At 72.9% G+C, this 41,956-nt stretch carries 38 protein-coding genes and 5 pseudogenes; 17 read left to right on the top strand and 26 right to left on the bottom strand.

The window, feature by feature from the left end:
* Positions 1-66: 66 nt before the first annotated feature.
* On the bottom strand, positions 67-1,560 hold the full coding sequence (locus tag QMF80_RS33120) for a fatty acyl-CoA synthetase (protein WP_283460169.1): 1,494 nt from the start codon (positions 1,558-1,560) through the stop codon (positions 67-69).
* A gap of 131 nt (positions 1,561-1,691) precedes the next feature.
* Here QMF80_RS33120 and QMF80_RS33115 point away from each other — a divergent pair, with 131 nt between their 5' ends.
* Positions 1,692-4,139: a penicillin acylase family protein gene (locus QMF80_RS33115; protein WP_283460167.1), complete on the top strand. Its 2,448-nt coding sequence runs from the start codon at positions 1,692-1,694 to the stop codon at positions 4,137-4,139.
* 70 nt (positions 4,140-4,209) lie between these two features.
* Here QMF80_RS33115 and QMF80_RS33110 read toward each other — a convergent pair whose 3' ends face one another.
* The 3 genes from QMF80_RS33110 to QMF80_RS33100 all read right to left on the bottom strand — a co-directional run bounded on the left by QMF80_RS33110 (position 4,210) and on the right by QMF80_RS33100 (position 8,249).
* Positions 4,210-5,328: a calcium:cation antiporter gene (locus QMF80_RS33110; protein WP_283460166.1), complete on the bottom strand. Its 1,119-nt coding sequence runs from the start codon at positions 5,326-5,328 to the stop codon at positions 4,210-4,212.
* A gap of 156 nt (positions 5,329-5,484) precedes the next feature.
* Positions 5,485-7,116, bottom strand: coding sequence for an acyl-CoA synthetase (locus tag QMF80_RS33105; RefSeq protein WP_283460164.1), 1,632 nt, complete (start codon positions 7,114-7,116; stop codon positions 5,485-5,487).
* A complete protein-coding gene (locus QMF80_RS33100; protein ID WP_283460162.1) occupies positions 7,113-8,249 on the bottom strand; it encodes an NAD(P)H-dependent flavin oxidoreductase in 1,137 nt (378 codons plus the stop codon). The genes QMF80_RS33105 and QMF80_RS33100 overlap by 4 nt, the downstream gene beginning before the upstream one ends.
* A 146-nt stretch (positions 8,250-8,395) precedes the next feature.
* Here QMF80_RS33100 and QMF80_RS33095 point away from each other — a divergent pair, with 146 nt between their 5' ends.
* Entirely contained in the window at positions 8,396-10,387 is a 1,992-nt protein-coding gene (locus QMF80_RS33095; RefSeq protein WP_283460160.1) for a serine hydrolase domain-containing protein, read from the top strand.
* A 45-nt stretch (positions 10,388-10,432) separates the two neighbouring features.
* Here the strand turns inward: QMF80_RS33095 and QMF80_RS33090 are convergent, their stop codons facing one another.
* Positions 10,433-10,702 (bottom strand): hypothetical protein, encoded by a 270-nt coding sequence (locus QMF80_RS33090; RefSeq protein WP_283460158.1) that lies wholly within the window; start codon positions 10,700-10,702, stop codon positions 10,433-10,435.
* Between the two features lie 10 nt (positions 10,703-10,712).
* Between QMF80_RS33090 and QMF80_RS33085 the strand changes: the two genes are divergently transcribed.
* Positions 10,713-10,964: a hypothetical protein gene (locus QMF80_RS33085; protein WP_283460156.1), complete on the top strand. Its 252-nt coding sequence runs from the start codon at positions 10,713-10,715 to the stop codon at positions 10,962-10,964.
* 262 nt (positions 10,965-11,226) lie between these two features.
* On the opposite strand, the gene QMF80_RS33080 is transcribed toward QMF80_RS33085, so the two are convergent.
* A complete protein-coding gene (locus QMF80_RS33080; RefSeq protein ID WP_283460154.1) occupies positions 11,227-11,355 on the bottom strand; it encodes a hypothetical protein in 129 nt (42 codons plus the stop codon).
* Positions 11,356-11,536: 181 nt separating this feature from the next.
* Between QMF80_RS33080 and QMF80_RS33075 the strand changes: the two genes are divergently transcribed.
* Complete coding sequence (locus QMF80_RS33075) at positions 11,537-11,971, top strand: VOC family protein (protein WP_283460152.1); 435 nt, start codon at positions 11,537-11,539, stop codon at positions 11,969-11,971.
* Positions 11,972-12,145: 174 nt separating this feature from the next.
* Here QMF80_RS33075 and QMF80_RS33070 read toward each other — a convergent pair whose 3' ends face one another.
* Positions 12,146-12,874 (bottom strand): LppU/SCO3897 family protein, encoded by a 729-nt coding sequence (locus QMF80_RS33070; protein ID WP_283460150.1) that lies wholly within the window; start codon positions 12,872-12,874, stop codon positions 12,146-12,148.
* A gap of 222 nt (positions 12,875-13,096) precedes the next feature.
* Between QMF80_RS33070 and QMF80_RS33065 the strand changes: the two genes are divergently transcribed.
* Positions 13,097-13,540 carry a nitroreductase family deazaflavin-dependent oxidoreductase gene (locus QMF80_RS33065; RefSeq protein ID WP_283460147.1) on the top strand — a complete coding sequence of 148 codons (444 nt, stop codon included), beginning with the start codon at positions 13,097-13,099 and terminating at the stop codon, positions 13,538-13,540.
* Positions 13,541-13,583: 43 nt separating this feature from the next.
* Here the strand turns inward: QMF80_RS33065 and QMF80_RS33060 are convergent, their stop codons facing one another.
* The 9 genes and pseudogenes from QMF80_RS33060 to QMF80_RS33025 all read right to left on the bottom strand — a co-directional run bounded on the left by QMF80_RS33060 (position 13,584) and on the right by QMF80_RS33025 (position 22,861).
* Entirely contained in the window at positions 13,584-15,161 is a 1,578-nt protein-coding gene (locus tag QMF80_RS33060; RefSeq protein ID WP_283460145.1) for a phytoene desaturase family protein, read from the bottom strand.
* A complete protein-coding gene (locus tag QMF80_RS33055; protein ID WP_283460143.1) occupies positions 15,158-17,374 on the bottom strand; it encodes a serine/threonine-protein kinase in 2,217 nt (738 codons plus the stop codon). Before QMF80_RS33055 ends, QMF80_RS33060 begins: the two co-directional genes overlap by 4 nt.
* Positions 17,356-18,318: an oxygenase MpaB family protein gene (locus QMF80_RS33050; protein ID WP_283460141.1), complete on the bottom strand. Its 963-nt coding sequence runs from the start codon at positions 18,316-18,318 to the stop codon at positions 17,356-17,358. Before QMF80_RS33050 ends, QMF80_RS33055 begins: the two co-directional genes overlap by 19 nt.
* 71 nt (positions 18,319-18,389) lie before the next feature.
* A complete protein-coding gene (locus QMF80_RS33045) occupies positions 18,390-19,157 on the bottom strand; it encodes an FAD:protein FMN transferase (RefSeq protein WP_283460181.1) in 768 nt (255 codons plus the stop codon).
* 175 nt (positions 19,158-19,332) lie between these two features.
* Complete coding sequence (locus QMF80_RS33040; protein ID WP_283460139.1) at positions 19,333-19,770, bottom strand: FMN-binding protein; 438 nt, start codon at positions 19,768-19,770, stop codon at positions 19,333-19,335.
* A gap of 69 nt (positions 19,771-19,839) precedes the next feature.
* Complete coding sequence (locus tag QMF80_RS33035) at positions 19,840-21,213, bottom strand: ferredoxin reductase family protein (protein ID WP_502962974.1); 1,374 nt, start codon at positions 21,211-21,213, stop codon at positions 19,840-19,842.
* A 224-nt stretch (positions 21,214-21,437) separates the two neighbouring features.
* Positions 21,438-21,752 (bottom strand): DUF8686 domain-containing protein, encoded by a 315-nt coding sequence (locus QMF80_RS38465; protein WP_502962973.1) that lies wholly within the window; start codon positions 21,750-21,752, stop codon positions 21,438-21,440.
* Positions 21,753-21,772: 20 nt separating this feature from the next.
* A pseudogene (locus QMF80_RS38460) lies at positions 21,773-22,200 on the bottom strand (DUF4436 family protein).
* Between the two features lie 352 nt (positions 22,201-22,552).
* Positions 22,553-22,861 (bottom strand): hypothetical protein, encoded by a 309-nt coding sequence (locus tag QMF80_RS33025; protein WP_283460138.1) that lies wholly within the window; start codon positions 22,859-22,861, stop codon positions 22,553-22,555.
* A gap of 91 nt (positions 22,862-22,952) precedes the next feature.
* On the opposite strand from QMF80_RS33025, the gene QMF80_RS33020 reads away from it, so the two are divergent.
* From QMF80_RS33020 to QMF80_RS33010, 3 genes and pseudogenes are all read left to right on the top strand, one after another.
* Positions 22,953-23,528 carry a TetR/AcrR family transcriptional regulator gene (locus QMF80_RS33020; RefSeq protein WP_283460136.1) on the top strand — a complete coding sequence of 192 codons (576 nt, stop codon included), beginning with the start codon at positions 22,953-22,955 and terminating at the stop codon, positions 23,526-23,528.
* A gap of 129 nt (positions 23,529-23,657) precedes the next feature.
* Positions 23,658-23,819: pseudogene (locus tag QMF80_RS33015) on the top strand (urease subunit beta); the annotation flags it as partial.
* A pseudogene (locus tag QMF80_RS33010) lies at positions 23,817-24,186 on the top strand (urease subunit alpha); the annotation flags it as partial. The pseudogenes QMF80_RS33015 and QMF80_RS33010, both read left to right, overlap by 3 nt.
* Before the next feature lie 37 nt (positions 24,187-24,223).
* Here the strand turns inward: QMF80_RS33010 and QMF80_RS33005 are convergent.
* Both QMF80_RS33005 and QMF80_RS33000 read right to left on the bottom strand, forming a co-directional pair.
* A complete protein-coding gene (locus QMF80_RS33005) occupies positions 24,224-24,751 on the bottom strand; it encodes a GNAT family N-acetyltransferase (protein WP_283460178.1) in 528 nt (175 codons plus the stop codon).
* Between the two features lie 104 nt (positions 24,752-24,855).
* Positions 24,856-25,005: pseudogene (locus QMF80_RS33000) on the bottom strand (TetR family transcriptional regulator C-terminal domain-containing protein); the annotation flags it as partial.
* On the opposite strand from QMF80_RS33000, the gene QMF80_RS32995 reads away from it, so the two are divergent.
* The 6 genes and pseudogenes from QMF80_RS32995 to QMF80_RS32975 all read left to right on the top strand — a co-directional run bounded on the left by QMF80_RS32995 (position 25,005) and on the right by QMF80_RS32975 (position 29,257).
* On the top strand, positions 25,005-25,628 hold the full coding sequence (locus tag QMF80_RS32995; protein ID WP_283460175.1) for an ABC transporter substrate-binding protein: 624 nt from the start codon (positions 25,005-25,007) through the stop codon (positions 25,626-25,628). The pseudogene QMF80_RS33000 and the gene QMF80_RS32995 sit on opposite strands and share 1 nt — an antisense overlap.
* Positions 25,523-25,801: pseudogene (locus QMF80_RS38165) on the top strand (hypothetical protein); the annotation flags it as partial. The gene QMF80_RS32995 and the pseudogene QMF80_RS38165, both read left to right, overlap by 106 nt.
* A 223-nt stretch (positions 25,802-26,024) precedes the next feature.
* Complete coding sequence (locus QMF80_RS38160; protein ID WP_349372265.1) at positions 26,025-26,585, top strand: ABC transporter permease; 561 nt, start codon at positions 26,025-26,027, stop codon at positions 26,583-26,585.
* Positions 26,582-27,436, top strand: a complete 855-nt coding sequence (locus QMF80_RS32985) for an ABC transporter permease (RefSeq protein ID WP_283460134.1) — start codon at positions 26,582-26,584, stop codon at positions 27,434-27,436. The genes QMF80_RS38160 and QMF80_RS32985 overlap by 4 nt, the downstream gene beginning before the upstream one ends.
* Positions 27,433-28,410 (top strand): ABC transporter ATP-binding protein, encoded by a 978-nt coding sequence (locus QMF80_RS32980; RefSeq protein ID WP_283460132.1) that lies wholly within the window; start codon positions 27,433-27,435, stop codon positions 28,408-28,410. The genes QMF80_RS32985 and QMF80_RS32980 overlap by 4 nt, the downstream gene beginning before the upstream one ends.
* 49 nt (positions 28,411-28,459) lie before the next feature.
* Complete coding sequence (locus tag QMF80_RS32975; protein ID WP_283460173.1) at positions 28,460-29,257, top strand: ABC transporter ATP-binding protein; 798 nt, start codon at positions 28,460-28,462, stop codon at positions 29,255-29,257.
* Between the two features lie 30 nt (positions 29,258-29,287).
* On the opposite strand, the gene QMF80_RS32970 is transcribed toward QMF80_RS32975, so the two are convergent.
* On the bottom strand, positions 29,288-29,968 hold the full coding sequence (locus tag QMF80_RS32970) for a TetR/AcrR family transcriptional regulator (RefSeq protein WP_283460130.1): 681 nt from the start codon (positions 29,966-29,968) through the stop codon (positions 29,288-29,290).
* 166 nt (positions 29,969-30,134) lie between these two features.
* On the opposite strand from QMF80_RS32970, the gene QMF80_RS32965 reads away from it, so the two are divergent.
* Together QMF80_RS32965 and QMF80_RS32960 are read left to right on the top strand one after the other, a co-directional pair.
* Positions 30,135-31,310 carry an agmatine deiminase family protein gene (locus tag QMF80_RS32965; RefSeq protein WP_283460128.1) on the top strand — a complete coding sequence of 392 codons (1,176 nt, stop codon included), beginning with the start codon at positions 30,135-30,137 and terminating at the stop codon, positions 31,308-31,310.
* 169 nt (positions 31,311-31,479) lie between these two features.
* Complete coding sequence (locus QMF80_RS32960) at positions 31,480-32,133, top strand: cutinase family protein (RefSeq protein WP_283460126.1); 654 nt, start codon at positions 31,480-31,482, stop codon at positions 32,131-32,133.
* A gap of 83 nt (positions 32,134-32,216) precedes the next feature.
* Here QMF80_RS32960 and QMF80_RS32955 read toward each other — a convergent pair whose 3' ends face one another.
* The 7 genes from QMF80_RS32955 to QMF80_RS32925 form a co-directional block, all read right to left on the bottom strand.
* Positions 32,217-33,287: an AfsR/SARP family transcriptional regulator gene (locus tag QMF80_RS32955; protein WP_283460124.1), complete on the bottom strand. Its 1,071-nt coding sequence runs from the start codon at positions 33,285-33,287 to the stop codon at positions 32,217-32,219.
* A 145-nt stretch (positions 33,288-33,432) separates the two neighbouring features.
* Positions 33,433-34,467, bottom strand: coding sequence for an alpha/beta hydrolase (locus QMF80_RS32950; protein ID WP_283460122.1), 1,035 nt, complete (start codon positions 34,465-34,467; stop codon positions 33,433-33,435).
* A gap of 168 nt (positions 34,468-34,635) precedes the next feature.
* Positions 34,636-37,125 (bottom strand): penicillin acylase family protein, encoded by a 2,490-nt coding sequence (locus QMF80_RS32945; RefSeq protein ID WP_283460120.1) that lies wholly within the window; start codon positions 37,123-37,125, stop codon positions 34,636-34,638.
* A gap of 147 nt (positions 37,126-37,272) precedes the next feature.
* Complete coding sequence (locus QMF80_RS32940) at positions 37,273-37,761, bottom strand: isochorismatase family protein (RefSeq protein ID WP_349372262.1); 489 nt, start codon at positions 37,759-37,761, stop codon at positions 37,273-37,275.
* A gap of 112 nt (positions 37,762-37,873) precedes the next feature.
* Positions 37,874-39,064 carry an acyl-CoA dehydrogenase family protein gene (locus QMF80_RS32935; protein WP_283460117.1) on the bottom strand — a complete coding sequence of 397 codons (1,191 nt, stop codon included), beginning with the start codon at positions 39,062-39,064 and terminating at the stop codon, positions 37,874-37,876.
* A gap of 95 nt (positions 39,065-39,159) precedes the next feature.
* Positions 39,160-40,032 (bottom strand): class II fructose-bisphosphate aldolase, encoded by an 873-nt coding sequence (locus tag QMF80_RS32930; RefSeq protein ID WP_283460114.1) that lies wholly within the window; start codon positions 40,030-40,032, stop codon positions 39,160-39,162.
* A complete protein-coding gene (locus tag QMF80_RS32925) occupies positions 40,029-40,931 on the bottom strand; it encodes an SIS domain-containing protein (protein ID WP_283460112.1) in 903 nt (300 codons plus the stop codon). The genes QMF80_RS32930 and QMF80_RS32925 overlap by 4 nt, the downstream gene beginning before the upstream one ends.
* Positions 40,932-41,100: 169 nt before the next feature.
* On the opposite strand from QMF80_RS32925, the gene QMF80_RS32920 reads away from it, so the two are divergent.
* Positions 41,101-41,889 (top strand): DeoR/GlpR family DNA-binding transcription regulator, encoded by a 789-nt coding sequence (locus QMF80_RS32920; protein WP_283460171.1) that lies wholly within the window; start codon positions 41,101-41,103, stop codon positions 41,887-41,889.
* The last annotated feature ends 67 nt before the right edge of the window (positions 41,890-41,956 follow it).

Genomic DNA, 41,956 nt, shown 5'->3' with positions numbered 1-41,956 from the left:
CGCCCCGCCCCGCCCCAGGAGCGTGTCCCGACGCGGACCGGCCCGCTCCCGGCGAGCGGAAGCGGCTCAGCCGAGGCGGTCCCGCAGTTCGCGCTTGAGGATCTTGCCGCTGGCGTTGCGCGGGAGGGCGTCCACGAACAGGACCCGCTTCGGGGCCTTGAAGTGGGCGAGCTTCTCCCGCGCGTAGGCCAGCAGTTCCGCCTCCGTGACGTGTCCGCGCGGCACCACCACCGCCGTCACCGCCTCGATCCACCGCTCGTCCGGCAGCCCGACCACGGCCGCCTCCGCCACCCCCGGGTGGGTGTACAGCACGTCCTCGACCTGCCGGGAGGCCACGAGCACCCCGCCCGAGTTGATGACGTCCTTGACCCGGTCGACCACCGTGAAGTACCCCTGCGCGTCACGCACCGCGAGGTCCCCCGAGCGGAACCAGCCGTCCCGGAAGGCCTTCGCCGTCGCCTCGGGGTCGTTCCAGTACCCCTGGCACAGCTGCGGGGAGCGGTAGACCACCTCGCCCGCCGTCCCGTCCGGCACGTCCGCGCCGTCCTCGTCGACCACCTTCGCCTCGACGTGGCGCACCGGCCGTCCGCAGGAGTCCATCCGCCCCTCGTGCTCGGCCGGTCCCAGTACGGTCGCCAGCGGTCCGATCTCGCTCTGCCCGAAGCAGTTGTAGAACCCGAGCCCGGGCAGCCGGGCGAGCAGCCGCTCCAGCACGGGCACCGGCATGACCGAGGCCCCGTAGTACGCCTTGCGCAGTGCCCCCAGCTCCCGAGTCGCGAACTCGGGGTGGTTGGCCAGGGCGATCCAGACCGTCGGAGGGGCGAACAGGCTGTCCGCACGGCCCGCCTCCACCAGCCCGAAGATCTCCTCGGCGACCGGCGCGTCCAGCACCGTGTTCTCGGCGCCGACGGCGAGGTAGGGCAGCAGGAAGACGTGCGTCTGCGCCGAGTGGTAGAGCGGCAGCGAGTGCAGCGGCAGGTCGTCCTCGGTCAGGTCCAGCGCCTCGATCGCGCTCTCGTACTCGTGGCAGAGCGCCTCGTGGGTCATCACCGCGCCCTTGGGCAGCGCCGTGGTGCCGGAGGTGTAGAGCAGTTGCGCCACGGCCCCGGGCGTCGCGGACGCCTCGTACGGGACCGGCTCGGCCAGTGCCTCCAGGAAGGAGCCGGGGGCGTCCCGCAGCGCCCGGACCGCGGGCCCCGGCGGTACCCGCTCCGCGAGGTCCGGATCGGCGAGGACCAGGGCGCTCCCGGAGTCGTCCAGGATGTGCGCGAGGTCCTCACCGGTGAGGTTCTGGTTGACCGGGACGTGCACGAGCCCGGCCCGGGCGCAGGCGAGGAACGCGATCAGGTAGGCGTCGGAGTTGTGGGCGAAGGTGGCCACCCGGTCGCCGGGCCGCAGTCCGTAGCCCCCGGTGAGCAGGGCGCCCCCGGTGGAGACCGCCGTGTCGAGGTCCTCGTAGGTCCAGCTCCGTTCCCGGTAGCGGACCGCGATCCGCTCCGGGACCCGCCGTGCGGTGGTCCGTACGAGTCCGTCGACCGTGCTGTGCCGCACGTGCGCCATGGAGAGATCCTCATTTCTTCCTGCACCAGGGGTCATTGACAGATCATCAGCTCGCCTGCATGAGTGTGGGGGCACAGCAGACACACAAGTTTCACGCGTAACCACATTTATTCGCAGGCTACTTGGGAGGCATGTTGCGTTTCCGCACCCGCCCGGCCTTACGTAGGGTCGCCCTCACCGGCGCCGCGCTGCTCGTCGCGGCCGGCGCGATCCCCCCGGCCGCGGCCTCGGCCGACTCCGCGCCCGACGCGCGCCATCCGTCCGGGGGCGGGCTGTCCGCCCTCGTCCGCTACACGGAGAACGGCATCCCGCACATCCTGGCCAAGGACTACGCCGACCTCGGCTTCGGCACCGGCTGGGCGCAGGCGGCCGACCAGGTGTGCGTCCTGGCCGACGGGTTCCTGACCGTGACCGGGGAACGCTCGCGCTGGTTCGGCCCCGACGCGGCTCCCGACGGCTCGCTCTCCTCGGCCACCGGGAACCTCTCCAGCGACCTGTACTTCAAGGGCGTCCGGGCGTCCGGCACGGTCGAGAAGCTGCTGGCCACGCCCGCTCCCGCCGGGCCCGGCAAGGACATCCGGGAGCTGATGCGCGGGTGGGCCGCCGGGTACAACGCCTGGCTGGCGCAGAACCGGATCACCGACCCGGCGTGCGAGGGCGCCGCCTGGGTCCACCCGGTGACCACCGTGGACGTGGCGGCCCGGGGCTACGCGGTCGCCGTGCTCGGCGGCCAGGGGCGCGGGATCGACGGGATCACCGCGGCGCGGCCCCCGGCCACGTCCGCCCGTACCGCGGCAGCGCCCAGCGGCGACATCGACCCGGCGGCCGCGGCCGAGGCGGCCCGGCGGCTCTTCGACACCTCCAGCTACGACATGGGCTCGAACGCGGTGGCCTTCGCGGGCTCCGCCACCGCGAGCGGCGGTGGCCTGCTGCTGGGCAATCCGCACTACCCCTGGCAGGGCGGGCGCCGGTTCTGGCAGTCGCAGCAGACCATCCCGGGCGAGCTGAACGTCTCCGGGGGCTCCCTGCTCGGCACCCCCGTGGTCAACATCGGCTTCAACGACAAGGTCGCCTGGAGCCACACCGTGGCCACCGGCACCCCGGTCAACCTGCACCAGCTCGCCCTCGACCCGGCGGACCCGACCGCGTACCTGGTCGACGGGGTCTCCGAGAAGATGACCCGGCGGACCGTCAACGTCCCGGTCAAGGACGGCGCTCCGGTCAGCCGCACCCAGTGGGGCACCCGCTACGGCCCGGTCGTCACCTCCCTCGGCGCGGGCCTGCCGCTGCCCTGGTCCGCGACCACGGCCTACGCGCTGAACGACCCCAACGCGGTGAACCTGCGGGCCTTCGACACCGCCCTCGCCATGGGCAAGGCCCGTTCGGTGGCCGGGATCCAGGACGCGCAGCGGCGCACCCAGGGCCTGCCCTGGGTCAACACGGTGGCCGCCGACTCGGCGGGCAAGACCCTCTTCACCCAGTCCCAGATCGTCCCCCGCATCACGGACGAGCTGGCGGCCCGCTGCTCCACCCCGCTCGGCCGGGCGACGTACCCGTCGGCCGGGCTCGCGGTGCTGGACGGTTCGCGCGGTGACTGCGCGCTCGGCTCGGACCCGGACGCGGTGCAGCCGGGGGTGTTCGGCCCGGCGAAGGCGCCGACGCTGCGGGACGCGGAATACGTCGAGAACTCCAACGACAGCGCCTGGCTGGCCAACGCGGAGCACCCGCTGACCGGCTACGAACGGGTGTGGGGCAACACGGGTACGCCTCGGTCGCTGCGCACCCGCGGCGCGCTGGAGGACGTATCGGCGATGGCGGCCAAGGGGCGGCTGACGGTGGCGGACCTGCAGAAGCAGCAGTTCGCGAACCGGGTTCCGGCCGGTGACCTGGCTGCCGCCGACGCGGCGAAGGCCTGTGCGGCCCTGCCGGGCGGTACGGCGACGGCGAGCGACGGCTCTCCGGTCGACGTCTCGGCGGCCTGCCCGGTGCTGGCGGGCTGGGACCGTACGGCCGAGACGGCCAGCCGGGGAGCGCTGCTCTTCGACCGGTTCTGGCGGCGGCTGACGGCGTCCACGGCGGCCAAGGACCTGTGGCTGGTGCCGTTCTCGGCGGCCGATCCGGTCCGGACCCCCCGGACCCTGAACCAGTCCGCTCCCGGCATCGGGCGGGCCCTGGCGGACACGGTCGTGGAGCTGAAGGCGGCGGGCATCGCCCTGGCCGCGCCGCTCGGCGAGCACCAGTTCGTGGTGCGGAACGGCGAGCGGATCCCGGTCGGCGGCGGCACCGAGGCGCTCGGGGTGTGGGACAAGGTGGAGACGGTGTGGAACCCGGCCCGTGGCGGTTACACGGAGGTCGTGCACGGCTCCAGCCACATCCAGGCGGTCGGCTGGGACGGCGGCCGCTGCCCGGTGGCCCGCACCCTGCTGTCGTACAGCCAGTCCTCGAACCCCAACTCGCCGTACTTCGCCGACCAGACCAGGATGTTCTCCGCCGAGCGCTGGGTGACGTCCCGTTACTGCGAGGCCGACATCCTCACCTCGCCCGCGCTGCGGGTGGTCTGGGCGCGCGAGCGCCGCTGAGGGTCCGCGGCGCCGTACGCCGACCCGCGCGCGGTTCGGCGTACGGCCGGCCGTGGGGCGGTGGCCGGCGTCAGGGGCTGACCGCGAGGAAGAGGTAGGAGGCCAGCAGCATCAGGTGCACGCCGCCCTGGAGCAGGGTCGCCCGGCCCGGCACGATCGTCAGGGCGCTGACGACGACGGTGAGGGCGAGCAGCACCATGTGGATCGCGCCGAGGCCCAGCAGCAGGGGGCCGGTGAGCCAGACGGAGGCGAGGGCGATGGCCGGGATGGTCAGGCCGATGCTCGCGATGGCGGAGCCGTAGGCGAGGTTGAGGCTGGTCTGGACCCGGTCGCGGCGGGCGGCGCGGACGGCGGCGAGGGTCTCGGGCGCCAGGACGAGCAGGGCGATGATCACACCGACGACGGCGTTGGGCAGGCCCGCGCTGGCGACGCCCGCCTCGATGGTGGGCGAGACGGCCTTCGCGTTGCCGACGACGGCGACGAGGGCGACCAGCAGCAGACCGAGGCTGATCATCGCGGCCCGGGCGGTCGGCGGCTCGGCGTGCTCCTCTTCCTCCCCGGCGGCCTCGCGGCGCTTCTTCGCGGCGGTGTCCACGGGCAGGAAGTAGTCGCGGTGACGGACCGTCTGGACCGCGATGAAGAGGCCGTAGAGGGCCAGCGAGGAGACGGCCGCGAAGGCGAGCTGGGCGGTGGAGAACTCGGGCCCGGGCTTGCTGGTGGTGAAGGTCGGGATGACCAGGCTGAGTACGGCGAGGGTGGCGACGGTGGCCAGCGCGGCCCCGGAGCCCTCGGCGTTGAAGGCGGCGACCCGGTTGCGCAGGGCGCCGACGAGCAGCGACAGGCCGACGATGCCGTTGCAGGTGATCATGACCGCGGCGAAGACGGTGTCACGGGCGAGGGAGGCGGTCTTGTCGCCGCCGTCGGCCATCAGCGTGACGATGAGGGCCACTTCGATGACGGTGACCGCGACGGCCAGGACGAGGGAGCCGAAGGGTTCGCCCACCCGGTGGGCGACCACCTCGGCGTGGTGGACGGCCGCCAGCACCGCGCCCGCGAGGCACAGGGCGACGAGCGCCACCGCGAACGAGGGCAGCTCGCGCCCCCAGCTGAAGGCGAGCGCGACGAGCGCCACCACGGGGACCAGGAGTGTCCAGTCGGTCAGGGGGGATCTGCGGGTTGCCGTACTCATACGGCCACGCTGCCAGAACCGGCCCCGCGGTGCGGCGCAAGGCGCGCCGCCGGGACCCCGGCGTGGAACATCTCACAAAATCTCCGGGCGTTTCGGGCAACCCCCGAGCGATCGGCCCGCAGGGGGCGCCCTTCCGGTACGCGCGCTGACGCCCGGTCACATCGCCCGGTCGTGGCCCTCCCAGTACGGCTCGCGCAGCCGCCGCTTGTAGAGCTTGCCGTTCGGGTCGCGCGGCATCGTCTCGATGAAGTCGACCGTCTTGGGCCGCTTGTACCCGGCGAGCTGCCGCTCGCAGTGGGCGAGGATCTCGGCGGCCAGCGCCTCGCCCGGCTCGTGGCCCTCGGCCGCCTCGATGACCGCCTTGACCTCCTCGCCCCAGTCCCCGTTCGGTATGCCGAAGGCGGCGGCGTCGGCGACGGCCGGGTGGGTGAGCAGCGCGGACTCGATCTCGGCGGGGTAGATGTTGACCCCGCCCGAGATGATCATGTCGATCTTGCGGTCGCGGAGGAAGAGGTAGCCCTCCTCGTCCATCAGGCCGAGGTCGCCGACGGTGAAGAAGTCACCGATCCGGTTCTTCTTCGTCTTGCCCTCGTCCTTGTGGTAGCTGAATCCGCCGGTGCTCATCTTCATGTAGACGGTGCCGAGTTCCCCGGCCGGCAGCCGGTTGCCGTCGTCGTCGAAGACGGCCAGCTCACTGATCGGCCAGGCCTTACCGACCGTTCCCGGCTTCTTGAGCCAGTCCTCGGCGGTGGCGAAGGCCCCGCCGCCCTCGCTGGCGGCGTAGTACTCCTCCACACAGCTGCCCCACCACTCGATCATCGCCCGCTTGACGTGGTCGGGGCAGGGCGCGGCGCCGTGGATGGCATGGCGCATCGAGCTGACGTCGTACTGGTCCTTGACCTCCTGCGGGAGCGCGAGGAGGCGGTGGAACTGCGTGGGCACCATGTGCGTGTGCGTGCAGTGGTGCACGGCCATCAGCCGCAGCATCTCGGCGGGCGTCCACTTGTCCATCAGGACGAGCGGGTGGCCGATGTGCAGGGACGCGCCCGCGAACTGGAGCACGGCCGTGTGGTAGAGCGGAGAGCAGACGAGGTGGACGTTCCCCTCGAAGGGGCGGATGCCGAAGATGCCGAGGAAGCCGCCGAGGTACGTCTCCTCCGGGAGCTTGCCGGGCAGCGGGCGGCGGATGCCGCGGGGGCGGCCGGTGGTGCCGGAGGTGTAGTTCATGACCCAGCCGAGCGTGCGGTCGGCGGGCGGCTCGGCGCTCTGCCCGTCGAGGAGTTCGGCGTACGGACGGAACCCGCCGATGGCTCCGACGGTTCCGACGGTTCCGACGGTTCCGACGGCGTAGCGGTGGCTCGCGGGGAGCCCCGCCTCGTCGGCCGCGCCGGTGGCGGCCTCGGCGAAGCGTTCGTGGGCGATGAGCACCTTCGCGCCGGAATCGGAGACGATCCAGGCGATCTCGGGGCCGACCAGGTGGTGGTTGACCGGGACCAGGTAGAAGCCGGCCTGGGCGGCGGCGAGGTAGGCGGTGACGAACTCGACGCCGTTGGGCAGGACGACGGCGAAGACGTCACCGCGCTCCAGGCCCGCCGCGCGCAGCCCGTGCACCAGGCGGTTGGCGTCGGCGTGCAGGCGCCCGGCGGTCCACTCCTCGCCCTCGGGGGCGACCAGTACGGTGCGGTCGGGGTCGGCGCTCGCCTGGGCCCAGAAGCCGTTGGGGCCGGTGGGGGCGGCGGGGGCGGCGGAGCCCTTCGGGCCGCCGGAGCCGCTGGGGGGCTGGGTCATGACTGGGGTTCCTCCTTCGGGACCGGCCCGGACCGGCCCGCGATGCGGGTGATGCGGTCGATGGCCCGTTCGAAGCCCCGGGTGAGGTCGTCGAAGACCGCCTGGACGCTGCGCTCGCTGTTCATCCGGCCCACGATCTGGCCCACGGGGGTACCGAGCAGTGGCTGGACCTCGTACTTCTGGATGCGGGAGACCGCCTCGGCGACCAGCAGGCCCTGGAGCGGCATGGGCAGCGCGCCCGGGCCGCTGGGGTCGTCCCAGGCGTCGGTCCACTCGGTGCGCAGCTGGCGGGCGGGTTTGCCGGTCAGTGCCCGGGAGCGGACGGTGTCGCCGGAGCCCGCGGCGAGGAGCTTCGCGGTGAGGGCGCGGGAGTGCAGGTCGGCCTCGGTGGTCGTGAGCCAGAGGGAGCCGAGCCAGGCTCCCTGGGCGCCGAGGGCGAGGCCGGCGGCGATCTGCTCGCCGCTTCCGATGCCGCCCGCGGCGAGTACCGGCAGCGGGGCGACGGCCTCGACGATCTCGGGGACCAGGACCATGGTGGCGATGTCGCCGGTGTGGCCGCCCGCCTCGTAGCCCTGGGCGACGACGATGTCGATGCCCGCCTCGGCGTGGCGGCGGGCGTGGGTGGCGGTGCCGGCCAGGGCGGCGACGAGGACCCCGTGGTCGTGGGCGCGCCGGATGACGTCCGCGGGTGGGGAACCGAGGGCGTTGGCGAGGAGTTTGATGGGGTAGTCGAAAGCTACGTCGAGCTGGTTGCGGGCCACCTGTTCCATCCAGCCGGTGATGCGCCAGCCGGAGGCCTCGCCCTCGGCGAGTTCGGGGACCTGGTGCTTCGCGAGGGTCTCGCGGACGAAATCGCGGTGCCCGGCGGGGATCATCGCCTCGATGTCGGCTTCGGAGATGCCGTCGACGGCCTTCTTGGCCGGCATGACGACGTCGAGGCCGTAGGGCTTGCCGTCGACGTTGTCCTGCATCCAGTCGAGGTCGCGCTTGAGGTCGTCGGGGGCGGTGTAGCGGACCGCGCCGAGGACGCCGAACCCGCCCGCGCGGGTGATGGCCGCGGCGACCGCCGGGAAGGGCGTGAAGCCGAAGATGGCGTGTTCGACTCCGAGTTTCTTGCTCAGCTCCGTCTCCATGGGCGGCAGGATGCCGCAGGGCGGCACGCGAGGGAAGAGATTTTCTGATGCTGTGTCAGATTCTTTGCGGGCCGGTCGTGACGGGGTCGATGGGGTGGGCGGGCAGATACTGGGTGGCGCGCGCGACAGCGGACAGGAGGCCGGACATGAGCCAGGACACGGGGGCCGTCAGGGGCGAGGACGGACGCGGGGGCGGGGGCGGCGCGGGACGTGGACACGGGAGCAGCGGCGGGGAGTGGAGCGGCAGCAGCGGGAACGGGGCCGCGCACGGGCACGGGAGCGGCGACGGCCACGGGGCCGGGAGCGGTGGGCTGAGCCGCAGGCGGCTCGGGGCCCGGCTGCTCGCGCTCGGCGGGGTCCTGCTCGTCCACGCGGCGCTGCCGGGCGGGACGGCGGGCGCGGCGGGCCGCGGCACCGCGGGAGCCCCGGGGACGGGACCGGGCGGGAATCCCGTCGAGCGGCGCGCCTTGCAGGGGCTGCGGCTGCGCTACGGATCGGCGCGGCAGGCGGGCCTGTTGGAGCGGCATCTGGAGGCGACGGCGGACGAGGCCCGGAGGTTCCTCGGCCCCTCCCCCGAACACCCCTACTACGCGGGCGCCGTGGTGCTCGCCGGGCGCGGCCGGACGGTGGCCCTGCACCGGGCGATGGGGTACGCCGTGCGCTACGCGGAGTACGACGGCCGGACCGACCGGGTCCGCGAGTTCCCGACGGCGGAGCGGATCGAGATGGCCGAGGACACGGTCTTCGACCTGGCCTCGCTGACCAAGCTGTTCACCTCGGTGCTGGCGGTGCAGCAGATGGAGCGGGGGCGGCTGGAACTGGAGGCTCCGGCGGCGCGCTACCTGCCCGGGTTCACCGGGGGCGGCAAGGAGGTGATCACGGTCCGGCAGCTGCTGACCCACACCTCGGGGCTGCGGTCATGGGCGCCGTTCTACCAGGAGGCCACCCGGGAGGGGCAGCTGAGGCTGCTGTGGTCGGTGCGGCCTCAGGAGACGCCGGGGAGCGTCTACCGGTACTCGGACCTCAACCTGATCACGCTTCAGCTGATCCTGGAACGGATCACCGGTCGCACTCTGGACGCACTGCTCCACGACGAGATCACCGCTCCGCTCGGGATGCACCGCACGCGTTTCAATCCACCGCTCTCCTGGCGCCGGGTGACGGCGGCCACCGAAATCCAGCGCCCACCCTGGTCGGGGCTGGACCGCGGCCTCGTCTGGGGCGAGGTCCACGACGAGAACGCCCACGCCCTCGGCGGGGTCGCGGGCCACGCCGGGGTCTTCGGCACCGCCTGGGACCTGGCCGTTCTCGCCCGCACCCTGCTCGACGGCGGGGTCTACGCCGGGAAGCGGATCCTGCGGCCCGCCTCCGTGGAACTCCTCTTCACCGACTTCAACACCGCCTTCCCCGGCGACGACCACGGCCTCGGCTTCGAGCTCTACCAGCACTGGTACATGGGCGCAATGGCCACGCCCCACTCCGCCGGGCACACCGGCTTCACCGGTACCTCGCTGGTCCTGGACCCCTCCACGGACTCGTTCCTGGTCCTGCTGGGCAACTCCGTCCACCCCGTGCGGACCTGGCGGGCCGGGAGCGCGCCGCGGGTCGCGGTGGGCAACCACTTCGCCCGCGCGGTACCCGTCCGCACCCGGCACGGCGGCCCCGCCTGGTTCTCCGGGATCACCCCCGGCGGCTCGGGCACGCTCACCCTGCCCCCGCTCACCCCCGCGACGGCCGAGGCGAAGCTGCGGTGCGCGGTGTGGTGGGACGCGGTGCCGGGCGCGGGCGGCTTCTCCCTCGAAGCGGCCGACGCCGACGCCGGGCCGGACGCTCCGTGGCGGCCGGTGCCGTTCAGCACGGTACGGACCACCGGAGGCACCCCCGAACAGTGGCCGCGGGGCACGGCCACCGGCTGGTCGGGCCGGATCTGGCACCGATTGGAGGCCCCGCTGACCGAGTGGGCGGGACGCGAGGTCCGTCTGCGCCTGCGCCACGAGGCCACGGGCCGCTACGTGGGACGCGGGGTGTACGTGGACGTGATCCGCGTATCGGAACGGACCCGGCTCCTCTTCGCCGAGGACCGCCCGTCCGACGCGTCCCGCCTCGACGCGCGGGGCTGGACCCGCTCGGCGGACTGAGCCCGCTGCCCGAAGCCCCGGCGCCGGCCCGCTCGACGTACGCGGTCACCGTTCGGCGGCCGGGACCAGCCCCGGGGCGAAGCGGTAGGACACGGCCTCCATCAGCGGCTTGCGCCGGGTGTTCTGGAAGGCGGCGATCCGCCACTGCCCGGCCCCGTCCCTGGCCACGTCCCCGTTCCCGTCCCTGGCCACGTCCCCGTTCCCGTCCCTGGCCACGTCCCGGACCAGCGTGTAGGTCTGGATCTTGGAGAGTTTCACTGGGCGCTCGCCCTTGTACGTGTCCCCGCGACCGTTCACCACGGCCACGTCCGGCATCGCGGAACCCGTGCCCGACGCCCTGGAGGGAGTCGAGGAGGCCGTCGGTCCGGCCCGCCGTCACACCGCGGCGCTGCTCAGCACGTACGCGCCGGAACAACAGGCCCTGCTCTTCGACTACTTCGCCCGCGCCACGCCCGCCTTCCGCGCGGCCACGGAGGAGATCCGCGCCAACACCGCGCCCCGGCGCGGCAAGAGCCGCACCGGGGCGAACGGGCCGGTCGGGCCGGACACGCCGACGGGGTCACAGGACCCGGCGTAGGCGGCAGCCGGGTCCGCGGCCCGGGACCCGGCCCCGGACCCGTCATCAGCTCAGGTGCCGGGCGAAGAACGGCGACGAGCCGTCCGTCCCGGTCCGCGGCACCTCCCCGTGCTTGCACGGGTTGCCGTGCAGCGTCTTCTCGGCCGAACCGAAGGCCGCGCACCCGCGTTCGGCGACGAACCTGAGCGCGCCCCTGAATGTCGGGGGCCGTCTCGTGCTGCCCGCCGCCGTGTCCCCTCAGGACCAGCGGACGGCAACCGGCTCAGCCGCTCATGTGCTGGAGCGTCCGTTGCTCCCAGCGCTGGAGCGCCCAGGCGCGTCGGATCGGGCGGCGGACGGCGATGACGACGCGGGCCAGAGCGATGGAGGAGTCGACGTTGCCGACGCTCACGGCGAGTGGGTAGGGTCTGCCGGGTGACTGCCGGGTCGGCCTTGGGCCATACACGTAGCGGGTTCCCGGCCTCCGAGTGATCGTGAGGCGGGCCAGAGCCCCGCCCTTCCTCCGTGTCTTCCCGACCGGCGCCCTCGCGCCGCCTTCCCAGTGGATCCAAGGCCCGGAGAAGCAGCCACATATGACGACCCACCAGCATTCCCAGCAGCACCACGCGACCGGACCGACGACGGCCGTCGTCCGGCTCGACCACACCGCCGTCTACGCCCGTGACCGACGGCTGTCCGCCGAGTTCATCACCGCCGTCCTCGGTCTGACCGCGAGCGCCCCCTTCGGGCCCTTCCTTCCCGTCGACCTCGGCAACGGCGTGACGCTCGACTACTACGAGAAGCGCGACGAGCCGATCCAGGCGCAGCACTACGCCTTCCTCGTGCCCGACGAGGGGTTCGACGGCATGATCGCCCGGCTGGAAGCCCTCGGCGTCACCTACTACGCCGACCCTCAGCACGCCGAACCCGGCCGGGTCAACCGCCTGTTCGGCGGCCGGGGCGCGTACTTCGCGGATCCCGACGGCCACAACATGGAGATCATGACCCGGCCGTACGCCCGGCCGTAGAACGACGGCCTAGTGCCGCGTCAGGCAGTGTTTGCCCGTTGAGGAGCGGCGTCCGGTGCGTGCTCTCGGCGTGCCGGCCGGAAGCCCTTGTACTGGACATACGTGGGCTTTCGGCCGGTGCGGCGAGAGTGCGTGCGGCGCGTCGCGACGGGGCAGGCATTGCCTGACGCGGCACTAGGAACGGGCGTAGGAGCCGAGCCCGACCACGCAGTACACGTACTCGTTGAGGGTGATCCCGCCCCGGCTGTAGCGGTAGGAGAAGCCGTACTCCGTCTTGGGGTTGGCGTTGCAGCGCTTCATGTCCGAGGTGCCCGGAATGCTCTCGATCACTTTGTAGTGCGCGTCGGACGCCGAGCAGGGCACCTCGCGCACGTCGTCCACGCGCTGCGCCGTCGTGGAGTCCGGCAGCGTTCCGTTGAGGCAGGTCCCCCGGTCGAAGGGGCTGGGGGCCGCCTCGGAGGGCGTGGCGGCCGCCCCGCCCGAGGTGCCCGTCGACTGGTCCGAAGTCCCTCCCGGGACGCCCGGGAGGGAGGGGATGGGCACCGGAGGGAGTGACCAGGCGCTGAAGGAGGGAACGGGCGACGGCCGGGCGGCCTTCTTGCCGTCGTCCCCGCTGTTGGCCACGATCAGCCCGATGACCACGGCGACGGCGACCCCGACGGCGATCAGGCAGCCCCGGCCGCTCTTGGCGGGCGCGGTCCCCGGCTGTCCCGGGACCGCGCCGGGGTCCACCCGGATGCGCAGCAGCACCTCGGTGTCGCCGACCCGGGCCCGGACGAGGTCCCCGTCCGCGGCGGGCGGAATTCTGAGCCGGGCGGTGCCGGTCGGCGTCGGAACGGTGAGGATCACCCCTGCGACGGCCTGCTGCGGGGTGAGCGTTATGGGAATCTCTGGCGAGGACACCGGGGCTCCAAGCGGTGATGGCGCGGATACTGCCTGACGGACCCCCACGGATTCTGCCCGGTACCCGGCAGGGGACGCAGACGTTCCGCCGCATCGGGCCACCCCTTCGCGGGCGGGGCGCCGGGGCCGCACGGGTGCCATGGGCATAAACCCCGCACCCCCGGGCGTTGTTGGTCGTTGACGGTTCAACACCGACAGTCGCGACCTGGAGGCAGACCGCACATGACCGACATCGACTGGGACCACCCGACCGACCCCAAGCCCGGCTGGCAGCTGGACCACGTGAACCTGTACGTGGGGTCGAACGGCGCCGAGGGCCGGCACTGGAACGGCACCCAGACCCTGCTGCTCACCACCATCGGGCGCAAGAGCGGCAACCCGGTCCGTACCCCGCTCATCTACGGCGACCAGGACGGGCGTTACTTCATCGTCGCGTCCAAGGGCGGCGCCCCCGAGCACCCGCTCTGGTACCTGAACCTGACCGAGCACCCCGAGGTGCGCATCCAGGTCGGACCCAAGATCATGCAGGGCAACGCGCGTACCGCCACGTCCGAGGAGCGCGCCGCGGCCTGGCCGATGATGGTCGAGCACTGGCCCGCCTACGACGAGTACCAGACCAAGACCGACCGCGAGATCCCGATCGTGGTCATCGACCCGATCGCGTAGGGCAGGCACCTCGACGGGCCGGCGGGGTCGGCGGATCAGCAGGTCAGCGGCCCAGTACGGCCATCGCCGCGTTGTGGCCCGGCACCCCGCTGACCCCGCCGCCGCGCACCGCGCCCGCGCCGCACAGCAGGACATCGGGGTGCCGGGTCTCCACGCCCCAGCGCCCCGCGCCCCGCTCGGCGTAGGGCCAGGACAGGTCCTGGTGGAAGATGTGCCCGCCGGGCAGGCCCAGTTCACGCTCCAGGTCCAGCGGTGTCTTGGCCTCGACGCACGGGCGGCCGTCCGCGTCGAGCGCCAGGCAGTCGGCGAGCGGCTCGGCGAGGTGCGCGTCCAGCTGGGCCAGGGTCGCGGCGAGCAGCGCCTCCCGCGTCCCCCGGTTGTCCTTCTCGAACAGCCGGGCCGGGGTGTGCAGTCCGAAGAGGGTCAGGGTCTGGTAGCCCCCCGCCACGAGGTCCGCGCCGAGGATCGTGGGGTCGGTCAGCGAATGGCAGTAGCTCTCCGAGGGCGGTGCGGTGGGCAGTTCGCCGGTGGCCGCCTCGGCGTAGGCACGCGCCAGCTGCTCGTACCCCTCCCCGATGTGGAAGGTTCCGGCGAAGGCCTCGCGCGGGTCCACCGAGGTGTCGCGGAGCCGGGGCAGCCGCCGCAGCAGCATGTTGACCTTGAGCTGCGCGCCCTCCGGGGCCGGGGGCGGAGTCTCGCCGAGCAGCCGGGACAGCTCCCGCGGTGAGGCGTTGACCAGCACCTTGCGGGCGCCGACCCGGCCTTCACCGCGGTCGGTCCGGTAGGTCACCTCCACCGGCCCGCTCACCGCGGAGTCGGCGTCCACGTCGATCCGCAGCGCCTCGTGACCGGTGACGATCTCGGCGCCCGCCCCGCGCGCGGCGGCGGCGAGCGCGTCGGTCAGCGCGCCCATGCCGCCGACCGGGACGTTCCAGTCGCCCGTGCCGCCGCCGATCACGTGGTAGAGGAAACAGCGGTTCTGGGCGAGGGACGGGTCGTGGGCGTCCGCGAAGGTGCCGATCAGCGCGTCCGTGAGGACCACCCCCCGCACGAGGTCGTCGGCGAAGCGCTCCTCGACCGCGCGGCCCAGCGGTTCCTCGAACAGCATCCGCCAGGCCGCCTCGTCGTCGATCCGCGCCCGCAGGGCCGCGCGGTCGGGCAGCGGTTCGGTGAGGGTGGGGAAAACCCTCCGGGCGAGGCGCCCGGTGGTCGCGTAGAAGGCCCGCCAGCGCTCGTACTCCCGCTCCGAACCGGTCAGCCGGGCGAAGGACGCGCGGGTGCGGGCCTCGCCGCCGCCGACGAGCAGGCCACCGGGACGGCCGGAGCGTGCGGTCGGGGTGTACGAGGACACGGTGCGCTCCCGGACCGCGAACTCCAGCCCCAGCTCCCGCACGATCTTGGATGGCAGCAGCGAGACCAGGTACGAGTACCGCGACAGCCGGGCGTCGACCCCGGTGAAGGGGCGGGTGGAGACGGCGGCGCCGCCGGTGTGCCCGAGCCGTTCCAGGACGAGGACGGAGCGGCCCGCCCGGGCCAGGTAGGCGGCGGCGACCAGGCCGTTGTGCCCGCCGCCCACGATCACCGCGTCGTACACGCCCTGGAACCGCTGCTCCTTGGTCATGGCTCTTGGTAGCACACCTGGCCGAGCCGCTCCAGACAGTGCGCCTCGTCCGCGTGGGCGGCCACCGTGTCCGGGTGGTCGGCGCCCAGGACGCGTTCGCGGGTCCGGGCGACCTCCCGGTAGACCGGCAGCGCGTCGTCCCAGCGGCCCAGCCGGCCCAGGCCCACGGCCACTTCGCGACGGCTGACCAGGGTGTCGGGGTGCTCGGGGCCGAGGGCCTCGGCACGCAGCGCGGCCACCTGGCGGGCCTCGGCGACCGCCTCCGCCCAGCGGCCGAGGCGGCCGAGGTTGACGCCGACGACGTGCCGGGCGCGCAGGGTCTCGGGGTCGGCGGCGCCGTAGCCCCGGGTCCGGTCGCGCGCCAGCGAGCGGAACAGGTCCAGGGCCTCGGGGGTGCGGCCGAGCCTGCCGAGACCGATGCCGACCTCGTAGCGGGCGGCGAGGGTGTCGGGGTGGTCCCGCCCCAGGATCCGCTCACGGGCGGCGGCGACCACGCGGTAGGCGACCAGGGCCTCCTGCCAGCGGCCGAGCTGCCCCAGGGCGTAGCCGACCTCGTACCAGGTCAGCAGGGTGTCCGCGTGGTCGGGGCCGAGCACCCGGGCCCGGGCGGCGGCCACTTCCTCGGCGGTCCGGTGCGCGTCGGCGAGCCTGCCGAGGCGGCTCAGGCTGAAGGCCAGGTTGTGGCGGCAGCGCAGGGTGTCGGGGTGGTCGGCGCCCATGGTCCGCTCCCGGGCGGCGAGCACCGCCTCGTAGACCTGGTGCGCCTGCTGGTGGCGGCCGAGCTGGCCCAGGACGTACGCCGTCTCCTGGCGCGCGGCGAGGGTGTCCGGGTGGTCGGGGCCGAGGGTACGGGCGCGGCCCTCGGCGACCTCGGTGTGCGCGGCCAGCGCGTCGGCGGGGCGCCCGGCCCGGCTGAGCGCGAAGGCGTGCGCGGAGACCGCGGCGAGGGTCTCGGGGTGGTCCGGGCTCAGCGGGCGCGGGCTGACCCGGCCGTACGCCGCGGTCAGCCGCGGGTCCTCGGGCGCGGAGGGACGTACGAGGCCCCCCGCGGGCGAGTCCCCGGGGGCCGGGTCGGCGGTCAGGGCGGCGCTGGGTTCGGCGGCTGGGTCGGCCGCGGGCGCGGGCTCCGGCTGCGGGACGGGCACCGGGACCGGCTGCGGGGCCGATTCCCGGGTGGAGTGCGCCTCGGACGGCTCCCGGACGGGGGCCGCGGGGCGCGCGGCCGTCCACGAGCCGGTCAGCACTGCCCACGCACCGCTCGCCGGGCGGGCCTCCAGGCCCGCTTTGCGCCCCGCGGTCATCCCGAGGGCCCAGGCGGGCAGTGCCGGCGGGCCGTCGGGCGCGTCGACGGAACCACGCCGGGCCTCGACCAGCCGCCGGTGCAGCCCGCGCGCGTCGGCGGGCCGGTCCTCGGGCCGCTTGGCCAGCAGGTCGAGCACCACCCGCTCGAAGTGGACGGGGAGTTCGGGGCGGTGCTCGCGCGGCGGTACGGGCGCGGTGTCGCGGTGGCCGACCAGGACGGACCAGGAGTCGCCGAGGTCGAAGGGCGGGGCTCCGGTGGCGATCTCGTACAGGACGCAGCCGAGGGAGTAGAGGTCGCTGCGGTGGTCGACCTCGCCGCCCGCGATCTGCTCGGGCGACATGTAGTGCGGGGTGCCCATGGCCATACCGCCGCCGGTGAGTTTGGCGGTGAAGCCGATGTCGGCGGCGAGCCGGGCGATCCCGAAGTCGCAGATCTTCACCGTGCCGTCGGTGAGCCGCATGATGTTGGCGGGCTTGAGGTCGCGGTGGACCACACCCTGGTCGTGGGTGTAGCCGAGGGCGGCGGCGAGCTGTTCCGCGATGTCCACGACGACGTCGACGGGCAGCGGGCGGGCGTCGTTCTCCTCCAGCAGCTGGCTGAGATTGCTCCCCTCCAGCAACTCCATGACCAGGTAGAGGGGTCCGCCCGTGGCGCTGTCGTCGCCGAAGTCGTGCACCACGGTGACGCCGCGGTGCTGGAGGGAGGCGGCGACCCGCGCCTCGCGCCGGAAGCGCTCGCGCAGTACCTGGGTGAAGTGGGCGTCCTGTTCGGCGCCGAGCGGTTTGAGGCACTTCACGGCGACATGCCGGCCGAGCGACTCGTCGCGGGCGCGCCACACTTCGCCCATGCCACCGCGACCGATCAGATCGAGCGACCGGTACCGCCCCTGGATCAGCCTGGACTCAGCCATGTCCTACTGTCGCCCCCGTCGTCGTGCTCCACCCTCCCCGGCCGGTCCAGTATGGCCGCTGATGTGCGCAGCGCGTGCGTCGAGGGGCGGCTCCCGGGGCCCATGCGGCGCATCGCTCTCAAGATGTGACCTGGCGGCAGCTGCCAGCGCAGACGTGCGGGAATGACGCGCAGGACGAGGCCGGTGAGGCGCAGGCGCCGGGTGACGGCTCGCGGGGCGGGTGCGGGGCGCCCGTACAGCTGGTGCGCGTACGCCGGGAGGGAGCCGTAGGCCGTCCCGGCCAGGGGCCGCCACAGCAGGTTTCGGCCAGGCACGAGGAGCGGGTGGACGGGCGGCCCGCGCAGGAAGTCGTCCACGGCGCGGGCGTCGGCGCCCGCCGCGAGAAGGGGGCGGACCTCCTCGAAGTACGCGGCCAGCTCGGCGGTGGTGGCGGGGACCCCGGCGGGGTCGAGGCCGACGAGGCGGGCGTTGGTCCGGTTCTCGTCCACGTACCGGTCGGCCTGGGCGGCGGTGAGGGGGACGCCGGAGCGGCGCAGTATGTGCAGGAAGGAGTCGATCTGCGCGCAGTGGATCCACAGCAGCAGATCGGGGTCGTCGACGGGGAAGGGCTCACCCGTGACGGGGTCGGTCGCGGACAGCATCCGGTGGATCTTCCGGACCCGGGCTCCGGCGCGCTCGGCGGCGTCGGTGGTGCCGTAGGTGAGGGTGCCGACGAAGTCGGCGGTGCGCATGAGCCGCCCCCAGGCGTCCTCGCGGAAGTCCGAGTTCTCCATCACCCCGCGTACGGCGCGCGGGTGCAGGGCCTGGAGGTACAGCGCCCGGACTCCGGCGATCCACATGATCGGGTCGCCGTGGCACTGCCAGGTCACGGAGCCGGGCCCGTACAGCCCGGGGTCGGCTCCCCCGCGCGCGCCCCCGCCCGCTCCGTACGGCGCTCCGCTCATCGGTGGCCTCCCGTCGCCGCTGTCGAGCGTACCGACTGGGCGGTGCGTGCGGCAGGGGGATCCGGTGTGCTTCAGGCCGGGCCGTGGCCCGGGGTGCGAAGGCGGCCCTGGTCTCCGAGCGGGGGCGCGAGCGGGAAGCGGGCGGTGTGGCGGGCCGTGCCGTCGGGGCAGACGGTGAGGAGCTGGTAGCCGGGGCGGGACCCGATCCAGTCGTGCGCGTCGGGGCCCAGCACCACGGCGGCGGTGGCCCAGGTGTCGGCCCAGGTCAGGTCGGGGCCGGTGACGGTGGCGGCGAGCAGCCGGTGGGCGGGGCGTCCGGTGCGCGGGTCGAGGATGTGCGCGCCGCGTTCGGCTCCCCCCGAGGTGGCGACGGCGAAGTCGCGGCCCTGGACGGTGGTCAGTAGTCGGCCCGGCCGCCGCGGGTCGGCGATGCCGACGCGCCAGGGGCGGCCGGGCTCGGGCTCACCCCCGAGGCGGATGTCACCGCCTCCGTTGACGGCGCTGCGGGGTGCTCCGGCGGCGCGCAGGATGGCGTACGCCTGCTCGGTGGCCCAGCCCTTGACCAGCCCCGAGGGATCCAGGCGTCGGCCGGCCCGGGCCGAGAAGCAGCCCCGGGTGGCGCTCTCGGCGCGTTCGCACAGCTCCAGCACCCGCTCGACCTCGGCCGGGGCGTCGGCCCGGTGCATCGAGCCGTCGGCGATCCGGCTGATGGCGCTGTCGGGCCGGTAGGTGGAGAAGACCCGGTCCACGTGGTGCAACCAGGCCACCGCCTCCCGCAGGGCGCGCGCGAGGGCGGGGGTGGGGCGGTGGCGCAGGTCGAAGGAGAAGACGGTGCCCATGACGTGCTCGGTGTGGCGCAGCCCCGGCCGGGGGGCGGTGCCGGGGACGGGTTCGAGGGTGCGGGCGGGGACGGGTCCGGCAGCGGGGACCCGTCCGGGCACGGGAGCGGGGGAGTGCTGGAGCGGCTGACGCCGCCGACCGGCCGTAGGAGCGGGCTCAGGCACGGGAGCGGGCTCAGGCACGGGAGCCGTCCAGGGCGCTCTGGAGGGAGCTGATGTACCCCTCGCTGGTGTAGCTGGCGCCGGAGACGGTGTCGATGTCCGCGCTCTGCGCGCCGAGGGCCTCGTCGGTGAGCCGGGGCAGCGCGTAGCTGTTGATCTCCTTGTCCCGGCGGTTCTCGGACGGGGCCTGGAGGATCCGGACGGCGGTCAGCCTGCCGCCGCTCAGGGTGACTTCGACCTGGACCTGGCCGTAGCGGGTGTCGGTCACCGAGCCGGTGAAGGTGCCGGTGCGACCCGCCCCGGACGCGCCGGGCGCCGGGGTGACGGGGTCAGCCCGGCCGGTGGGTGCCTGGGCCGATGCGGCGGAACGCTCCGGCTGGTGCGGCTTGAGGGCGAGCAGCGCGGCGATGCCCGCGATGGTCGCTGCGGTGGTGACGGCCGTGCGGCGCACGGATCCTCCTCGGGGAACGGGCGGTGTTCACAGGACGGAACGGATGGGAAGGGACGGCTCGCGGTGGTCTCACAGCGCGAAGGATTCCTGATGGATCCGCGGCCGGGCCACCCCGGCCTCCCGCAGGGCGGTTTCGGCGGCCCCGGTCATGCCGGGCGGCCCGCACAGGTAGACGTCCCGCAGCCCGAGGTCCGGGACGAGCGTGGTCAGGCCGGACGCGGTGAGCGCCAGCGCGTGCCCGGCCGGGCGGTCCACGGAGTAGTGCACGCGGGCGCCGCGCGCGGTGGCGATCGCGTCCAGCTCGGCCCGCAGCACCAGGTCGTCCGGCGTGCGCGCCCAGTAGATGAGGACGAGGTCGCCGGGCAGCGTTTCGAACAGGGCGCGCAGCGGGGTGATGCCGATGCCGCCCGCGAGCAGCAGTGCTCGCGGCTCCGCGCCGGGCTGGCGCCGCTCCGGGTACTGGGGGGCGAGGGCGCCGTACGGGCCCTCGGCCCAGACCCGGGTGCCGGGCTTCAGCCGGGCCAGCGCCGCGCTGTGGGCTCCCAGGGCCTTGACGGTGATCCGCAGGAAGCGCGGGTCGGCCGGCGCGGACAGCGAGTACGGGCTCGCCGTCCAGCGCAGCCCCCGGGTCAGGAACCGCCAGCGCAGGAACTGCCCGGGGCGTACGTCCAGTTCGCCGAGGCGCTGCCCGGTGAGGTAGACGGAGACCACGCCGGGCCCCTCCTCCCGTACCTCGGCGACCCGCAGCCGGTGCCTGCGGGCCGAGCGCAGCGGGGCGAGGAAGCGGAACCAGAGCACGAGGGCGGCCGGGACCAGGTACAGCGCGTACCAGAGCAGTTGGGCGGCGCGGTTGCCGACGAAGTCGGCGCCGTTGGCGAGCTGGTGGCCGAAGGCCAGGAAGACCGCCGCGTACGTCGCGCCGTGCAGCAGCTGCCAGGTCTCGTAGGACAGTCGGCGCCGGGCCGCCCGGGCGGAGACGGCGGCGGTGAGGAGGAACAGCAGGAACGCCGCCGTGGTCTTGAGCATCTCGGGATAGCGCAGGATCAGGGTGGTGGTCTGGCTCACCACATCGGTGTGGGAGGTGAGCGAGTACCCCCAGACGGCGAGCAGCGCGTGGGCGAGGATCAGCGAGATCGCGTACCGGCCGCCGGACGCGTGCCAGCGGGCCAGCCGGTCGCTGCCGACCGTGTGGTCCAGCCAGGGGACGCGGGCCATGAGGGCGACGAGCACCGCGCACGCGTATCCGGCGAGCAGTCCGGTGATGCGCGCGGCGCCGGTGAGCCAGCCCGCCGGGCCGACGACGGAGGAGGTGTCGGCCCACCAGAGGCCGAGGACCACGAGCGCACCGGCATAGCCGAGCACCCGCGCCGCCAGGGGGAGGTGGCGGGCCACCGACGGGTAGGGGCGGACGGACGGGCGCAGGGACGGGGCATGGGCGGCCACGGCGGCGGCTCCTTGTCCTGGTGCGGAGGGACGGGATCACACCGTGACGGAGCTTGCTCTGAGAATGCTGTGAACGGGCCCCCGCGCTCGCGGATCGGCGGGGATTCAGGGCGGACGCACAGGAACCGTGCCCCGCGCGCCGGCCCCTGCCCGCTCGGGCGTCACCTCGCGGGCGCCGGTTGGCAGGCCCCAGGGGCGCGGGCGTCGGACGGCCGACGCAGGCGTCAGACGGCAGGGGCGGAAGGCTTCTCCGTGGGTTGGGATTCGGCCCTGGCCCCGGCGGTGACCACCGTGACCACACAGAAGGCGATGACCGGCTCGACCCACAGGAAGGCGATGCAGTCGAGGACGCACCCGATGGGCCGTGACCCGGGCGCGGTGTTGCGGAACGCCGCGAGGGCGAACAGCGTGGCCGCCATCCAGCCGAGGGCGGGCCACACCAGTCCCCGTCGGCGGGAGACGAGGAACCAGGTGGCGACGAGCACGGCGAGAGCGAGGGCCCACATCGCGGCCATCATGAAGGCGGCGAAGATGAGCACGCTGTTGGAGCGGCCGAGGGTCAGGTCCAGTACCGCGGCCCCGGGGTCGTCGACGGGATCCGCCTTCGCGGTGAACAGCGCGTCGTTGTTGGCGAGGGCGAGCCGGACCGGGACGCTCCGTCCCCCTTGCTGTGCGCTGAACTCGACGGGGCCCCGTACGCGTCGAAGGGGTAGTCGGTGATGGATCCACCCGTCAGGGTGACCGGCACGTCGACGGTGGAGATCCGTTGTGGGCCTTGAAGGACAGGTCTCCCCGGATGGACGACGAGGTCTGCCGGACCAGGTCCCGCGCCGGGGAGAGCCCGCCCTCCTCCGCCAGCGCGCCGCGGGGGGTGACGACGAGCCGCAGGGTGAGCTCCCGGCCCGCGGCGTCCACCCGCTGGACCGACGCGTCGACGTCGATCCGGTCGGTGGCCGAGCTGCTGCCCGCGGTGTGGCGGGTGTCCATGGCCAGCCGTTCGCCGTACTGGAGCCAGATGCCCACGGCGGTGGCGGCGACGATGGCGAGGGCCACCAGCCCGGGCACCGGCAGGCGCCTGCCGGGCGGGGAGGGGACTGCGGTCCCGGGCAATGGTGGTCTCCGTGGGATCCGCTCGGCTCGTCGGGGTACGGAGGTCAGGAAGCGGGCTTGCCGGGCTGGTCGTGGGTCCAGTGTCGGCGCCGGGTCCGCGGGAGGGCGATTCAGCGATCGCGGACCCGGGGCGGATCAACTGGACGGGAACGGACGGTTTCACCTCCGGCATCCCCCTCACTGTGGTACTGACTGGATATTCAATCAATCGGGCCGCCGGCCGGACACCTCACCCATGACGGCGGAAGTAGTCCACCGACACCTTCACCGGGCCCTCCCCCGGGCTGGCCGTCAGCACGGTCACGACCCCGATGTCCCGGCTGTCCTGCGCCCGTACGCAGAAGGTCCGGCCCGCGTGCGGCGTGCTGAACGGGAGCGCGGTCACGGGCTGGCTCTCGATGCCCTTGACGCAGTCGGCGAGTCCGCGCCCGGCGCCCGGCGTGATGGAGGCATCACTGTTCTCGGGGACGAGGAACTCGGTCGCGCTGCGGCCGACGTACCAGGCCGCGACGTCCTGCGGCACGACCCGGCCGGCCACGATGTCGCCGACGGTGACCAGCGCCGTCCGGCCGTTGCGCCGCCCGGGACCGGGAGCCGCCCGTCTGCGGCCCCGGGTAGGGTGTCGTTCCGTGGCTGATCGTCGAACGGCAATCATGGAAGGCGCCGCGCGGGTCATCGCCCGACGCGGCGTGCGCGGCCTGCGTGTGGAGGAGTTGGCCGCGGAGGCGGGCGTGTCCACCGCCTTGATCTACTACCACTTCAAGGACCGCGCCGGGATCATGCGCGCGACCCTGGAGTTCATCAACGACCGCGCGGGCCGCTACACCACGGAGCGCGCGCCGGACGCCGCCCCGCTCGATGCGCGCGGCGAGCTGGCGGAAACACTCCTCCTGGAGTTCCAGGACAGCCCCTCCGTCCGCGAGAACAGCACCGCCTGGGGCGAACTCCGGGCCAGCGCGGTGTTCGACGCCGACCTGCGCGAGGACCTCGCCCGCGCCACGCTCGTATGGGTGCAGGAGGTCGGCGAGCTGCTGGGCCGCGTCCACCCGATGGCGGGGGCCGCGGCGCTCGCCGGGGCCGCGGAGCGGCTGACGGCGCTGGTGGAGGGCCTCAGCTCGCGCTGGCTCAGCGGCAGCCTGCCGTTGGACCACGCGCGCGAACTCATGGCGGCGGCGATCGCCGCCGAGCTCAGGCGCCTGGGCTGACCCCGGGCACGGACCGGCCGACGCCGCGACCCCGCCCCTGACCGCCTGGGGGCCTCGCGCAGCGGTTCGTCCCGGTGTCCGTCTGGCCTCCGGCGGGCCCTCAAACACCGGGCCCCCTTCCGCCAGCGGGGTTCGCTGGGGCCCGACGCCCCGGGAGCGGCGCTGCCGGGAGACGGCGCGGGCTACCAGCCGACCGAACCGGCGCTGCGGCTGCCCGTGCACAACACCTCCGCCGTCCCCATCAGCGTCTCCTCGCACTTCCACTTCTTCGAGGCGAACCCCCGCCTCGACGTCCTGCACGACCTGCGCGCCATCGGCATCACCTCATCCGACGCCCAGGGCATGGGCCGCGCGGGCGAGACGGTCCGCCGTACGTTCGCCATGGCCGCCAATCGGCTCGTACGGCGCCACCGCGGCCGACATCTCAGTGGCCTTCGTCGCGGCGGCCGCCGTCCAGGACGGCGACCAGATGCCCACCCGCAGGCGCCGGGTCGCCGTCCGCGGCACACGCGGCATCGGCCCGAGGGACATGCTCCGCAACGCCCGTACCGGCATGGTCGACGTGCACCCGGGCACCGGTCTGGTGTCGTTGGACGGCGAGCCGCTGGTCTCGGAGGCCGCCGAGTCCGTCTCGCTCAGCCGCCTCTACTTCCTCTGAAGGTGCGCAGGGTGCACAGGGTGACCGGTCCGGCCGGTCAGCGGCGCAGGTCCAGCATGCAGAGGACCTTGTCGTAACGGCGCTCCCCGACGGCGACGAAGTCGGGGAGCCTGCCGTACTCCTCGAACCCGAGCGAGCCGTAGAGCCGCAGCGCGGAAGCGTTGTCACCCCGGGCGTCCAGGGTGAGCACCTCGATGCCCGCCTCGCGGGCGTCCCCGATCAGGGCCTCGGCCAGCGCCCGGCCGATGCCACGGCCGTGGAACTCCGGGTCCACCGCGACCTTCTCCAGGTCGGCGTGCGGCTGATGCGTGGGGCGCTCGTAGCGCTGCCAGTAGCCCAGGCCGACCATACGGTCACCCGAATAGGCGACATGGAAGGAGGCGTCCCCCGACCGGACTCCCCGCAGCACGTCGCCGACCAGACACATGATCTCTTCCCGCGAGGGCGGTTCCAGCCAGCCCAGGGCCGCGCCCCCGGCCACCAGGCCGGCCAGGAGCCGGTGCGCGGAGTCGGCGAACAGGGCCCAACGGTCCAGGCTGAGCGGGGGCCGTTCCAGCTCGGCCAGGGCGTCGACGACGAGGGCGGCGTTGGCGTCGCCGGGCGCGGAAGGGTTCACGGTGGCAGCCTAGTGCCCCGTCTGGCCCTGCCCCGCCTGGTGTTGGGGACCGCTCAGGGCTGGTTAAGTTCCGCTTCGATCGCGTCGTTGAGCAGTCGGCGGGCGTGCTCCAGGGGCAGGGAGCCGCTGAGCCAGCGCACGCTGAGGCCCTCCAGGAGGGCGGTCAGGCGTTCGGCCGCGGCCGCGTGCGCGGGGGCGCTCGCTGACCACCCGGGCCGCCTGGGCCACGGCCCCCGAGAACGTCCGCAGGTCCGCCTTCGAGGGCCTCCCCTCCCCCGACCAGAACGTCGAGGCGGCCAAGGGGCTGATCCAGGAGGCGGGCGCCACCGGCAAGACGGTGACCATCGCCACCAGCTCGATCGGCCAGGACGTCTCCCTGCTGGCCACCGCGGTCCAGGACGCGGGCAGCAAGATCGGGCTGAACGTCCAGCTGAAGACCATCGCCCCGAACGCCTTCACCTCGCTGTTCACCGACCCGCAGGCACGCGAGGGCCTGGACATGTTCCCCGAGACGTACTACGACTCCATCACCGACCCGATGGACCTGCTCGGCAACTTCCAGACCGGGGCGTACCAGAACTACGCGGGCTACAGCGACGCGGCCTATGACGCGCTGGCCGACAAGGCCCGGTCCACCTACGACGTCGCCGAGCGCATGTCGGCGGCGGCCGAGCTGCAGAAGAAGGCCGACGACCAGCTCCTGTGGATCCCGGTCGCCGAATGGCCCACCGCGGTCTTCATGAACAAGCGGATCACCGGCGCACCCACCACCATCTCCTACCTCTACTACCCGTGGGCCGCCGATGTCGGGGCGGCCGCGCGATGAACTTCCTGAGCTTCGCCGTACGGCGCCTCGCCGAGATGGCGGCCACCTTGCTCGGCGCCTCCTTCGTCATCTTCGGCGCGATGTACCTGGCGCCGGGCAATCCGGCGAGTTTCCTGCTCGGCGGCCGCTCGGCCTCTCCGGAGGCCCTGCAGTCGATCAACGAGCAGTACCACCTGGACGACCCCTTCGCGGTCCAGTACCTGCGCTGGCTCGGCCAGGTGGTGCAGGGTGACCTCGGGCGCTCCATCACCTACCGCACCGACGTGTCGAGGCTGCTGGCGGACCGGCTGCCCAGCTCCCTGCTGCTGATCGGCATGGCGCTGGTCCTGGTCCTCGTCTTCGGTCTGCTGCTCGGCTGGATCGGCGCCGTCCGGGGCGGGGCTCGCCGACTCCTCGATCCTCGTCACCACCGCCTTCGCCATCGGCACCCCGTCGTTCCTCGCCGCGGTGCTGCTCCAGGGGCTGTTCGCGGTACGGCTGCACTGGTTCCCCACCGGCGGTACGGGCGACGGGCTCGGCCGGATGCTCTGGCACCTGACCCTCCCCGCCGTCGCGCTGGCGCTCTATCTGATCGGCATGCTCGCCCGGGTCACCCGGGCCGCGATGCTCGACATCCTCGGTCAGGAGCACGTCACGGTCGCCCGGAGCCGGGGCGTGTCCGAACGCCAGGTGATCCGGCGCCACGTGTTCCGCAACGCCCTGGGCACCGTCCTCACCACCGGCGGTCTGATCGTCTCCACGCTGCTGGTCTGCACCGTCCTGGTGGAATCGGCCTTCAGCGTGGGCGGCATCGGCCAGCTCCTCGAACTGTCCACGACCACCAAGGACTTCCCCACGGTGCAGGCCATCTCCCTCATCATGGTCGGGCTGTTCATGACGGTGAACCTCGTCGTCGACCTGCTGCATCCGCTGGTCGACCCCCGGGTCGCCCTCGGCCCCAGGAGGCAGGCCGCATGACCGCCACCCTGCTGCGCCGGCCGGGACTCGCCCGGCTCCGGACCAGACGTACCCCGCTCTCCCTGCTCTGCCTCGGCTTCGTCGCCGTCGTCGTGCTCGTCGCGCTGCTCGCCCCGTGGCTCGCGCCGTACGACCCCAACAGCGTCGACCTGGGGAACGCGCTCGCCGGTCCCTCCGCCGACCACCTCCTCGGGGTCGACGCCTCCGGGCGCGACACCCTGTCCCGGCTGGTCCTGGGCGCCCGCACCGCCCTGCTCGGTCCGCTCGGGGTGGTCGTCTTCTCCACCCTGGCCGGTGTCGCCGTGGGGACGGCCGCCGCCTGGCGCGGCGGCTGGCTGGACTCCGTACTGTCCCGCAGCACCGAGCTGGTCTTCGCCTTCCCCGGCATGCTGCTGGCCATCCTGATCGTGTCGGTCTACGGCGAAGGGCTGCTGGCCCCCGTCCTCGCCCTGGCAGTCGCCTACCTCCCGTACGTCAGCCGCCTCACCCGCTCCCTGGTCCTCGCCGAACGCGAGCGCCCGTACGTGGAGGCGTGCCGGGTCCAGGGCCACTCCGGACCGCAGATCTGTCTGCGCCACGTCATCCTCGCCATCGCCCCCGTGGTGCTCGCCCAGTCCACGATCAACTTCGGCTACGCCCTCATCGACCTCGCGGGCCTCTCCTTCCTCGGGCTGGGCGTCCCCGCCCTGACCCCCGACTGGGGCCGCATGGTCTTCGACGGCAACCCCGCCATCCAGTCGGGTTATCCGCTCTCGGCGATCGTGCCGTGCGTGGCCATCGTGCTGACCGTGGTCGCCTTCAACGTCGTCGGCGAGCGCTGGGCCGACAAGGTCGCCAGGAGGGACCGATGAACACCCTCGAGATCCAGGGGCTGCGCCTCCACCTGCCGGACACCGCCCGGCCCGTGCTCGACGGGGTCGACCTCACCGTCGGCGCCCGCGAGACCGTCGCGCTGGTCGGGGAATCCGGCTCCGGCAAGACCCTCACCTCGCGCAGCGTGCTGCGGCTGCTGCCGACCGGGGCCCGTAAGGCGGGCACGGTCCGCGTCGTCGGGGACGACGTCCTCACGATGAGCCCCGGCCGGCTGCGGGTGCTGCGCACCAGCACCGCGGCCATGATCTTCCAGGACCCCCGGGCCGCCATCAACCCGATGCGCCGGGTCGGCGACTTCCTCACCGAGAGCCTGCGGCTGAACGCGGGCACAGGCAAGGAGGCGGCGAACGAACGGGCCGCGAACATGCTGGAGGCCGTCGGTCTGACGGCCGCCGCGCTGCGCAGGTACCCGGGCCAGCTCTCCGGCGGCATGCTGCAACGGGTGATGATCGCGGCCGCCCTCATGGGCGACCCCGCGCTGATCCTCGCCGACGAACCCACCACCGCCCTGGACGTCACCACCCAGGCCGAGGTGGTGGCCCTCCTCGGTGACCTGCGCGACCGGTTCGGCACCGGTCTCCTCTTCCTCACGCACGACCTCGGACTCGCCGCCGCGATCAGCGACCGCGTGTACGTGATGTACGCGGGCCGGATCGTGGAGACCGGCCCCGCCGACGAGCTGTTCCTGCGCCCGCGCCACCCCTACACGGCCGCGCTGCTCAACTCGACCCCACGGCTCGACGCGCCGCAGGGCAGGCTCGCCGCCATCGAGGGACGGCCACCCAGCCTGCGCGAGGAACTGACCGGCTGCCCCTTCGCCGCGCGCTGCGCGTTCGCGACCGGCATCTGTACCCAGGAGGCACCGGAGCTGCTCCCGATCGCGGACGGCCCGGCCCACCTCGCCTCCTGTCATCACAGTGACCAGGTGGCAGGAGCGGCAGCCCATGGCTGAGACCGTCCTGGAGAGCGCCACCGTCCCCGGCCCGAGAGGAAGACCACCGATGAGGAAGACCGTCCTGGAGGCCGTCGACCTGCGCCGGGCCTACGGGAACGTACAGGCAGTGGACGACGTGTCCTTCCGGCTGGCCGAGGGCGGGTCGCTGGGCATCGTCGGCGAGTCCGGCTCGGGCAAGACGACCACCGCCCGGATCGTCGTCGGCCTCGAACACGCCGACAGCGGCCGGGTGCTGATCCACGGCCGCGACCGGGGCGAGCACCGGCGGGGCAACGCCCACCGGCTCGCCCGGGCCCGCGAGGTGCAGATGGTCTTCCAGGATCCGTTCCTGTCCCTGGACCCCCGCACCACCGTGGGTGCGGCGCTGCGCGAGACCCTGCGGCTGCACTTCCCCGACGGTGACCACGACCGGCGGATCGCCGAGCTGCTCGAACAGGTCGGCCTCGGCAGCCGGGAGGCGGACGCCCTGCCGCGCAAGCTGTCCGGCGGGCAGCGCCAGCGCGTCGCGGTCGCCCGCGCGCTGGCGGTCGAGCCCGCCGTCCTCGTCCTGGACGAGGCGGTGGCCGCGCTGGACGTCTCGGTACAGGCGCAGGTCCTGAACCTGCTCGCCGACATCCGCGAACAGACCTGCATCGGCTACCTGTTCATCACCCACGACCTGGGTGTGGTGCGCTGTGTCACCGACGACGTGATCGTGATGCGCGGCGGCCGGATCGCCGAAGCGGGCCCGACCGCCCGGGTGCTCGCCGATCCGCAGCACCCCTACACCCGGCTGCTGCTGGAGTCGGTCCCCCGGCCCGGCTGGGACCCGAGGGGGATCGCCGCGGCGCGCCGCGCCCTGTGAGCGGCGGTACGGGCGTGCGTCCCCGGGGGCTCAGGGGCGTACGGCCGCCGCGGTGAGCCCGGTGACCAGGACGCGTACGGTCGCCTCCGGGTCCACCGGCGAGTCCAGGGACTGGATCGCCGCGAGCCCGTCGGCGGCGGCCGCGAGGGCCAGGCCCAGCGGGACGGGGTCGAAGTCGGCGTCCGGCCGCTCGTCGGCGAGCACCTGGAACAGGCGGACGAAGCAGTCGCGCCAGCGCCGGTACTCCGCCTCGACGGCGGCCCGGACCCGGTCGTCGTTCAGCGCGAACCAGTGGAGGGCGGAGTGCAGGCGGGACAGGTCCGGTCCCTCGGGCTGCGTCAGCAGGGCGATGACCCGCTCGGCGCGCTCGGCGAAGGGGCCCGGGGTGTCGACCGCGGCTTCCATCGGGGCGATCCACTCGGGCCCGATGTCCTCGACGACCGCGAGGATCAGGTCGGTGCGGTCGTGGAAGTGGTAGTGGCACATCCCGTGTGAGATCCCGCAGAGCGCGGCGACGTTGCGGGTGCTGAAGCGGGCGAAGCCGTCGCCCGCCAGCAGGGTGCGGGCGGCGGCGATCAGCCGGGCGCGCGTCTGCTCGCCCTTGACCGAGGTCCGGGGGGTCCGGGGGGCCCGCCCGGCCTTCGCCACGGGCGCGGGCGGACGTCCGTCCGCGACGCCGTCTGTCACGTCTGCCGCCACGTCTGCTGCCACGGCGCCACTCTAACGACTCCGTGTCCGCCGCACGGGCGAGAGCGATCAAGAACAGTCAGAAACCGGCAGGCCATCTCCGCCAGAATTATTGACCGAGCGCTCGGTCAGTCATACGTTCCGGCCCATCGGTGGAGCGCGATCCACCCACGCTGATCGGAGAACAGAGATGAACGATCACGCAGCACCCCAGGACCCGGCAGGCAGAACGCGGCGCCGGCAGCTGGACCGCAGGGGGTTCCTCACGGCAGCGGGCCTCACGGCAGCCGGAGCCGCACTGGCGGCGGTGGGCGGCGAGGCCTTCGCGGCCGTCCGGCCCGCCGCGAGGGCGGCCGCCGGCGGTTTCGCCGTACCGCTCGACACGGTCCGGCACACCCGGACCTGGATGGCGTGGCCCGACAGCTCGGCCATCTGGGGCAGGCAACTGGCGGGCGTGCAGGCCAACATCGCCCTGATCGCGAAGACCGTCGCGAAGTACGAGCAGGTCATCATGTGCGCCAACGCCGCCAGCGTCTCCAAGGCGAAGAGCGCGTGCGGCTCCGGCGTCACCGTGATCGGCACGATCCCGGTCGACGACTGCTGGATGCGCGACAGCGGCCCGGTCTTCCGGACCAACGGCGCGGGCGGCCTCGACACGGTCGGCCTGAACTTCAACGGCTGGGGCAACCAGCAGACGCACGCCAAGGACACCCTGGTCGCCGGGCGGATCGCCGCCTACGCCGCGGTGCCCTTCACCACCGCCGCGTTCATCGGCGAGGGCGGCGCCGTGGAGACGGACGGCGCGGGCACCCTGATGGCCACCCGCAGCAGCATCATCAACCCGGACCGCAACCCGAACCTGAGCCAGGCCCAGATCGAGGCGGCCATGTGCACCGCCTTCGGTGCCTCCCAAGTGATCTGGTTCAAGGGCGTCCTCGGCCGGGACATCACCGACGACCACGTGGACGCCACGTCCAGGTTCCTCGCCAGCGGCCAGGGCCTGGTGCAGATGCCGCTCGCGAGCGACAACGACGCCTGGTCGAACGACGCACGCCAGCAGTACCAGATCCTGTCCTCGTCCACCGGAGCCCAGGGGAATCCGATCTCGGTCACCAAGCTCCAGGGCCCCGACTACAACCTCATCCGGTCCACCAACCCCGACTTCGTCGGTGCCTACGCCAACTACTACGTGTGCAACGGCGCCGTCATCGCACCCCAGTTCGGCGACACCCGCGCCGACGCCGCCGCCAAGGTGACGCTCCAGCGGGCCTTCCCCGGCCGGACCGTCGAGCAGCTCAACATCGACAGCCTCGGCGGGGGCGGCGGCGGGATCCACTGCGTGACCCAGCAGCAGCCCGTTCCGTAACCGCCCGGCCGCCCGCCCGTGCATGACCCGGTCAGGCCGTCCGGACGGCCTGACCGCTCGTGTTTCATCGGGATGTCATCGGCCGCTGCCACTGTCGTCCGGTCACCTGGGCCGACCGCGTACCGCATCACACGGCGGACGTGCGGGCCCACCCCATCGGGAGGATCGCATGCGAACACGAAGGATCGCGGCCGCGGCAGCCGGTCTGCTGCTGACCGCCGGACTGTCAGTGGCTCAGGAGTCCACGGCACAGGCGGCGGCTCCGTGTGAGGGCACCTACACGATCGTCGTCGGGGGCACGGGCAGCTCGTGGAACAACGACGGCTTCACCGGCAACATCCAGCAGCACGTCGGGTACCCCACCCAGATTCCCAACGGTGCGAGCGCCCGCGCGGGCGTCAATGAGCTGAACCGGCTGGTCCGCGACCAGCGGGCCGCCTGCCCGGGGCAGCACGTCAAGATGGCCGGGTACTCCTTGGGCGCCGCGGTGGTGCACACCTGGGTCACCGAGAACTGGCAGAGCTTCGACAACGTCAACGCCATTCTCATCGCTGACCCCAAGCGTCAGGGCCCGCCCGGAGCCAACGGCGGAGCCGTGCCGTTCGGCGGTGTCATCGGCGCTCCGCTCGCCGGTGCCGACCGGTTCTTCGGCAACGTGCCCGTCAAGACGATCTGCCACTGGGACTACGTCTGCGACGAGTCCGCCGGCATCTGGACCTACCCGAACAACCACATCAGGAACTACCCCGAAGACTTCAACATGGACCACCACAACGACAGCGCCAGCGAGCAGTGGTACAACGGCGCCTGGTACCCCGCGTAACCAGCGCGGCCCGTGGGCCGGGTGAGCAGCCGGATCGCCTCAGCGGCTGCTCACCGTGCCCGCGCCCCCGATGCCTGGCCCGGTCATCGCCTGGTTCCGGTGGGGCCGGGGCCGGCTTCGTCGCCGCGCAGCACCATCTGGTACGCCCGCCGCAGCATGCCGCTCGGCGCAACCCCCAGGTCCTCGGCCAGTCGGCGGCGGGCGCGGTCGAACACGGCCAGCGCCTCGGCCTGCCGGCCGCTCCGAGCGAGCGCGCGCATCAGCGTCGCGGCCACCGGCTCGTTCAGGGGGTGCGCCGCCGACAGCGCGAACAGCTCGGCGATCGCCTCGCAGTGGCGGCCCAGCCGCAGTTGCCACTGCACCTTCCGCTGCACGATGGCGATCCTGCGCTCGGTGAGCCGCAGCCGCTCCAGCTCGGCCAGCGGCCCGGGCAGGCCGCTCAGCGGCTCCCCGCGGAACAGGTCCAGCGCCTGAGAGCACCGTCGGACCGCCTCGGCCGCCTCGCCCGCCCGGCCGACCGTCGCGGCGTCCGCGACCAGTCGCTCCATGTGCGCGACGTCCACTTCGACCGCGTCGGAGAGCAGCCCGTAACCACCCCGGTCGTGCTCGATCACCGAGTCCGGGCCGTCGCCGAGGCGCAGGGCCTTGCGCAGGCGGTAGACGTAGACCGGCACCACGTTGGTGACCGGCGGCTCCATCCCCCATACCCCTTCGAGCAGTTCCCGCCGGCTCACCGTGCGGCCGGCGCACAGCGCCAGCGCCGCCAGTACGGCCTGCTGGCGCAGATGCCCCAGGTTCACGGGCCTGCCGTCCCGCCATGCCTGCAGCGGTCCCAGTACGGAGATCCGCACCCTCGGGCCGGCCGCCCGGCCCACGACGCTCCCCGCCACCGGGGCCACGGCGTGCGCGCGGGGGCCGTGGTCGGCCAGGACCAGGCCGCAGTCGAAGGCATGGACGATGGCGGCGGCCCGGTCACGCAGACCGAGCTTCGCGAGGATCCGCTCCAGGTTCGTGGCCACCACGCTCTCGGGCACGGCGAGAACGGCGGCGATCTCCTCGTCCCGCAGGCCGCACCCGACCCCGTGGAGCACCCTGCGCTCCAGTTGTCCGAGCACGCCGACAGGTGCTCGGCCCATGACGCTGGACAACGGCATGACAGCTCCCCGGGATGTCGGTCTGGCGGACGCCGTCGACAACGTAGCGACGGGGCCGCCGGGCGAACCACCCGGAACGATCCGGAGTGACACCCGCGGCGGCCCCGCGAAAACCCTGCCCCGGTCCGTACCCCGGCCGTTGCGCTCAGGAGGCGAAGGCCCTTTCCAGCCGGGGGATCAGGTCCCGGAGGTCCTGTTCCCAGCAGCCCGCGTTGTGGCCGCCGTTGCACTGGGTTCCCCAGGCGGACCCGTCTCCGTAGTCGACGTAGTAGTAGGGCATGCCCAGCGCGTCCATGCGGTCCTTGGCGTGCTTGGACGCGCTTTCGAGCCAGAACTCCGGTTCGGTGGCGGAGCCACGGCCGTTGCCCACGTAGAGGGAGACCCCGACTCCGGCGAGTCTGTCCATGTGCTGGGACGGGTCGGCCTCGTTCCACCGCCAGTCGGCGTTGAACACCGGGTAGGGCGAACCGAACAGGGCGTCGCTGTCCACACCGGGCTTGTACGGGTCGTTGGTGGGGTCGCAGGCACCCGATGAGGAGCCGCAGATGACGCCCTGGGCGTCGATGAGGGAGGCGACCACGGCCAGCCGCAGGTCCATGGCGTTGGCCGACAGGTCGATGTCGCCCGACAGGGACGCGGTCTGGCTGAACAGGTCGGGGCGGTCCTGGGCGTAGTGGAGGGCCCCGAACCCGCCCATGGAGACACCGGCGACGGCCCTGGCCTTCTTGGTGGCGACGGTCCGCAGGTTCGCGTCGATGAACGGGATCACCTGCTTGAGGTGAAAGTTCTCCCAGTTCTGGGCGCCGGCCTGGGTCTTCTGGTTGAGCCAGTTGGCGTACCAGCCCCGAGCGCCGCCGTCCGGGATGACGGTGATCATCTGGTTCGAGGTGGTCAGCGCCGGATAGTTCTGCTGGACCGGGTCGTCGGGAGATCCGTGCAGGAAGTACAGCACCGGGTAACGCCTGGCCGGGTCGTCGCCGTAACCGCTCGGCAGAATGATCTTGATGTGGTGCTTGCCCGTGACCTCGGGTGTGGTCACGGTGATGGTGAAGTTGGTGGGACCGCCCGTCGCCGTGTCGACCTGGGTCAGGCCGAACCCATTCGCCATCGGCGGCGGCGCGGTGCCGTCAGCGGCCCGCGCCCAGCCCGTCGGCGCGGCCATCGCCACGACGGCGGCCATCGATGCCACCACTGTCCGCCATCGGCTTGCTCTCCTCGTCACAGCGTGCCCCCTCGTGAGTTCTCTTGTCGTCGCGCGGCGCGAATCGTATGGAACGGCGATGAAACCCGGGTGAAAGGGCACGCCGGAGGCCGTCGTGGAGGTTCCGGCGCGCCCTGCGGGCCGGTCTCAGTCCAGGACCTTGACCTCACGGACCGGTGAGGCCGCGATCTGCTCCTCGGTGAACCGTTCGGTCACCCACTGCCCGGCCGAGAACAGCTTGGTCTGGTCGGTGTAGTGCGGCGAGTTCGGGTTGGCCGACTGGGAGTAGGCCAGTACCGAGGAGGTTTGCGGCGGACCGTCGGCGGTGAACCGCACCTGCTGGATGAAACTGGAGCCGAAGGTGATGTCCAGCGTGCCGTTGACCACTCCGGGAGTGACCACGTTCAGCACCCCGAGTTCGGTGACCGATCCGTGGATCGGGATCTGCTCGCCGTTGCGGGTGATCTTCTGTACGTCCGACAGCGGCGCGTTCGGCGCGATGCCCGCGTTGCGCAGCGCGATGACCGCCCGGCCGAACGCGTCGCGGACGGCGGAGCTGCCGGGGTCCAGCGAATTGGGCGTGTGCACCGGGTCCTTGGGATCGAAGGGCACCCGCCACGGCAGTTTCTCGATCGCCTGACCACCGAGCAGGAAGGCCCAGTAGTTCTCGAACAGCCAGGATCCGCGGCTGTCCGCCGTGAAGTCGTGGTCCTTCCAGGCGGCCAGGATCGGACACGCCTCGCTCACGTTGACCAGTGTGCCGTCCACCAGAATGAGCCCGAAGGGGACGCTCCGGCACATCGTCACCGTGGCGTCGAGGGCCAGGTCGGCCGCCCTGCTGTTGTCGGCGAACAGCAATTGCCGCATGTTCTCGGGCGTGAAGCCCCGGCCCGGCAGACCGTCGGTGCCGTTGATCCGGTTCTGCGCGGTCAGGATCAGCTCCTGGGTGCGCAGCGACCGGGGCGCCGCCGTGTCGCCCATCACCCTGGGCAGGGACAGTGGCTGTTCGGGGTTGGCCAGCCAGGCACTGTCGTTCGCGTTGCCTACGAAGTCGGACCGGATCAGGCGCGGCTGCTTGTGCGGGTCCAGCAGGCCGGGCGCGACCGCGTTCGGGTCGTCCGGCCAGTCGCACGCGCTGCGCTTGCCGTCGAAGATGGAGACCGGCGGTACGTTCGGCAGCCGTAGCGACTGGTTGAACAGCAGCTTGCCGGTCTCGGTGAGGCACACCCGCGCGTGCTCGTCGGTGATGTTCGGGGTGGCCTGGATGTCCGCGTACAGCGCCTTGCCCTTGCGGTCGGAGGCGACGGTGTTGAAGAAGGGGACGCCCTCCGTGGTTTCCAGGGTGCTCACCACGTCGTTGACGTCCTTGGCCTGGTCGAGGCGGAACCAGGTGTTCAACGCCCGCAGGTTGTCCATGTTCACGTCGCGCACCGCGTGCGCGCTGACCACCCAGGGCAGCGGGTAGCCCTGGAGCGACGTGGTGATCGGGCCGTAGCGGGTGGACCACAGCGTCCTGGTGACCCTGCCGATGGAGCCGTCCGTGTGCAGCACGTCGACGCCGACCTGCTGCGAGGTCATCGGCCGCCAGGCGCCGTCGACCAGGTAGTTGGTCGGGTTCAGCGGATCGACCTGGACGTCGAACAGCCCGAACGGAGCCACCGTGGCGATGGTGTGGCTCCAGGCGACGTCGTCGTTGTGCCCGATGTTCACGGCGGGGAATCCGAGCAGGCTGCCCCCGGAGACATTGACCTTCCCCGGGATGGTCAGGTGGCTCTGCCACATCCGGTTCTTGCCCTGCCAGGGAAAGTGCGGGTTGGCCAGCAGCATGCCGGTGCCCCCGGACACGCCCTGGGAACCGACGGCCAGAGCGTTGCTGCCCATGCTCTGCTGACGGCCGGCGGCCATCGCGTCGCGGATCTTGGCCGCGGCCTCCTCGGGGGAGGACGCCGGGGGCGCGGCGGCCGACGCCCCCGGGGGCGCGGCGTTCACCTCCCCGCTCAGCAGGGCGTCGGCGCTGCCCATGATGATCTCGGCGTGCGCGTGCCGGTAGACGTCCAGTTCGGTGATCGGCCGCACCCAGGCAGCACCGCGGCAGACCGGGTCGGAGATGTTGCCGGCGCCCGTCTCGGCCAGGTACCTGTTGTATCCCTGGACGTAGCCGCGGATGGCCTCCTTGACCTCGGGCTCCGGCCCGTTGGGAGCGGGCTGTGCGATCAGCCGCTCCACCACCCGGTCGTCGTTGATGCGCTGGAAGTACAGGTCGCTGTCGAGGTTGGTGGTGGTGTCCTGCTGCTCGCCGGGGCTCGTCCTGCCGTCGGGCCCCAGATAGCGGGACCGCTGGGCGTTGACCATCAGATAGGTGTCGGCCAGGGTGCAGATGTTGTCCTTGGCCGCGGCGTACCCGTAACCCGTGCCCAGCCCCGCCCAGTCCGAGGCGATGATGTGCGGGATCCCGTACTCGGTGTACCGGATCGTCGGCTTGTCCGGCCCCTGCCCGGCGGCCCGCGAACCGGGGACCGACGAACCGGTGGCTGAAGACCCGGTGGCCGAGGACCCGGTGGCCGCCATCGTGCTCATGACCGCCACCGCGGCCACGACCGCCATCGGCAGCCTCGCTCTGAACCTCTTCCGCGCCATCGGGCCGTCCTTCCCCTGAGGTCCAGGCCCGCGCCTGAACACGGTCACGCTAGGGAGGACCGATGAAATCCCGATGGCACCGCGATCCGGTAGGACGGCCCGACCGGCTCCCGTGGCGGACGCTCACCGGCCGCCCGTGCCAGGGGTTCAGGTGTACGCCGCCGTAGTACGCACGTCGCCGAACCGGGGGAAGATCCTCTCCACCGTGACGTCGTGCTCCTCCACGGCGAAGCCCGACATGGCGTCGGCGACGAACTCCACCTCGTAGCCGTGGTCGCTCGCGGCCCGCGCCGTGGACTCGACCCCCATCGTGGTGACCAGTCCGGCGAGCACCAGCGTGTCCACGCCCAGCTCGCGCAGCCGCTCGTGCAGACCGGTGCCGTGGAACGCCCCCACGGTGCGCTTGACGACCACGGCATCGCCGGGCTGGACCAGGCCGTCGGCGAAGCCGCTGCCGGGCGGTTGCTCGGTCACGTTCGGCCGCTCCACTCGAACGAGTACGACCGGGCGGCCGTTCGCCCGGAACGCCTGGGCCAGCCGACGGCAGCGTGCCAGCACCTCCTCACCGGAGTGCGGGGCGAGCGGCAGGGCGATGATGCGGGGCGTCAGATCGATGAGGAGCAGCGCGGAGGTCACGGGGACGATGGTAGGCCAGGGCCGGAAGCAGCCCTCCGGCGCCCGAACCATGGTCGGGCGCCGCGGACTTGCCTGTCGGGACGAGCGCCCCGGAGCACCCGTCGGGGCCGGGTCAGCGGCGGACGCGGGGCATGCCCAGGCCGATCCAGGAGATGATCTCCCGCTGGATCTCGTTGTTGCCGCCACCGAAGGTGAAGATGACCGCGCTGCGGTAGCCGCGTTCGAGTTCTCCGTGGAGTACCGCGCCCACCGAGCCGTCCTTCAGGGCGCCCGCCGCGCCGACGACCTCCATCAGCCAGGCGTAAGCGTCCCGGCGGGCCTCGGAACCGTAGACCTTGACGGCGGAGGCGTCCTGCGGCGTGAGGGTGCCGCCCTGAACGGCGTTGACCATCTGCCAGTTCAGCAGCTTCATCGCGTCGAGCCGGGCGTGGGTGCGGGCGAGGCGGCCGCGCACCCAGCCGAGGTCGATGACGCGGCGGCCGTCGGCGAGCTTGGTGTCGGCGGCCCAGCGCTGTACGTCGTGCAGGGCCCGGATGGCCATCGTGCCGTGGGCCGCGAGGGTGACGCGCTCGTGGTTGAGCTGGTTGGTGATCAGCCGCCAGCCCTTGTTCTCCTGGCCGACCCGACGGTTCGCGGGGACGCGGATGTCCTCGTAGTAGCTCGCGGTGGTGTCGTGCGAGGCGAGCGTGTTGATGAGGGTGCAGGAGTAACCGGGGTCGTCGGTGGGGACGAGGAGCATGGTGATGCCCTTGTGGGCGGGGGCCTCGGGGTCGGTGCGGACGGCGAGCCAGACCCAGTCGGCGGTGTCGCCGTTGGTGGTCCAGATCTTCTGCCCGTTGACGACGTACGTGCCGCTCTCCTCGTCGCCCTCGCGCACGGCCTTGCACTTCAGCGCGGCGAGATCGGTGCCGGCGTCGGGTTCGCTGTAGCCGATGGCGAAGTCGATCTCCCCGGCGAGGATCTTCGGCAGGAAGTACGCCTTCTGCTCGTCCGTGCCGAACTGCATGATCGTCGGCCCGACGGTGTTGAGGGCCATCAACGGCAGCGGGACCACGGCCTGCGCGGCTTCGTCGAAGAAGATGAACTGGTCCATGGGCGACATCCCGCGCCCGCCGTACTCCGCGGGCCAGCCGACTCCGAGCCAGCCGTCGGCCCCGAGCCGCCGGATCGTCTCGCGGTAGAAGCGCTTCTGCGCGGCGGCGTCCTGGTAGCGCCCGTAGACGTCCTCCGGGACCAGCTCGGCGAAGTAGGCGCGCAGCTCGGTGCGCAACTGCTGCTGCTCAGGAGTGTATTCGAGGTGCACGGCCCCTCCGGGAGTCTCGCGGTCCATCGTCGCTGGCGGGCGTAGAGTAGAACGCGTTTCACAAATCCGGAAGGGCCGTGCCGCCCCGCGGGCCCTCAGCGCCCGGGCACGACCGCCGCCACCGGGCGGGAGGAGTTCAGCGCCGTCAGCATCGCCACCGTGGTCGCCGTCATCGCCGTACGGGCCGCCGTCAGGTACGGGCGCGGATCGGCCGTGGTCAGGTGGTCGCGGATGGCCCCGGTCATCGCCACGTTCAGGGCGGTGCCGATGTTGACCTTGCGGATGCCGCCCGCGACCGCCGCGGCCAGCTCCGCGTCCGGCAGGCCGGAGGAGCCGTGCAGGACGAGCGGTACGTCCACGGCCTTGGCCAGCCGGGCGAGCAGCGCATGGTCCAGCGCCGCGGTCCGGGAGGTCATCGCGTGACTGCTGCCGATCGCGACGGCCAGCGCGTCCACACCGGAGTCCGCGACGAAGCGGCGCGCCTCGTCCGGATCGGTACGGGCGCCAGGGGCGTGCGGGTCCAGCGGGGCGGCGCCGTCCTTGCCGCCCACCTCCCCCAGCTCGGCCTCGATCCACAGGCCGTTGGCGTGCGCCCAGTCGGCGGCCGAACGGGTCGCCTCCAGGTTCTCGGCGTACGGCAGGTGCGCGGCGTCGTACATGACCGAGCCGAAGCCCGCGTCGGCGGCCTGGCGCAGCAGGTCGGCGCTCTTGACGTGGTCCAGGTGCAGGCCGACGGGGACCGCCGCGGCCTCCGCGCAGGCCGCGGCGGCGCGCGCGATGGGCAGCAGGCGGCCGTCGCGGAACCTGACGGCGTTCTCGCTGAGCTGGATGATCACCGGCAGGCGGGTCCGCTCGGCCCCGGCCACCACGGCCTCGGCGTGCTCCAGGGTGATGATGTTGAACGCGGCGACGGCGCGGCCTCGCGCGGCCGCCTCGCGCACCAGGGCGCCCGCGGGGACGAGGCTCATCGGACGGCCCCCTCTTCGCTGGTGAGGATCACCGAACGGGTCAGGTTGCGCGGCCGGTCGGGGTCCAGGTCCTGGTGGGCCGCGACGGCGATCGCGAGGCGGTGCACCCGTACCAGTTCGGCCAGCGGGTCGTGGCGGGCCTCCACCCACTGGGCGCCCGTGCCGCGCACCTGCTCGGCCAGGCCGTCGGGGGCTTCGTCCATCGCCCAGGTGACCGTGCCGGGCCCACTGACACTGATCGGGCCGTGCCGGTACTCCATCGCCGGGTAGGACTCGGACCAGGACAGCGCGGCCTCGCGCATCTTGAGGGCGGCCTCGTTCGCGAGGCCGACGCTCCAGCCCCGGCCGAGGAACGTGAACTGGCCCCGGCTGGCGATCTGTTCGGGCAGCGGCTCGGCGAGCGCGGCGCGCGCGTCGGCGACGACGGCGGGGCTGTGCAGCCCGAAGTGGGCGCGCAGCAGGGTCAGGGCCGTGGTGGCGAAGCGGGTCTGTACGACCGAACGCTCGTCGGCGAAGTCGAGGACGACCAGGTCGTCGGCGAGGCTCATCACCGGGGTGGCCGGGTCGCCGATCACCGCCGTGGTCCGGATCCCGGCGTCGCGCAGCTGCGCGAGCAGGTCCAGCACCTCGGTGGTGGTGCCGGAGCGGGTCAGGGCCACGACCCGGTCGTAGCGGCGGTGGCGCGGGAACTCGGAGGCGGGGAAGGCATCGGTCTCCCCGGCGCCCGATTCCTCGCGGAGCGCGGCGGCCGCCTGCGCCATGTAGTACGAGGTCCCGCACCCCACGATCGCGGTCCGCTCCCCCGGTTGGGGGAGCACGGCCCGCTGGGCCGGCGCCAGTTCGGCGGCCCGCTCCCAGCATTCGGGTTGCGTGGTCAGCTCGTACGCGACATGACTCATGTCGGCTCCCTGTGCGGTGGAGTGCGATGTGGTGCGTTTTTCTGCAAGGTAGCGGGTAGTTTCACGCAACTTCAAGCATCTGCGGGGTGATCTGCTGAGTTAATGTCAATGGGTAGCCCGAATGCACAGAAGCGAAAGCACACAAAGGGGGTACGCCGCCGTGGGGTCCATGTCCCGGGAGGTGCGCTGGCAAACGCTGCTGGATCTGCTCGTCCAGCACGGCAGGCTTGAGGTCGAACCGGCCGCCGAGACCCTCGGCGTCTCGGCGGCCACCATCCGGCGCGACTTCGACGAACTCGCGCAGCAGCAGCTGCTGGTGCGCACGCGCGGCGGGGCGGTGCTGCACGGAGTGTCGTACGAACTCCCCCTGCGCTACCGCACCACGCGGCGCGCGCCGGAGAAACGCCGGATCAGCGAGGCGGCGGCGGCCCTGATCGCACCGGGCGAGGTGGTGGGGCTGACGGGCGGTACGACGACCACGGAGGTGGCCCGCGCCCTGGCGGGCCGGGCCGACCTGAGCGCGGGGGCGAGCGGGTCGCCCGCGCTGACGGTGGTGACCAACGCCCTGAACATCGCGGGCGAGCTGGTGATCCGACCGCAGTTCAAGACGGTGCTCACCGGGGGCGTGGCCCGCCCCCAGTCCTACGAGCTGACCGGCCCCCTCGCGCAGGGCGTCCTCGGCCAGCTCTCGGTGGACACGGCGATCCTCGGCGTGGACGGCTTCGACGCGCTCGACGGGGCCACCACCCGCCACGAGGACGAGGCGGCGGTGAACCGCCTCCTGTGCGAGCGCTCCCGCCGGGTGGTCATCGCGGCGGACTCCAGCAAACTGGGCGTGCGCGCCTTCGCCCGCATCGTCGGGACCGACGCCGTGGACGTCCTGGTGACGGACACCGGCCTGGCACCGGCGGTAGCCGAGGCCTTCGAGGCGGCGGGCGTGGAAGTCATCCGCGCCTGAGCGCCGGGGGCGGGTCGGGGGCGCGGGGGGCCGGGGGGCTTGGGCTTCGCGCTGGCGGGGTCGGGTG

This window comes from Streptomyces sp. G-G2 (assembly GCF_030063135.1).
Taxonomy (GTDB): domain Bacteria; phylum Actinomycetota; class Actinomycetes; order Streptomycetales; family Streptomycetaceae; genus Streptomyces.
Note: the sequence above shows the minus strand (reverse complement) of the source record. Positions and strands in the feature narration are given on the sequence as shown.

Bases quoted from the DNA above. Each gene is read 5' to 3' on its own strand.
- QMF80_RS33120 (WP_283460169.1), bottom strand. From the start codon at position 1,560: ATGGCGCACGTGCGGCACAGCACGGTCGACGGACTCGTACGGACCACC.
- QMF80_RS33115 (WP_283460167.1), top strand. From the start codon at position 1,692: ATGTTGCGTTTCCGCACCCGCCCGGCCTTACGTAGGGTCGCCCTCACC.
- QMF80_RS33110 (WP_283460166.1), bottom strand. From the start codon at position 5,328: ATGAGTACGGCAACCCGCAGATCCCCCCTGACCGACTGGACACTCCTG.
- QMF80_RS33105 (WP_283460164.1), bottom strand. From the start codon at position 7,116: ATGACCCAGCCCCCCAGCGGCTCCGGCGGCCCGAAGGGCTCCGCCGCC.
- QMF80_RS33100 (WP_283460162.1), bottom strand. From the start codon at position 8,249: ATGGAGACGGAGCTGAGCAAGAAACTCGGAGTCGAACACGCCATCTTC.
- QMF80_RS33095 (WP_283460160.1), top strand. From the start codon at position 8,396: ATGAGCCAGGACACGGGGGCCGTCAGGGGCGAGGACGGACGCGGGGGC.
- QMF80_RS33090 (WP_283460158.1), bottom strand. From the start codon at position 10,702: ATGCCGGACGTGGCCGTGGTGAACGGTCGCGGGGACACGTACAAGGGC.
- QMF80_RS33075 (WP_283460152.1), top strand. From the start codon at position 11,537: ATGACGACCCACCAGCATTCCCAGCAGCACCACGCGACCGGACCGACG.
- QMF80_RS33065 (WP_283460147.1), top strand. From the start codon at position 13,097: ATGACCGACATCGACTGGGACCACCCGACCGACCCCAAGCCCGGCTGG.
- QMF80_RS33060 (WP_283460145.1), bottom strand. From the start codon at position 15,161: ATGACCAAGGAGCAGCGGTTCCAGGGCGTGTACGACGCGGTGATCGTG.
- QMF80_RS33055 (WP_283460143.1), bottom strand. From the start codon at position 17,374: ATGGCTGAGTCCAGGCTGATCCAGGGGCGGTACCGGTCGCTCGATCTG.
- QMF80_RS33050 (WP_283460141.1), bottom strand. From the start codon at position 18,318: ATGAGCGGAGCGCCGTACGGAGCGGGCGGGGGCGCGCGCGGGGGAGCC.
- QMF80_RS33045 (WP_283460181.1), bottom strand. From the start codon at position 19,157: ATGGGCACCGTCTTCTCCTTCGACCTGCGCCACCGCCCCACCCCCGCC.
- QMF80_RS32985 (WP_283460134.1), top strand. From the start codon at position 26,582: ATGACCGCCACCCTGCTGCGCCGGCCGGGACTCGCCCGGCTCCGGACC.
- QMF80_RS32980 (WP_283460132.1), top strand. From the start codon at position 27,433: ATGAACACCCTCGAGATCCAGGGGCTGCGCCTCCACCTGCCGGACACC.
- QMF80_RS32975 (WP_283460173.1), top strand. From the start codon at position 28,460: ATGAGGAAGACCGTCCTGGAGGCCGTCGACCTGCGCCGGGCCTACGGG.
- QMF80_RS32965 (WP_283460128.1), top strand. From the start codon at position 30,135: ATGAACGATCACGCAGCACCCCAGGACCCGGCAGGCAGAACGCGGCGC.
- QMF80_RS32960 (WP_283460126.1), top strand. From the start codon at position 31,480: ATGCGAACACGAAGGATCGCGGCCGCGGCAGCCGGTCTGCTGCTGACC.
- QMF80_RS32955 (WP_283460124.1), bottom strand. From the start codon at position 33,287: ATGCCGTTGTCCAGCGTCATGGGCCGAGCACCTGTCGGCGTGCTCGGA.
- QMF80_RS32950 (WP_283460122.1), bottom strand. From the start codon at position 34,467: ATGGCCGCCGTCGTGGCGATGGCCGCGCCGACGGGCTGGGCGCGGGCC.
- QMF80_RS32945 (WP_283460120.1), bottom strand. From the start codon at position 37,125: ATGGCGCGGAAGAGGTTCAGAGCGAGGCTGCCGATGGCGGTCGTGGCC.
- QMF80_RS32930 (WP_283460114.1), bottom strand. From the start codon at position 40,032: ATGAGCCTCGTCCCCGCGGGCGCCCTGGTGCGCGAGGCGGCCGCGCGA.
- QMF80_RS32925 (WP_283460112.1), bottom strand. From the start codon at position 40,931: ATGAGTCATGTCGCGTACGAGCTGACCACGCAACCCGAATGCTGGGAG.
- QMF80_RS32920 (WP_283460171.1), top strand. From the start codon at position 41,101: ATGTCCCGGGAGGTGCGCTGGCAAACGCTGCTGGATCTGCTCGTCCAG.